This window comes from Mesorhizobium sp. M0296, assembly GCF_040321675.1.
Taxonomy (GTDB): domain Bacteria; phylum Pseudomonadota; class Alphaproteobacteria; order Rhizobiales; family Rhizobiaceae; genus Mesorhizobium.
Genome location: NZ_JAMYRZ010000037.1, coordinates 1 through 56,288 on the forward strand (window position 1 = coordinate 1; position 56,288 = coordinate 56,288).

The following is a 56,288-nucleotide window of genomic DNA, read 5'->3' on the forward strand; positions in this document are numbered from 1 at the left end:
AAGGGCAGACCGATGAAGACCAGCGCGATGACGATGCCGAGCGGCGTATACGCGACCTTAATGCCGAGCGGCGTCAGCAGGCTTCTGATCCAGCCATTCGGTGCGTAAAGCGTGGTCAGCGCGATGCCGGCAACCGCCGTCGGCAGCGCGAAGGGCAGGTCGACCATGGCATCGGCGATGCGGCGGCCTGGAAAGCTGTAGCGCACCAGCACCCACGCGACGATCGTGCCGAAGACGACGTTGACGGCGGCGGCAATGAAGGCGGTGCCGAAGCTGATTTCAAGCGCGTTGATGGTACGGCGATCGGTGACGATCGCCCAGAAATCGGTCCAGCCGAGCGTCGCCGATCGCAGACCAACCCTGAGAGGGGGATGAGGATGATGGTAGGCAAGCGAGAAGCCGAGCGTCAATCCGAAACCCGGAATGACGCTCGGCTGTCTGAACCGCCACCCCGCCTTGGCGGGTGTCGTCCTGATCTAGATTTTATGTTACTGCGCTGGCTTGTAGATCTGGTCGAATATACCACCGTCGCCGAAATGGTAAGGCTGCGCCTTCGTCCATCCGCCGAAAATTGGATCGTCGATGCTGATCCGCTTGATTTCCGGCAGTTTGGCGAGATCCTCCGCAGGCACCAGGTCGGGCTTCGCCGGACGGTAGTGGTTCTTGGCGATGATCGTCTGGCCTTCCTTGGAATAGAGATAGCCCAGATAGGCTTCGGCAACTTTGCGTGTGCCCTTGGCATCGACATTGGCGTCGACAACGGCGACCGGCGGTTCGGCGAGGATCGAGGTCGGCGGGATGACGATTTCGAACTGATCGGCGCCGAACTCGTCCAGCGCCAGATAGGCCTCGTTTTCCCAGGCGATCAGCACGTCGCCAAGGCCCTTTTGCGCGAAGGTCACGGTAGAGCCACGCGCGCCGGTGTCAAGCACCGGAACATGGGAATAGAGGTTGCCGACGAATTCCTTGGTCTTGGCTTCATCGCCGCCATCGTTGGTGTTGGCCCAGGCCCAGGCCGCGAGGTAGGCCCACCGGCCACCACCGGAGGTCTTGGGATTGGACGTGATCACCTGGACGCTGTCCTTTGTGAGATCGCCAAAATCGTGAATGCCCTTCGGGTTGCCCTTGCGGACGAGGAGGACGATGGTCGAGGTATAAGGAGCCGAATTGTTCTCGAACTTCGTCCGCCAGTCGGGATTGATCTTCTTCGTTTTCGAGACGATCGCGTCGATGTCGCCTTGCAGCCCCAGCGTCACCACGTCGGCGTCGAGGCCGTCGATCACGGCGCGCGCCTGGGCGCCGGATCCGCCATGCGACTGCTGGACGGTGACGGTCTCGCCCGTCTCGCCCTCCCAGTGAGCGGCGAAGGCCTGGTCGAATTGCTTGTAGAGCTCACGCGTCGGGTCATAGGACACGTTGAGAATGGTGGTGTCGGCAAACGCGAAACCGAGCGTGCCGAACTGGACAGATGTGGCGACCAGCGCGCCGAGCAGTTTCCTGAAATGAGGTTTGGTCATTTCCGCCTCCGTTGAACTCGCGCCAAATCTACCGAATTGATAGAATTTAGATGCATTCAATGTTGCCTTTTTTGGCCTAGTGAAGCAATTTTTCGCCTATTTTACTCTAAAGGAGGAATGTTTTTCTTCACACAGCGTGACTCGGGATCCTGGGCTCCCGGAGGCGATAATTAGAAACCGCCAGCCCTTCGGCAATGGCCGCGCAGGGGCAACGAGGGTTTCATCCCACGGTGGCCGGCGGAGCTACTCGGCGCCGACGGGAAAGTTGAAGCGTTCTCTTGGAAACGGCTCGTTTTCCAGCGTGAAGTGCCACCATTCGCGCGCATAATTGTTGAAGCCGCCGGCGCGCATCGCCTCGACAAGTCTTTCGCGGTTTGCCGCTACTTCACTGGCGAGCGGTCGGTGAGCCGTTTCGCTCGCCGGGTCGAACACTCGAAGCCAGTGCCGAAATCGAGCGTGTCGGCATCGGTCGCGCCGCAGGCCGGTTTCGGCGCGCTCTTGTGGTCGGTCCGCGCGATCGCGACCTCGACTGTCGAGCCGCGCGAATGGGTGGACAGTTCGCCGATATAGCCCTTGGCGATGAGATCCTTGGCGCTTGATGTCACGATGGCTGCCCGTATTGACGTCCGCTGCACTCACCAAGGACGACCCCAATTGGACTGCGCATATTACGCACGCATGGCAACACTGCGCCGCGGTTGCTAGGGGGGTCAAGCAGAGTTGAATGGCGAAAGATTGAGGGTCCAATCGTGATGCGGCGGCGCCCAAATTTGCGACAGCGCGCCAACGGGCAAAGACGACCCCGAGCGGAAGTTCGTTCGTCGAGGGCGAATTCACGCCCATGACCCGAACCCACCCTTCCCGGGGCGATTTGGCGGCCCGAAAGCTGACCTTTAGCGGAACCGGCGGTCGTGACCCTGAAGCGACATTCGCATTGAGGTGGACAGCGAGTCTCGTTGACTGGCTGCCGCATCGGCGCATAGTCGTCGACCAGCACGATGCCCCATTTGGGGAACAGTCGTATGAGGGGAGGCAGGCCATGGAAGTCGCCGGTGGCGCTGGTGCCGACGTTCACGTCCCGTATATTCTCGTCCATTCCGATCGCGAGATCAGGCGTCTCAGCCATCAGGCGGGCATCATTAACCCGATCACGCGAAGAATCTTGCTCTCTGCGGGCATGAGCCCCGGGATGCGCGTGCTCGACGTGGGCTGTGGCGCGGGTGACGTTACATTCCTGGTTTCCGAGATGGTTGGCAGCGGAGGTCAGGTCATTGGCGCAGATCGGGCTCCAGCGGCCCTGGCGGCGGCGGAGCGGCGTGCCACTGGGCGGCTGCCTCTCACGAACGACTAAGGCGCATGTCCGCTCTTGGCGCGATCGAGGCGATGCGGACTTCGCCTACTCAGCAGCCGCCAGTGCGGGTCAAACGGCTTGGTTGGGTGGTTCTCTGCCGTCTGTCTCGTCGAGCGGAACGAGCAGGCAGCGCCATTAACGGACTAAGAGTGGATTCTTAGCCCGCACTTAGGGTCCGTACAGAAATTTTCGAATCGATTAGGTTTATTAGGCCGCGGCAATTGGCCGAATCCCGTCAAGGAACTGAAGCAGTTATTGCCATACGGGCCCTTAGTAGCCCCGCTCAAGATTTACGAGATTGGTGATGTCATTGCCCAACTTGATCTGCTCGCACAGACCTGCCACCTGCGCTATGCCCGAATCGACCCAATAGCTTGCCACATGTGGTGTGATGGTCACCTTCGGATGGGCCCATAGCGGACTCGCCTGGTCGAGCGGTTCCGAGGTAAAAACATCGAGGCAGGCGCCTGACAGTTGCCCAGCGTCAATGGCGTGCAGAAGTGCAGCCTCGTCGACGTGTGCTCCGCGTCCGACATTAACGAGGTAGGCGCCGCGCTTCATCAGACGGAAAGTTTCGGAATTAAGTATTCTTCGAGTTTCGGTGGTCAGCGGCAGCGCGCACACGACGAAGTCTCGTTCAGCCAAGGCCTCCTTAAGCGCTGGGGCACCAGCGTAACAGGCCACATCGGCGATTTGCTTAGGGTTGCGGGACCATGCCGCCGTGCGATATCCCAGCTCGGCGAAGAGTCGCGCGGCCCATCCACCGATACGCCCAGCCCCAAGGATAACGATGCGGGTCTCGCTGGTCTTCCGTGGCGCGATCGGGCGCCATCTCTTCTGGGTCTGTTGGAGAGCATATTCAACGACATGGCGTTGCCGGCACAGTACTCTGAGAACAATGTACTGCACAACCTCAGAGGCAAGTTCGCGGGTCGCCAAACGTACGACGCCAACGCCCGCAGGCAGCTCACCCAGTTGCAAGCCGTCTATGCCCGCGCCGAGATAGGCAACTGCACGCAATCGCGTCATACCTTCAAAAAACCTGCGCGGCGTACCCTTATCGATCAGCACCAAGTCAATGTCGCCGGGATCGCCGTGATGGGGCCATAACCGGAAGTCGAGGCCCGAAACGCGCGCCTTGAGAGATCGCGCCCACTCCCCCGCGTCGATATAGTCGGGGTAATCATTCACCATCAGTAAAGTGAGTGCTTTCACCACTACCTCCTAAACACTCTGTTCGACGTACATCAGCCGGAATGGATCGAAGCGGCTATCCGGGCACGCCAGCCATGCGCATCGCCTCTGCGAAGTGATCACGATCTTCTTGACGACGGAATGGGTTGTTGTCGAGCAGAAGCTGGATGCATCCTTTGGCTGCTTGCTCAACGCCCCCCGGCCTTGCTTTCAGCCTCGCTACTGCTTTTTCCGCCCATAGCTTTGCCTCGGCAAGCCTATCAAGCTTGGCAAGTATAGCTGCGCCGAAAAAAGTCGAATCGATAAAGTAGTCGGGGACTCTGATCCGCGCGGCTAGGGCCTCGGGATACCGCCTTGCGGTAAATAGGGCAGTCGCCTGAAAGGCGATATACCAATCGGGGTATCGTGGATTGAGACGCATTGCCGCTTCGCCGCAGGCAACCGCCTTTTCCCCTTCTCCATACATTGCGAGCATGTAGCTGGCATTGGCGAGGCTGTCGGCATCGTTAGGGTTGAACATGATGGCGCGATCCACATGTTTCTTCATGCGCTCATAGTCGCCCCGATAGAGGCAAGGCCATGCCAGCGCGATGTGGGCTTGATAATCGGCTTCATCGAGCGCGAGGGCCCGTTTGGCGCAATCAAAGGCCATGTCATAAGCGCCTCTACCTTCTGCCGCAATTAGCAAATCAAGCGCTTCTATCTGGTAGGTCACCGCTAAACCGGAATAGGCGCGCGAAAAGCTTGGGTCTGTGGCAGCAGCCTTTTCGAAGTGTTGGCGCGCTTCAAGATTGTTCTGACCCACCGTCCACAAGAGATGTTTGCCGCGCAACCAATGGTCATAGGCGATGAGGTTTTCAGGGTGCTTACGCTTAGCGCGTTCCAAGGAATCGTCTTCGAGGCCCACGGCCAGCATGCCCACGATCCTCTGGGTTATCTCGTCCTGAACCGCAAACATATCGGCAATTTCTCGATCATAGCGCTCCGCCCAGATGTGGCTGCCGGTCTCAGCGTCGATGAGCTGCGCGGTTATGCGCAGACGATTCCCGGCGCGACGAACGCTTCCCTCGAGTACATAGGTCACGCCCAAGTCGCGCGCCACGTCGGGGATCTTCATCGTCCGTCCCTTGTAGGTGAACGAGGAATTGCGGGCGATGACGGACAGCGACCGAAAGCGCGAAAGTTCGGTAATGATGTCCTCTGTGATGCCGTCGGAGAAGTACTCCTGCTCTGGATCGCCGCTCATATTGACAAACGGCAAGACGGCGACCCACGGCTTATCGGGTAGCGACAGTGCGCGACGCACCAAGGCAGAGGTATCGGCTGGGCGCACTCGGCAAACGCGCACCAGCTGCTCGATGTTCTTCAGCGCCTGCTCGCCCATATCCTCGAACTGCAGATCGAGCCGGTTGCCCAGGTGGTCACGCACTGTGCCCGACACCGCTATGCCACCGGCCGGGGCGACGCTCTCAAGCCTAGCCGCAATGTTCACTCCGTCTCCGAAGATGTCCTCGCCCTCGACGATGACATCGCCCAGGTTGACCCCGATCCGCAGTCGGATCGCGCGGTCCTCTGGCATGTCGGCGTTGCGCGCCTCCAGCCGCCGCTGGATGTCGACCGCACAGGCAACGGCGTTAACAACGCTGGGGAACTCAGCCAGAACCCCATCGCCGGTCGCCTTGAAAATCCTACCCATGTGTTCGGCGATCTTTGGATCGACCAGCTCGGCTCGCAGCGCCCTCAGCGTAGTCAGCGTGCCCATCTCGTCATGGCCCATGAGCCGGCTGTAACCGACCACATCGGCAGCGAGTATGGCGGCCAAACGGCGCTGCACGGCGCTCTCGACCACGCTCGGACTCCTCCCACGTGTGACGGCTCCGCTTTGGAGCCCAATCAACTACACAATACCAGCGCCTTATGTCAGGGCAATCGGGCGCTCGGATATGACGCCTCCCATCGGCAAGCCATTAGAAGCTACGACACGTACGGGCGGAATGACAGCTTTGGGTCATGGCCGTGAATTGACCCGGAGCAAGCGAGCTTCTGCTTAGGGTCGACTCCGGCCAGTGCGTGAAGGTCGGCTTAGGAGGCGCGACTCGAATGGCGCGAAATGGCGCGTCCCGCTGGTTCGAACATCCGCCCTCGAGAACGCCCTAAATGAGCGTCAAACGACTTGGTTGGGTGTTTTTTGCCTTCCCTCTCGCCGATTGGAACGAGAAAGGAGCGCCAAATCCTGACGTACAGACGAACGGTCGATAAGGTCGCGATCCTGACCCACATTTCCAGTGCTTCTTCAGGCGGCCTTCAGAACTGTCTTTCTGACGAGTGCGATTTTGCACTCATCGATGAAAGCTGGCAAGAAATGGAGCGCAATCCAAGAACTGGCTCCGGCCGCAAGCGCTAGCGGAGAAGCTATCTCAATCCGGCCCGCCGTGCACCTTCGCGGATGGCGACAAGCGCGGGAGGATTGGTGACCGGATAGGTTCTGATGAACCCCTCGACGGTAAAGCCGGGGAATTCGCTCGCCAATCGGGCGGCGATCTTCGCGGCCTGTGGTACTTCGTCGAGCATCGCATGTCCCATCGACTGGAACAACAGGGTGGCCGGCGAATCGGGCGGGCTCTGCTGGAACGCCACGACGCTCTCCCGGTAGCGCCCGACCACGAAATTCGTGCGACCAAGCATGCTGAAGTACCAGAGCGGAGCTAGCGGGTTGAGACGTAGAGCCCTCTGGATCAACACGCAGCCCTGCTGCGGATCACCTGTCACCAGTGCTCGGCTTCCGGCAATCATCGCCAGCGTATCGGCATCGTTTGGAGCGGCGGCCAAAGCGCGATCGAGTTCCTCGGCAGCGGCTCCCAAGTCGCCTCGCGCCGCGCGAATGTCGGCCATGCCCTGACGGGCCATGCTGTCTCCCGGATCGAGCAAAAGAGCTTGTTCCATGCACGAGTACCAGCGTTCCAGCGAGACGGATGGATTACTCGCGTACCAGGCTTCGACGGCGTAAGAAAATCCCAACGTCAACCAGGCTCGCGCCAGCCCCGGATCGAGTTCGACTGCGCGCGACAAGAGACGGATTGCTTCCACGTTCGAGGTGCGGGTGAACACATTGTGCTGTTCGACGCCGAGCAGATAGTAGTCATAGGCACCCAGGCTGGCGGGCGGCTTGCGCCGGATGACATCCCGTCCAAGGTGGGCAAGCTTGCCGCAGCAGCTGACAAGGACATTGACGACGTTCTCGGTGACCATGTCTTGCGTAGCAAACAGATTGTCGGCCGATTGATCGTATCGCGCCGCCCAAAGATCGGCACCACTCCTCACATCGACAAGCTGCACCGAAATGCGGAACTGCTCGCCGGTAGCCTGAAGGCTCCCTTCGAGCAAATAGTCGGCATTCAACTCCCGACCGATGGAGCGCAGATCATCGCGCCTTCCCTTGAACATCAGCATCGGTCTGGCGGGCAATCACCGCAAGGGCGGAGTAACGCGCGAGATCGACAATAATATCGGCGGACAAACCGTCGGCCAGCCTTCCCCAACGCTCGTCCGAGCTCAAATTTTCAAAGGGCAGGACCGCGATGACCGGTGGCCCGGAGCCGCCGGGCGACAGACCCTCGAAACGAGCTTGTCCGGACTCTTGCCGGCTCTCACTCGAGAGCAGGCTTGCCAACGCCACTTTGCTGCTAACGCCAAGCTTTCGATAGACCACCGACAGATGGGTTCGAACGGTGGTCGGCGCGATGAACAGCGTCTCGCCGATCTCACGATAGGTCATGCCTTCGGCGAATTTCGCAGCGACCACCCGCTCCCGGTCCGAAAGCCCGGTCAGAGGATTGCCTACTGCGTCAAGCATTGCGTCATTCCGATCCGCGGCGCGTATGGTCGGGAACGTACCGATTTCGCGACACAGCGAAAATACTACAGATGCGACACCAAAAACACTCCATCTGTACGATCCCGCCAAGTCGTTGCCGCTCCTAGCATCCACGGATCCACAACACGTTGCCCGGTTCACTGTCCAGGCCAGGCAAAATGTCAGGAGGCATCCATGAGAAAGTCATCCGCAGTCGCCGGCATGCTGGTGCTGGCTCTTTCGACCGCGCCAAGTCTCTCCGGCGAAACGACGCCAGTGGGAACGCCAATCTCCATAGAAGCGGTAAGGCTTGCCAGCGACCGCGTCTATTCCGATCTCTTGCGCCGTGCCTTTGCGAATGGCTGGCGATACCCACCCGAGCAAATCAAGAGCGGCTTCAAGCGGCATTTCGAGGAAACGAGGCTGCAACTGATCGATCAGGGCTACATCATCGTGCCCGATGTATCGGAAAGTGCTTCGCAGTGACGTTTCTCAGGATCGGGTCTTTGATCACGGCGTGCCTTCATCGGTAATCGCACCCCGCGGCCTTCGTTACTCGTCTTTAGCTGGCGCTGCCGCCAATCCGCCGGACGCGGAGCGAGCGAATGCCACGATTGCCGTCAATCCGTGATGTAGTCGACTATGGCGGCCAGGCGCGCGGCGACGACCGCGCTCATACTGGTCTGTCCCAAAGAGCCGTGCGTGTGATGGCGAGCAAAACGAGATCGAAGATGTGCCGGCGGATGATCTCACGGGCTTCCGCAGAACCGTTGAGTGGATGCTTTTCGAGTGTGCAGAGGTAGCCGCGTAGCAATTGCAGCGCCTCGGATACCCCTGGCGCGCGCTGCATGACCGCACAGTCGAGCCCGGCGCCAAGACACCACTCCATCTGGCAAAACGCCAGGGGCAACGCGAAGTTGCCGACTATCTCATGTCGCACGGCGTCGTCTTGCCAACACCGGCCCCGATCTCAACGAAGTTGGCTTCTGCCGATGTCGAGAAAGGCCGGACCTACGTCACCCGCGCGTGTGACCGTTGCCACAATGCCGAGCCACTGGGAGGGAACAAAACGGACCGAACTTGTGGAGCGTCGTCGGCCGCGATAAGGTATCCATGGCAAAAATGCGTTACTCCGACGCTTTGCTCGGCTGGGAAGGCGTGTGGAGGTAAGAGGACCTGAACAGATATCTCTTCGGGCCCATGCTCACCACGCCGGGCGTTAAGATGGAGATACCTGGTGTCTCGGACGAGACCGAACGGGTCGACCTGATCGCGTACTTGCGCACACTCGGTGACAAGCCGATGCCGCCACCCTGAATCGATGATCTCTTGCACAAGTACTGCTGCGGACCTGCGTCGGCGGTGATGTCACATAGACGGAGATGGGCTGTGGTTGTGACTTTTGGGAATGATTTCAGGCGATCACGCCGGCAGCAGGTTTCCATTGCGCCATGGCATTCAGGCGGTGAAGATGGATCTGAAAGGGGGCGCGTTTTGAACGGGGCGGGACGAAGAGATTGCGGGCTGCAGAGAAGGTCGAGACGAAACGCTGGAGGCTCCCCGGTGATCGAAAACCTTGCATCATCCGCTCTCGTTTTCGCAGTGGCACATGCGAATTCTCCGCTCTGTTGTTCAAGCCCTTGTGCGACCGGTGCTCGATGTCCATCATGACCTGACGCCGCGCTGCTCCATAGGAGCCGAGCTTGTCGGTGATCATGCGCTTGAGCACCTGGCCCTGCTTCTTCAACAGCCGTATCAGCAAGCGCTTGGCGGCCTTGGTGTTGCGCCGGGTCTGGACGATCTCGTCGAACACATAGCCGTCCTGGTCGACGGCGCGCCATAACCAATGCTTCTTGCCGGCGATCGTGATGGCGACTTCGTCGAGGTGCCAGATATCATTTCAACTGGGCTGCTTGCGGCGCAGGTGCCGGGCGTAGTCCGGCCCGAACTTCCTGCCCCAGCGACGGATCGTCTCGTAGGAAACGACGATGCCGCGCTCGAGCAGCATTTCTTCGACATGACGCAGGCTCAGCGGAAATCGATAATACAGCCACAGCGCGTGGGCAATGATCTCGGGTGGGAACCGATGCCGTTTGTAGCTGATCTGCGAAGTGTTCATCCCCCGCATCTATCGCAGCGATCCCTGACACGCAGTTGCCGTGACAACGCCCCTATGCCTCGCTCGATAGCATATTGCGAGCGGCATAGAGTTCGCCAATGAAGTCGGTGATCAAGGTCGAATTGATGCCGTCCGGCGGGCGCAGGAGTAGCGCGCGGAAATTGACGGCTGGCTCGAATGGCCTGGCCAAAATACCGCCGATCATGCGGTCCGCAATGACGGAGGGATTGACCAAGCCGATTCCCATGCCCTTCGCTGCAAGGATAGCGATGGTCAGGCCGTAGGGCGTTTCGATCAGGATGCGCGGTCGCACCCCATGCGCGGCCAGGATCTTGTCCATCGCGAGCCGCGCCGTATCTTCCGGCGACAATGCCAGGAAGGCCTCGTCGGCGAGATCGGCCGGTGTGATTATCTGCTTCCGCGCCAGCCGGTGGTTCTTCGGCATGACGCAAACGGCGCGCGGTGTGGTGAAGACGCTGTGCAGCACGCCGCTGGTGTCGACCTCGTCGGCCGCGAGCCCGATATCGAAACTGCCAGAGGCGACCAGGTCGCGCACGATATTGGAGGTGCGGACCTGATAGCTGATTCGCACCTGCGGATGCCGGTGCGAGAACGCTACGATGGCGCGCGGCACCAGCCCATGCCCGAGTGCCGACAGGGAGGCGACGCGGATGGTACCGGTGCCGACCTCCTTGATCTGGGCCGCCCGCAGCTTCAGCCGGTCGAGCCCGACCAGGTTGGCTTTCACCTCGGCATGGAACAACTCCCCTTCGCGTGTCGGCACCAGCCTGCCACGAATGCGGTCGAAAAGCCTGAAGCCGAGCTCGGCCTCTAGCTTGGCTAGCGAACGGCTGATGGCCGGCTGCGAGGTGTCGAGCAGCGCGGCCGCCGCGCCGGCGCCGCGCGTGATCATGATCGCGTTGAAGACATCGATGTCGCGCAGGTTCATAGTCAGCCCATATCAAAAGCGAATTAACTTTATCGCTGCGGTCATAGATGGCAATGGGTGAGCCGGCTAAGCTGCGCCTATGAACCGACGCGATGACACTTCACATGTCCATCCTCCCAAGCGCTCCGAGGAACCGTTCCAGGCGGTGGCGATGCCGGTCGAGCGAGCCTCGACCGTGGTCTTTGACGATCTGGAATCGTTCGAGCTTCGCGTCGAGCGTCTGTACGACGGGTTCAGCTACGGACTTTACGGCACACCGACCAGCCGGCAGCTCGAAGATCATATCGCCGTGTTGGAATGCGGATCGCGGGCTCTCGTCCTCCCGTCGGGCATGGCGGCCATGACGCTGGCGACCATGGCTGTCTGCCGTGGCGGCGAAAGCGTTCTGATCCCGGAGACGCTCTATGGCCCGGCGCGCGACATGGCCGAGCGTTTTCTCGGCCCACTCGGGATCGAGGCGGTTTCCTACGATCCACGGCTGGACGCAAGTATCGCGGCCATGATCGACGGCAGAACGCGGCTGGTCTGGGCAGAATCGCCTGGCTCAGCCACCTTCGAAGTTCAGGATGTGCCAGCCATCACGGCCGCGGCCCACAAGGCCGGCGCGCTCGTTGCGGCCGACAACACCTGGGCCTCGCATCTGCTGTTCAAGCCGCTCGCTCATGGCGTCGACATCTCGATGCAGGCGCTTTCCAAACACGCCGGCGGCCACGGCGACCTCTTGATGGGCTCGCTCGCAGTGCATGACCATGCCCTGTTCCGGCGCCTGAAGGATACAGCGCGTTTCCTTGGCTATGGCGTCTCGCCCGAGGATTGCGCGCTGTGCGAGCGTGGCCTGATGACCATGCCGGTGCGCATGCGTCATGCCGACGCCACCGCGCGGAAGATCCTCGCCTGGCTATCGGAACGCCAGGAAGTCGCGCAGATCTTGCATCCCGCGGAGCCTGGCCATCCCGGCCACGCGGTCTGGAAGCGTGACTTCGCCGGATCGGCGGGCGTGTTCTCCTTCGTGCTGCGGCCGGAACTGGCGCCACTGCAATCCGATGTCCTGCGCAGCCTGCGGCTGTTCAGGCTCGGCGCAAGCTGGGGCGGCGTGCATTCGCTGATTGCCGTCAGCGATCCGCGCAAAGGGCGCGCCAGCCTCGATTGGCTGAAGCCCGGCCCGGTCTGGCGCCTGTCGATCGGCCTTGAGGCGCTCGAAGATCTTCTGGCCGACCTTTCCCAGGCCTTCGAACTCTTTGCTGAAGCCCGGCGCAACGGAACCGCCGCGGCCGACGTCAACGCCGCAGAATGACGACAACTCAACGACAAGGGGAATGATTATGAAACATCAAGGTCTGAAATGGCTCACGGGTCTGGCGATAGGATTGGCCAGCCTGACTTCGGGCGCCGTGGACGCCAGCGCGCAGGCGGTTATCAACAAGATCAAGGAACGCGGCTATGTCAGCTGCGGCGCCAGCCAGGGCGTGCCCGGTCTCTCCCGGCCCGACGAGAAGGGGTATTATCGCGGCTTCGATTCCGATATCTGCCGCACTTTCGCGGTCGCCATCCTCGGCGACAAGGAGAAGATCCGTTACGTGCCGCTTAACGCAGGCCAGCGTTTTCCTGCGCTGCAGACCGGAGAGATCGACGTTCTGTCGCGCACATCCACCATCACCTACAGTCGCGATACGGTTGTCCGCTTCGTCTGGATCAATCTCTACGACACGGACGGCATGCTCGTGCGCAAGGCCGACAATATTACCGAGCCCAAACTGCTGGACGGAAAGACCGTTTGCCTGCAAGGCGGTGGCAGCCTGACCGAGAAAGCGATCGAGGAAACCGAGGAAGAGTTCGGGATCGCGATGGAGAAAGTCTATTACGACTCGACCATTCAGGCGCGCGACGCCTTCTTTGGCGGCCGCTGCGATTCATACGTCACCGACGGCACTGCGGCAGCCGGACAGCGTGCTTCGGTGGCCAAGAACCCCGACGACTACGACATCATCAAGGTCGGCAAAGCCGCCGAACCCAATGGCGTCGCGGTCGCCCGCGGCGACGATCAACTCTTCGACGTCGTGCGCTGGACATTGAATGCCCTGTTCTGGGCCGAGGCCAACGGCATCACCTCGCAGAACATCGATGAAAAGCTTGTGTCGGGCAGTCCGGAAGTCAAACGGGTGCTCGGCGAGGAACCCGGCTTCGGCAAGCCGCTCGGATTGGACGATAAGTGGGCCTACAACGTCATCAAGCAAATGGGCAACTACGCCGAGATCTGGGACCGCAATCTCGGCAAGGACAGCCCGCTAAAGGTCGAACGCGGTCTGAACGCGTTGTGGAAGGACGGGGGCCTCAACTATCCTTTCCCCTGGGATTGAGCCGCATGATGGAGGGGGACGCGCCCGCCGTTCCCCTTTCCCTGCCAACGCAGCGAACCGTCGAGGTCGAAATGCTGAGCGACGCCAGGACCAGATCGATCATCATCCAGTGTGCCCTGGTGGCCGTGGCTGCCGCCTTCGCTGCCCTGCTCGTCAGCACGACTTTCGCCAATCTCAGGGCACGCGGCATACCGATCGGCTTCGATTTCCTGACGATGCCGTCAAGGATCGTCATCTCCGAGGCAATCCTCACTTACAAGTCGCGGGACCCCTATTACTGGGCGATCGCGACCGGGCTCGCCAATACGGTCTTCGTCTCCGCGGTCGTCATCGTCTTCTCATCCGCGCTCGGCCTCGTCGTCGGCATCACCCGGCTGAGCAGCAATCCCCTGGCGGCGGGCACCTGCCGCGTATGGGTGGAGGTTGCACGCAATTCACCGCCGATCGTGCTTCTGATCTTTCTCTACTCGCTGTGGTGGAAGGTGCTGCCGCCGGTCGGCGAAGCGCTCAATCCGCTGCCAGGCATTTACGCCTCGATGCGCGGCTTTGTGGTGCCGGCCGTCAGCATGGACGTCGCCACCGCGGGATTGCTCGTCATTGCTCTCGCCCTGGCACTGGCGGCCGCTGGCTGGGCGGCGGCGAGAAGAGGATGGCTGCCACCGCTGACCGCGCCGGCGATCCTTACGGTTGGCATTGCCGGGCTCTGGCTTGCCGATGCGAAGTTCTCCGTCGACTGGCCGACCTTCACTGGGTCGAACTTCAAAGGCGGCAAGGACCTGACGCCCGAACTCAGCACCATCCTCATCGGGCTGACCATCTACACCACCGGCTTCGTCGCCGAGATCGTGCGTGGCGGCGTGCTTTCGGTCGGCCGCGGTCAGTGGGATGCAGGTCATTCGCTCGGCCTGCCACGCGGCAAAATATTGCGTCTGATCATCATCCCGCAGATGCTGCGGGTGATCGTCCCGCCGCTCAACAGCCAATACATCAACGTCGTCAAGAATTCGACGCTGGCGATCGCGGTCGGCTATCCCGACTTCCTTGCGGTGATGAACACCATCATCAGCAAGTCCAGCCATTCGATCGAGGGCGTCTTCATCATCCTCGGCGTCTATCTCGCCCTCAACCTGAGCCTGTCGAGCGCGGCCAATTGGTACAACCGTCGCATCGCCATCGTGGAGCGCTGAACTATGAAGGCCGTGTCTCTTTCCCTTCCGGCCGAGCCAATGCCAGGACAGATCCGCTTCGGCGCCTTGCGGCGGTCCGCCAAGCTCCTGTTCGGCACGCCGCTCAATGCCGCCCTGACGCTGTTGTTCGGCGTTCTGCTCGTCGCCACGGTACCGCCGATGCTGCGCTGGCTGGTAATCGACGCCGTGCTGTTCGATCCCAATCCAAGCGCCTGCCGGGTGGCCACCGGAGCCTGCTGGAGCTTCATCTACGCCAAGTCCGGGCAGTTGCTGTTCGGCATATATCCGCTCGACGAACGCTGGCGCCCCGCCATCGTCTGCCTGCTCATCCTGGCGCTGCTTGCCTGGTCGGTGCGGCCCGCCAGCTGGGCGCCGCGGCTGGCAGCGCTCTGGGTGGCAGCGTTCGTGCTGATCTTCTGGCTGATGAGCGGCGGCATCGGCCTGACCGAGGTTCCGACCTCCTCCTGGGGCGGCCTGCCGGTGACGCTCATCCTCACCGTCGTTGCCATCGGCGTCGCCTTCCCGGTCGGCATTCTCTTGGCGCTGGCCAGGCGCTCGACCATGCCAGCGATACGCATCGGCGCCGTGGTCCTGATAGAATCGGTGCGCGGACTGCCGCTCTTGTCCATCCTGTTCGTGGCGTCGATCATGATGCCGCTGTTCCTGCCCGAGGCCCTGTTGCCCGACAAATTCGTGCGCGCACTGGTCGCGCTCACCATCTTCGCCGCGGCTTATCTCGCCGAGGTGATCCGCGGCGGCCTGCAGGCCATCCCGAATGGCCAGTACGAGGCTGCGGCAGCGCTCGGCCTGCCCTTCTGGCGCACGCAATATCTCGTCATCCTGCCGCAGGCGATCCGGGTGGCGATCCCGGCGCTGGCCAACACCATCATCGTCATGATCAAGAACACCAGCCTTGTCCTGGTCGTCGGTCTCTTCGACCTGATCAGCTCCGGTAAAGCGGCGCTGGCTGACCCGGACTGGCCGTCGCCGGCGGCCGAGACATTCCTGTTCATCGGCGCGATCTTCTTCGCGCTCTCCTTCTCGTTCGCCCGCTTCGCCGACTTCCTGGAGCGGCGCGGCCCGACCGCTCACTAGGAAATGCCTTGATGTTATCGTCCGCCCCAACGCGCGCTCCGTCCATGATCGATCTCAGCGCTCCGCCCGCTATCCAAATGACCGGCATGAATAAGTGGTACGGAAACTTCCATGTGCTGAAGAATATCAACCTGACCGTCCATCGCGGCGAGAAGCTGGTGATCTGCGGTCCGTCCGGCTCGGGCAAGTCGACGATGATCCGCTGCATCAACCGGCTGGAGGAGCATCAGCAGGGGCAGATCGTCGTCGAAGGTGTCGAACTCAGCAACGATTTGAAGCAGATCGACGTAATCCGCAGTGACATCGGCATGGTGTTCCAGCACTTCAACCTGTTCCCGCATTTGACCATTCTGGAAAACCTGACACTGGCGCCGATCTGGGTGCGCAGGATGCGGCGCGGGCAAGCCGAGCAGACCGCCATGCACTATCTGGAGCGGGTGAAGATCCCGGACCAGGCGCATAAATATCCCGGCCAGTTGTCCGGCGGCCAGCAGCAGCGCGTCGCCATCGCCCGTGCGCTCTGTATGAGCCCGAAGATCATGCTCTTTGACGAACCGACCTCCGCCCTCGATCCTGAAATGGTCAAGGAAGTGCTCGACACCATGGTCGCGCTGGCTGGGGATGGCATGACCATGCTGTGTGTCACGCACGAGATGGGATTTGCCCGCCAGGTCGCCGACCGCGTCGTCTTCATGGACCAGGGCGAGATCGTCGAGATGAACACGCCCTCCGAATTCTTCTCGCATCCGCGTCACCAGCGCAGCAAACTGTTTCTTGCCCAGATCCTGAACTAGCGAACCTCTCCCGCCAGCCCATGCGCCGGCCGGATGGGCAGACGCAAATCAGAAATCCATCCGGGGCCTGGTCAGCGCGCAGCGACCTGCCAGACCGCGACGCCGGCCCAGGATCAGGCCGGCGACGCCTTCGATGCTGCGCGAGATAATGTCGAACAAGCGCGGCCGACTCTCGAAGGAATACACCAGGCGTTCGCGAAACAGGATCGACAGCGCCGCGAGTTCCGGCCATTGGTAGATGTTCGGCCCACAACTTCTGCACGTCGACGATCCGGGCGCCTGGCGGTGGGCGCTCCGGTCCTGTTTCGAAGATAATGCGCCGCCGGCCGGCGCAGGCACAGCTGCCACGTATTGCAGCAGACGGCAGAGGACGAGAACGTCGTCCACAACGCAACTCTCGACTCGAAGTCGTAGCTGCATCATATGGCCTGTTCACCAAGCGGGCTTGGGGGCTAGCACGAAGTCGGGCACCCACTTTGGCACCTCCACTTGCGCGAGCAGTAGTCCGCTTTCCTTCGCAAATGCCATGTGGCAAGACGGATGGATGGTGGCGGACAGCGAACATAAAAGCATCTCTGCGAGAGCGTTGGGCATCGCATTATCAGCTGCTGCCCTCGTGCCGCATTTCACAACCCCAGCCTTTGCCCATGCTTCCGAGCGCGGCTATGTCATGCTCCTGCCGACCGGATATTATGTCGTGGGCGGGGCGGTGGCCGTAGCCGCGAGTTTTCTGGTTCTGGCTGTCCTCCCGCCCAGGCTGCTCGAACGCATTTCGGCATCCCGCCTGCCAATTGGTCAATTCGGCGACGCCGCGCGCATTTGGATCAGCACGCTCGCCTTCGCGGTTCTCGCCATACTCGTGGCGGCGGGAATTCTCGGCAGCCGAGATCCGCTGTCGAATCCACTTCCGCTAACGGTGTGGACGCTGGTCTGGGTCGGACTGACATTGCTTCAGGGCATATTCGGCAATGTTTGGTCGTGGACAAACCCGTGGTACGGGCCGTGGCGCATTTTCTCCAGCGTCTTCCCGGCATTCCGCGATCGCACAATGCCACAAGGACTGGCTTACTGGCCGGCGTTGATTTTGTTTGCAAGCTTCGCCTGGTTCGAGCTGATCTATCCGGCGCCCGAAGATCCGGCGCGGCTTGCGTTCGCTCTCATGGCCTACTGGCTCTCGACCTTCGTCTGCATGATCATCTTCGGCTACGAAGGCTGGAGCCGGCGCGGCGAGTTTCTGTCCGCGTTCTTCCGCATGGTGTCACGCTTCGCCATCGTCGAAACGACGCCGGACCACCCAAGCGGGGGGCGCGCCCTCTCACTCTGCTGGCCTGGAGCGAAATTGTGGAGCGCGCAAGCCTTACCGGCGAGCGGTATGCTCTTTCTGTTGCTGACGTTGAGCTCGGTGTCCTTCGACGGTCTGTCGAAGACCTTCTCTTGGCTGGGCGCGAATGGTGTCAATCCGCTCGAATTTCCGGGGCGCTCGGCATTAGTCGGAATCAACAGCGCCGGTCTTGTGCTGATGTTTATCGCACTTGTCGCCGTGTTCTTCGCCGCAGTGTTTGTCGGTGAGCGGTTGGCCGGGAGCATCTCTTTCGGAAAAGCGGTCGGGCTCCTTGTCTGGTCGATCGTCCCGATCGCGCTCGCCTATCATTTTTCCCACTATCTGACGGCCCTCCTGGTGAACGGCCAGAATGCGCTCGTCGCTATTTCGGATCCGTTTGATCGGGGATGGAACCTATTCGGCACGGCGCACATGAATGTCGGGGCGGGAGTGATCATGGGCTCCGATGCAGCGTGGATCATCTGGAACTTTCAGGCGGCGGCGATCATCGGCGGCCATATACTTGCCGTTCTGGTCGCGCATGGGCTGGCGTTCCGTTTGCATCCGGCGCGCAGCCGCGCGGCGCTCAGCCAATTTCCGCTGACCGTTTTTATGGTCGGATATACGGTTTTCGGGCTGTGGCTGCTGTCCACGCCGACGGCCGTCTGACGGCCGCAAGCCACGTATCGGAGGCGTTGGTCGACAGACCTCACGGCGGTGTATCGCGACCTCAAGGACATGCGTCGAACAAAGCCGGTGGTTGGTGAATTGGCAACGCCGGCAGCACAACTGACTGCTTCACAGTTCTTCGGCCTGATATCTAAGCCGACGGGACGCCCTCGGTGGCCAGACGCCGGAAGATCTGGTCGACTTGTTGCGGCGGCAATTTGGCGCCGCCGTCGAGCCACCAGATCAGCACCGACAGAAAGGCACCCACGACGAACTGGACGATCAGTTCGTTCGGCACGACATCGAGGCGCGGAAACTCCTCGATGTAGCTCATGCCGTCGACAAGCATCTGGCCCCATTCCGGCGTCGGCGGTGCAACGCCCAGGCCGAGAAAGCTGAGCGTCGCGATGGCCAGCACGAGGGCGCCGGCATCGGCCCTGGCGGGGTCCTCACCCCGAAACGCGAAGATGAGGATCGTCAAAAGGTGCCGATCAGCCCCAGCCCGGCCATCCACCAGATGTGCCAGATCAGGGCGAAACCAATGACGACGGCAAAGAAGGCGTTGACGACCCCGACTGGACTGTTCTTCGGTACTTCGATCGGCTCGTACGGGCGCGGTGGCACCGGTTGAGCTTGCTGTGCGTTGGCGCGTTGCTTCGCGACCCAGTAGCTGTCGCGCTCGGCCACATGCGGCAAGACGGCAAAGTTCCAAGCCGGCGGCGGCGAGGCCGTGGACCATTCCAGTGTGCGACCGTCCCAGGGACCGCCGGTGACACGAAGCATCTCGCGGTCGCGGATCGAAACAACCAGCTGCACGATCTGGCAGACGATGCCGCCCAGAATGATAACGGCTTATTCGACCACTCGCAACCAGTTTGACCTGCCAACCATGTCTCACGAGCAATGGCAGGCACTTAAGCCAACGCTACAAGAAGCGGAATAATAACCGGCAAGAGGTTCCTCTCGGCCCGCCTGAGTAACCAGGGCTGCCGACAGAGCGCTTTCCCACTCACTGCCGGCCCGGTACCGGAAGGAAGGAGCGCAAATCTCTGCTTCGCCACCAGAATGCGCAACGCATCAGGTCCCGCACGCTCAGCTAGATCTGACGTTTAATCATGCGGCCGAGACCCGCTTCGCGAATAGGTCGCCGGCGAACCTGCACGCCGCCTTGTGCATTGAGCTTACTTCTTGCGACACAGGCTCAGCCTGCGCACAAGCTTCCACTGAAAGGGGACACCGCGTCCTGAAGAAACAGCCGGAGGGCGGATTCGTCGGACTTGGGATTTCGCCCGTGATCAACGGAGGGTTGCGCCGACGTTCGGTGGCAGGATCAGCCTCGGGGACAGACGCGAGAAGGAGTTGGGTGTAGGGATGGCTCGGATTCCGGTAGACCTCTTCCGAGCTACCGCTTTCCACCACCTTGCCGAGATACATCACGTAGACCCGGCTCGCCGCCTGCCGGACAAGCGCGAGGTCATGCGCGATGAAGAGGCAGGACACGCCGAGCTTCTCTCTGAGGTCGAGGAATAGGTTCATGACCTGCGCCCGTATAGACAAGTCTAGCGCGCTGACCGGTTCGTCGCAGATTAAAACCCGCGGCTCTACGGCCAGCGAGCGCGCGATCGCGATGCGTTGCCTCTGGCCGCCTGAGAGTTCACGGGTGAATCTGTCCCGGACCGTCGTCGCCAGACCGACTTGGTTGAGGAGCTCAGCGATCCTCCCCTCGCGTTCCGTTTGCGAACGCAAACCTGCAATTATGAGGGCTTCGTTTATGGCTTCGCCCACAGTTTGGCGATCATTCAGCGATGCATAGGGGTCCTGGAACACGTACTGAACTGCCCGACGCGCTTCCCGCAGACGGCGTCCACTCAAGGAGCCGAGGTCGATGCCATCAAAAACGACACGTCCGGATTGGGGTTTTTCCAAGCCGACGATCGAACGGCCGAGCGTGGACTTGCCGCAGCCAGACTCCCCCACCAAGCCGACGATCTCGCCTTGATTGAGGTGGATTGAGACGTCGTTTACCGCTTTGATCGTTTGGCCACGTTTGGCGCTTGGAAAGCTGGTGACCAGATGCTCGACTTCGAGTACCGCGCTCATTATGCGCACTCCTTCGCCCGAATATTCAGAACGGGACAGGCGGCTGACACACCCGGAACTGCCGTCGGCAAGAACGGCGGTCGCCGCTCGCCGCAGGCATCCACAGCGCATCCGCAGCGGGGCATGAAAGCGCACCCTGTGATCGGCGCGCCAAGGATGGGCGGAACGCCCGGCAATCCACGGAAACGCGATCCGATTGCGTCCTGTTTCCTCGGAATTGCCTCGATGAGGCCCATCGTATAGGGATGCTGCGGCTGAGAGAGTACACGCTCGGTCGGTCCGGTTTCGACGTGGCGCCCCGCGTACATCACCATTACGCGGTCGGCCGCGCCCGCCACGACACCCATGTCATGCGTGATCAAGATCATGGCCATGTCCATTCTGGACTGGATTTCCTTCAGCAGTCGGAGGATTTGCGCCTGGACCGTCACGTCGAGCGCGGTGGTCGGCTCGTCGGCTACGAGAAGTGTCGGCTCGGCGGCAATGGCGATTGCGATCATGACACGCTGTCGGAGACCGCCCGAAAGCTCATGGGGATACTGCTTGAGGCGTATTTCGGGGTCGGACATCCCGACCATCTTGATAAGTTCAAGCGCCCGGGTTTCCGCAGCTCTTGCGGTCATGCCGAGGTGAAGCTCGGCTACTTCGGCTATCTGCCGTCCGACCCGGCGGGCGGGATTGAGCGCGCTCATCGGGTCCTGGAAAATGAAGCCAATGGATTTTCCGCGCAGGCTGCGAAGCGTTTCATTGTCCGATCCGACGAGCTGGCGGCTGTCGAACAAAATGGTGCCCGATATATCCGCCTGGACGCCCACGGGCATCAGGCCGAGAGGCGCAAAGCAGGTGACCGTTTTGCCGCTACCGCTTTCTCCCACAATCGCGAGGGTCTCTCGGCGGCTCAGTTCATAGGCTACTCCGTCGACTGGGCGGACCACGGTATGCGCCGTCAGCAGGTCTATGGTCAGATCTTTGACGCGGAGTATCGGTTCAGAACTCATGGCCGTGCCTCCTTGGCCCAGAATGCGGTTACCCGGCGGCGGGCCGCGAGCATCCGGGAGGTCAGCGGCTTCGGAACTCTGTTGAGGGCGACCGCTTCACCGAGGATGTTGAATCCGATGACAGCTAAAGTCAGGGTCAGTCCCGGCAGGATGACCTGGCGCGGATCGGACTCGAGATATGGAAGCGCGTCGACCAACATCTGTCCCCATTCAGGCGTCGGCGGCTGGATGCCCAGCCCGAGGAAGCTCAACGTTGCGATTGCGAGCGCGACTGCTCCGGCGTCGGCCGTGGCATATACGAGCACCGCCCCGATCGTCGTGGGAAGAAGATGGACAAAGTAAATGCGAACGGGACTTGCGCCCAATACTCTTAGGGCCTCCATGTGGGGCTTGTTCATGGTGTTGACAGCCACGGCCCGGCTAATGCGGGCGCTACCCGGCCACCAGGCGAGCGCGAGCGCGAGGATCATGTTCCAGTAGCTGACTCCGGCAATGCCGATCACCGCAAGTGAGACGATGAGGCTGGGGATTGCCTGGCCGACGTCAACGATGCGCATCAGCAGTTCGTCCGTCCAGCCCCGCCGGTATCCGGCAATCGTGCCGATGGCGATGCCGATGGCGTGCGCGCACACAAGGACGAGACAGACTCCGACCAGCGACGTCCGAGCCGCCACAATCAACCTGCTCAATGTATCGCGCCCGAGATGGTCGACTCCGAAGGGATGGGCGAGCGTCGGGCCCTGGCCAGCGATCAGCAGGTCTTGCGCATTGGGATCATGTGGCGCGATGTAGGGTGCGAGCAGTCCCAACAGAACGAACGCGCCGATAGTAAATACCGCCGAGCGCGGGAAGGCGCCAATGGCCTTCAGGAGTGGTCTGACTGGCTGCATGTTCAGCTCCTTTGAAGTCTAAGGCGCGGATCGGTCAGCGTAATGCAGATGTCGACCACGACGTTCAGGATGATGAAGAACGTGATGAAGACCAGAAGGCAGGCCTGCACGACCATGAAGTCGCGGAATCTCACCCCGGTCAGGAAGAGGTCGCCGATGCCCTGCCAAGCGAACAGAGGTTCGACAACGACCGCGCCCACGACCATCGTCCCGATCTGCGTTCCCAAGGCGTTCAAGTACGTCGGCGCGATGTTCGGGATCGCGTCGCGAACCAGAATACTCGTCCTTGACAGTCCTTTGCTCATGGCCGTTAGGACATAGGGTTTGGCCATCGCCTCCTCGAAGCCAACTCGGACGACGCGGCTCAGAACTGCTGCGGGAAGAAATCCCAGAGTGAGCCATGGAAGCACCCAACTGACGGGTCCGGCAAACCCGAAGGTCGGAAAGACGTGCCACGTGACCGAAAAGGCGTAGACCAGCAGTGCTCCGACGAAGAAGGACGGAGTCGAAGCGCCCAGAAGAGCGCTCCCTCGGGTGACCACGTCTGGCGCCCTATGTGCCCAGAGCGCGCCTACGAAGCCGACGAACAGGCTCAGCAACAAAGCCACGACCGCTCCGCCCGCAACGAGGGTGGCGGTCGCGGCAAGGCGGCTCTTGAGGGACGCGCCGACCGCCTCGCCCGTCTTGTAGGAAATGCCGAAGTCGCCGTGGATCGCTCCGTTCAGCCAGAAGCCGTAGCGTTCGAGAAGCGGCTTGTTGAGCCCCAATTCCTCCTCGACCTTGGCGATATCGGCTTTGGTGGCCGTCGGCGTCCGCAGCTCGGCGATGAGTATCGCCACGTTGCCCGGAGCGGATACCACGAGCGCGAAGCATAGAACGGACGCCAGAAACAGCAACAAGACTGCGTTGCGGGCCCTTTTAGCGATGAAGGCGAACACGGCCGTATCCTACTCCGCCAGTGTGATATTCTCGTAGGGCATGTCGTACTCGGTCGCGGGGCTCTGGAAGCCCTTCACCCGAGCGGCATGCGCCCATATGCCCGGAACGAAGAGCAGCGGCGCGATGGCGTCGTTGTCGTGCAGCCAGTCATAGACCTTCTGTAGAGCTGCTTCCATCTCGCCTTCGGGCGCGGACATCGCGGCGAGCACCAACGGATCGAGGTGCTCGGGGTCGATGAAGAGCTTGCCGTCCACGCCGTTGTCATAGGTGGATAGGAACAGGCCCACCACAGTCCCGAAAGGTTCGTATGGCGCGCCGAACGTCTGGAAGAAAGCGAGATCGAACTTGCGCTCCGGAATGTCGCTGTGCCGCGACGCATGATCCACCGAGCGGATCGTGAGCGTGACGCCAATCTCCTGGAGCTCGGACTGGATCACTTCCGCGACGGATCGGGACCCCGGTACTTGCTCCTCGCTAACGACCAGTTCAATGGCAAGGTCCTTGCCGTCCTTCTGCCTGACAGGCCCCCCGACCCAGCCTGCCTCCTCGAGCAGCGACTTTGCGGTCTCGGTATCCCGCCTAGGCACATCGAAGCGCTTCCCCGAATACGGAACGGTTTCGGAGAACAGGTTGCCAGTGGAGGTCGCCAGACCGCGGTAAAGCACTTGCGAGATCGCAGCCCGGTCGATGCCGAGGTTGATCGCCTTGCGGACTTTCGGGTCCCTCAGCGCTTCGACGCGGGAAGTGTTGAAGGCCATAATCATTGTGGTGGTGCCGGGATCGATGACGACGTCGATGCCCGCTCCCTTCAGCGTCTCTGCTTCCGTTGCGGTCAAAGGCGACACAAACGCTCCGCCGATCAGATCCACGTCGCCCGCGCGCAACGCTGCCATGCGGCCGCGCGAGTCCGGAAGGACTTTTACCTCAAGATATTTGAAAGAGGGTTTGTCACCCCAGTAGGCGTCGAAGCGCTCGAAGGCACTGCCCTCATTCCCGGCAGTCGCTTGATGCCACGGTCCCGTGCCGACGGGTGCCTTATAGCTACCGTCCCCAGAGACCGACTTGGGGCTGAGGAGCCTGACTGGCCGGACGTAAGCGAACTCCTGGAGCAGGCCGAGGACCGGTTCCTTGAACCGGACGTTGACGTGATCGTCGTCGACGATGTCCGTTCCGGCGTAAAGCCGGGACGAATTCATCCAGTTGTTCGCTTCGAGTCCGATCCACCTCTTCAGGTTCCATTCCACCGCCGCGGCGTCGAACGGAGTGCCGTCGTGGAAAGTCACGCCCTTGCGCAACGTGAGCTTAAGCAGCCTGCCCCCGTCTTCGACCGACCATTCGGTCGCCAGCCCTGGCTCGATCTTACCGTCATGGCCGTATTTAACCAGCGGCTCGAAAACGAGGTCCTGAACGCCCCACACGCCGGTGTATTTGTGAGGATTGATATCCCCGGCGGACTTGGCGATCGCGATGCGAAGCGTGTCCTTAACCTCTGATGCCGCAACGATTGACGGCAGGATGGAGGATAGCGCCGAAACTCCCAGCAGTTTTGAGACGCCCGCCAGGAAGGAGCGCCTGTCTATTCGCATGAATTCGTTGTTGTTGTTCATTGTCATTCCCCTTTTTGTGTTCACTCACAGCATTGATTGCCGGATGTTTTCTTTGCCGAACCGCTCGTCGTCGATCCGTGCTTGGATTTGGGCCAACATTTTCTCGAGATCGGCCATGAGATCGTCGTGCGATTCCAACCCCACGCTGAACCGCAGAAGGAGGTCCTGCCCACTCCAGGTCGTCGCGGAGCGGTTGCTCTTCACGGGCATGGGGGCAACGAGGCTGCGTGTCCCACCCCACGAGGCGCCGATGGCGAACGTCTCTAGCGTATTGAGCGCCTCCGGCACGTGCAGCAGTGCTTCGGGAACCAATTCCACGCTGAACACTCCGCTCGCGCCGAGGAAGTCGCGCTTCCAGAATTCGTGCCCGGGACAAGACGGCAGGGCGGGGTAGAGCACACGCTCGACGGCTGGGTGGCCGCGGAACCAGTTGATCATCGCCGTCGCGCCGTCGTGCGCGTGTTTCATTCGCACGCCAAGAGTCTCCATGCCCCGCAACACCAAAGAGGCGTCGTCGGGGGAAACACCGATCCCGGCGCGCCCCATAGTCGCCTTGAGCGCGTTGAAAAGCTGCTCGGAAGCCACCGTGATCGATCCCATCAGCACGTCGGAATGGCCCGAGATATATTTGGTGAGCGCTTCGGTCACGATGTCGGCCCCATGTACGAGGGGCTTGAAGTTAAGAGGGGTCGCCCAGGTGTTGTCGAATCCGACGAGCGCGCCGTGCCGATGCGCGATCTCGGCAATCCGCGGCAGATCCTGGACTTCCATGGTCGTCGAACCGGGGGACTCGCACCACACCAGTTTCGTGTTCCCGTTGATCCGACGCTCGAGCCCCTCGGGCGAAGTGGGATCGTAGTACTCCGCTCGGACGCCAAACTTTGCCAGATCGGTGTTCACAAAATCACGGACCGGGGGATAGGCCGTGTCCGCCACCAGTACCTTGTCTCCGGCATTGAGGACGGCGAGCATTGCGATTGCGTTTGCGGCCTGGCCCGATGGCGCGAGAAGCGTCCGGTGACCCTGCTCGAGCTGAGTGATCTTTTGCTCCAGTGTACGCGTCGTCGGGGTGCCGTAGAGGCCGTAGGAATAGCCGTCAGGCCCTCGCTGGCCGCGAGTGGCGTAGGCTGCGGCATCCGCGAATACGATCGTCGAAGCCCGATGGACGGCTGCACCCAGAGCCTCGAAGCCGTCTGTTTTGACTTTGGGGGTCACAACGCATTGGGTGAGATCGTTCATGCTTGCTCCTCATGTGTTGGAGACAGTTACAGCATGACAAAACCTATTCCGTCCAATATCAAGATCGGGATGTGCTATTCTCTCAGGTTATAGGTGCGTCATGAATCTTCGCCAGATCGAGGTCTTCCACGCCGTGATGACGATTGGAACCGCCTCACGCGCCGCGGAGATACTACGCATCTCACAACCTGCGGTGAGCAAGGCCGTCCAAGAACTGGAGCGCGACATCGGTTTCGCGCTCTTCCACCGCATCAAAGGACGGATGTCGCCGACGGCAGAAGGCAACCTGTTTTTCAGGGAAGTGGAGACCTCATTCTCCGGCCTCATCCATTTGAAAGGGGCCGCAGCGCGGATTCGCGACTTCGGTTCGGGGGAAATCCGGATCGCAAGTCTCTCCGCATTAAGTACGAATGTAATGCCAAAGGCATTAAAGGCATTTCAACACCGTCACCCTGACGTTGCGATCACCTTTCAGGCAAGGCTATCCTCGGAAGTCAAAGAACTCGTCGCCTCCGGCCAGTTCGACGTCGGCCTGGCGGCGGACGAGATCGATCTTGCGGGCGTCGAAGCCCACCCATTCCGGAACTACCGGGTCGCGATCGCCATGCCCAAGGGCCATCCGCTAGAGGGGAGGGAAGTGATCCGTCCCGCCGATCTCCATGGGCAGGCCTTCATCGCGTTGGCTCCGGAGGACACTACGAGACGGGAAGCAGAGGCCATCTTCGCTGATCACGGCATCAAGCCCAAAGTGGTTCTAGAAACCCCCTATTCCACCACCATCTGCTCGATGGTCAATGCGGGGCTTGGATGCGGAATGGTCAATCCTTTAACTGCCCTTCCCTATCTCAACGGAAACCTCAGCCTCCGTCCATTTCTCCCGGGAATCTCCTTCCGAACCCTTCTGTTGTTGCCACCCAACCGACGCCCATCGAGAGTAGTTAGCGACTTTATCGAGCAGCTGATGCGTATCGCATTGGAAATTGATGGGGCTGTCCAAACTTGACTTCACTTTCGTGAACGTCGGCTTCTGGGCCCCATGCCGTCACCCGCCAGGCCTCAATTAGGATAGCGCGCCTCGCTCAGCCGCAGCAGCGAAATTGGAACTGGGAGTTCGATGAGTGTGGGGAAGGCGGTAGCGCTCTAGCGACTCGAACCCCCGAAATTTGCAGCGGAACGTTCCGCCGTCCGTCGCCCCTCCGATGCGCACGTCGCTACTCGTCTTTGCCGGAGACGTACCCGTGACCGTTGATTTTATTGGCTTTTTCGTTGGCCAAAATCAGAAATCTTCCCGTATTGTTCCGCACGGTCCCGCGGCTGATTATGGTCGGTCGTCTTTGCTCTAGATCAATGAATGCCCAGTTCATGCCGATAGGCTTTTAGGGGATCAACCGAAAGGTTGCCTGGAAGAGAGAGAATGCACAGGCGAGGACGACTATCCATTGGCCAAACGTCACTGACTGACAGGAAAACATAGAGGATGTCTGGTTCTTCTGTCGAATTGACAGTGCGTTGATAGAAAGCGAAATCTGATACGACACCCGCGTTGCCTTGTCTTGAAGCAACCGTGGTCTAGTAGCCGAAAGGAAGAACTGGGCTTGGGAGGACAAGCATGGGTAAGGATCTATCCGGTCATCACGCCGACCGCGTTCAGGCCGCGATCGCTTCGGACGCGGCGGCGAAGTCCGCGCTGGTCGCTTCCTGGCGACGGTCTTCCAGTCTGCACCGGCTCGATCCGGCCGATTGCAGCCCCCCACGCTACCTGACAGAGGCGGAATTGGGACAGGCCCGGCAACGCATCGGGCCGCTCGTCCGGGTTGCTCAATCAAGCCTGGACCGGCTCTATCTTGCGGTGGGCGGCGTTGGATGCTGCGTCCTGCTCGCCGATCGCGACGGCGTGCCGGTCGAACGGCGCGGCGCGCCTGTGGACGACGAGACGTTTCGTTCCTGGGGGTTATGGACAGGGTCCGTCTGGAACGAGGAGAGCGAGGGCACCAATGGTATCGGCACCTGCCTGGTGGAACAGCGCGTCCTGACGATCCACCGTGATCAGCATTTTCACACGCGCAACACCGGGCTGAGCTGCACCACGGCTCCGATCTATGATCACCGTGGAGACCTTGTGGCTGCGCTTGACGTGTCTTCCTGCCGGGCTGATCTGACCGAGGTCTTCTCCAACCTTATTTCTATGGCCGTCGTCGACGCGGCGCGTCGGATCGAGGCGGAGAACTTCAAGATGGCATTCCCCAAGGCGCGCATTCTGCTGGCGCCGGTGCCCGACAAGGGTTCCGGCGCGTTGATCGCGGTTGATGCGGACGACCTTGTGGTCGGCGCGACCCGTTCGGCTCGCCTGGCGCTTGGAATTACGCAACAGTGTCTCGACAAACCGATGCCTGCGGCCGATCTGCTCGGTTGGGCCGAGAGCGGCCCCGAAGTCCTCGCCGAGGCGGAGCGCGGCGTCCTGCAGCGGGCGCTGGCGCGGGCAGACGGAAATGTCTCGGCCGCGGCCCATGCGCTCGGGATCAGTCGCGCCACGCTTCACCGCAAACTCAACCGCCTGGACGTCCACAGGTCCCACTGACTTTTGAAACGTCGCATGACTGTCGCAATTCTGCGACACATCCCGCCCGCCCACTGTCCCCGGCGTATTGGCAATAGCGGTGGGAGATCGCAAGTGTCTTCCCGAAGCGTCGCATTCCGCGGCGTCAGCCTTGGGAGGAAGACACATGAACAAGGTAGAATTCTCACGCCCGGTCAAGGCGCCCTTCGATAAGCGCTACGGCAATTTCATCGGTAGCAAATGGGCCGAGCCGCGTTCGGGCCGTTATTTCGAAAACTTCTCGCCGGTGAATGGTCAGTTGCTCTGCGAGGTGGCTCGCTCGGATGCCCAGGACATCGAGGCAGCTTTAGACGCTGCCCATGCCGCCAAGGACGCCTGGGGGCGCACGAGCGTGGCCGAGCGCTCACTCATCCTCAATCGCATCGCCGACCGCATGGAGGAAAACCTCGATCTCCTCGCATGTGCCGAAACCTGGGACAACGGCAAGCCGATCCGCGAAACGACCGCCGCCGACCTGCCTCTAGCCATCGACCATTTGCGCTATTTCGCCGGTGCCTTGCGTGGCCAGGAAGGCAGCCTTTCGCAGATCGACGACGATACCGTTGCCTATCATTTCCATGAGCCGCTCGGCGTGGTCGGCCAGATCATCCCGTGGAACTTCCCGCTGCTGATGGCTTGCTGGAAGCTTGCTCCCGCGCTTGCCGCCGGAAACTGCGTCGTGCTGAAGCCTGCCGAGCAGACGCCGGCTGCCATCTTGCTGTGGGCCGATCTTATCGGCGATCTGCTGCCGCCGGGTGTGCTCAACATCGTCAACGGCTTCGGCCTCGAAGCCGGCAAGCCGCTCGCGTCGTCGCCGCGCATTGCCAAGATCGCCTTTACCGGAGAAACCACGACCGGCCGACTGATCATGCAGTATGCCAGCCAGAACCTAATCCCCGTCACGCTGGAACTGGGCGGCAAGTCGCCCAACATCTTCTTCAAGGACGTTGTCGCCGAAGACGACGATTTCTTCAACAAGGCGATCGAAGGCTTCGTCATGTTCGCGCTGAATCAGGGCGAAGTCTGCACCTGCCCGAGCCGCGCGCTCATCCATGAATCGATCTACGACAGGTTCATGGAACGTGCGCTGAAGCGTGTCGAGGCGATCGTACAGGGCGATCCGCTCGACCCGGCAACGATGATCGGTGCCCAGGCATCATCCGAGCAGTTGGAAAAGATCCTGTCCTACATCGACATCGGCCGCCAGGAAGGCGCCGAGTTGCTGACTGGCGGCGAGCGCAACGTCCTGCCCGGCGATCTCGCCGGCGGCTACTACGTCAAGCCGACGGTGTTCAAGGGTCACAACAAGATGCGCATCTTCCAGGAGGAGATCTTCGGACCGGTGGTTTCGGTCACGACCTTCAAGGACGACGACGAAGCGCTCAGCATAGCCAACGATACGCTCTACGGCCTCGGCGCCGGTGTCTGGACACGCGACAGCAACCGCGCCTACCGGTTCGGCCGCGCGATCCAGGCCGGCCGCGTCTGGACCAACTGCTACCACGCCTATCCCGCGCATGCGGCCTTCGGCGGCTACAAGCAGTCCGGCATCGGCCGCGAGACCCACAAGATGATGCTCGACCACTACCAGCAGACCAAAAACATCCTGGTCAGCTACAGCCCGAAGAAGCTCGGCTTCTTCTGATCGCCGCTTTGACCCACAGGCGCGGCTCCGCGAGGGGCCGCGCCAAAGGCTGGAAATCGGAAAACATGATGCGAGCGAAGATTACCGCGACACCGGCAGCCCTTGAACTGTTCGCCGAGATCGTTGCCGAGCACGGTCCGGTGCTGTTTCATCAATCCGGCGGCTGCTGCGACGGCTCTTCGCCGATGTGCTACCCGCGTGCCGGCTTCATCGTCGGCGACCACGACGTGCTGCTCGGCCATATCGGCGACGCGCCGTTCTACATCGGAGCGTCGCAATTCGAGGCCTGGAAGCATACCGATCTCATCATCGACGTTGTGCCTGGTCGCGGCGGCATGTTCTCGCTCGACAACGGGCGCGAGAAGCGGTTCCTGACGCGGTCGACAATCTGTGCCGTATAGGTGAAACCTGCCGGTTTTGATTTCGAGCAAGGAAGGCACCGCAGCAATCTCTACCTTCCGAAGATGATGCTCAATCTGCTCATCGGCACCGTCGTCATTAGCCTTACGGTCCTGGTTCACACCTTTGGTCTGATCGTGGTCACACATGTGATGGGTCACCTGGTCGCCCGGTTTCGCATGCACGGGCGCCGCAGCCGCATCGTTGCGATGATCAGCGTGGTGATGGGGCTCTTTGCCATCATGACCGCAGAGGTGTGCTCTGGGCAGGACTATACCGGCTGCTCGATATCTTTGCTGACTTCGAAACCGCACTGTACTTTTCCACCATCACCTTCTCGACCGTCGGCTACGGCGACATTGTGCCCGCTCACGCATGGCGCGTCCTCGCGGCTCTAGAGGGCGTGAACGCATTTCTTCTGATTGGGTGGTCGACCGCCTATCTGATCGCGGCCGGCACCCGCATTGGCCCATTCAAGGCCGGCGAGCATTTCTGAACGGGCGATCGTTCAGACCGCTACGGAATGCCTGGCTGTACCGGTTTCGAAATATTTGTCGAACTTCGCTGCGGTGCTTCTGACAAAGGGCCGGCTTTCCGCCGGCACGACGAAGCGGTCACCATCAAGTTCAAGCAGCCGCGCAGGACCATGAAGAGCCGTGGAACTCGCCTTGAGGAGAAGTCTTTGGCCGGCTTCGCCAAAGCGCTCCACCAGCTCAATCGCCGAGAAGGCGAAGTCACACATCAATCGCTCGATGATCCAGCCGCGAACGCGGTCGTCTTCGGAAAGCGCAATGCCTCGGACCGCTGCCAGCCCTCCTTCTGCAACCATGCGTCCATATTCGGCGGTCGAAGGCATGTTCTGTGCATAGCCCTGGCGAAACTGGCTGATGGATGACGGGCCAAGGCCGATCAAGGTCTCGCAGCGATCCTCGGTATAGCCCTGGAAGTTCCGGTGCAGTGTTCCGGCGCGGGCGGCAAGCGCGAGGGCATCGCCCGGTTTGGCGAAATGGTCGAGCCCGATTGCTTCGTATCCCTGGTCCACGATCGCCCGCGCCGCAAGTCGCGATTGAGCAAACCGCTCTGCCGGACCCGGCAGCCATGCCTCGTCGATCATCGTCTGATGTTTCTTAAACCACGGCACATGGGCGTAGCCAAAAAGCGCTATCCGATCCGGTTCCAGGGTCAGTGCCTGCGCGACGGTGGAGGAGACGCTCTCCCTGGTCTGGTGTGGCAAGCCGTAGAGCAGGTCCAGATTGACCGATTCGACGCCGCGCGAACGAACGCCGTCGACTACCGCTTTGGTCTGCAAAAAGCTCTGCTCGCGGTTAATTGCCTTTTGCACCTTCGGGTCAAAATCCTGGACGCCGAGGCTCGCACGGGCCATGCCGATTTCGGCGAGTGCGTCGAGGCGGGCATCGTCCATATCATTGGGTTCGATTTCGACGCTGATCTTGGCGCCGGGAAGAAAGGTGAAGCTGTTGCGCAGGACGGTTCCCACCGCCACCAGATCCTCCGGTTTGAGCATCGTTGGCGAACCGCCGCCGAAATGGACGGCACGCACGCGGCCCTTGCCTGCGACAAGACTGGCGACGGTGGCGATCTCGGCATGCAGCGAGCGAAGATACGTGCTCACCGGTTCGTAGTGGCGTGTCTGCTTGGTATGGCAGGCACAGAACCAGCAAAGCTTGTCGCAGTACGGGATGTGCAGATAGAGCGATATCTCGTGGCCCTCGTCGAGCGCCTGCAGCCAGCCTCGACAAACGGCAGCATCAACGCCTGGATGGAAATGCGGCGCGGTCGGGTAGCTCGTGTAGCGTGGAACGTTCTCACCGAGCCTGACAACTAAATCTGGCCGCATGTCGCTATCCGATCCCCTTTGCATCGCGCGACACTGGTCACATTGGGCGCCGGCGGCCTTGATTTCGGTCAAGGCCCCGCAGACAAACTGCCGCAAGGCTTTTTTATCCGGCGATGGTACGTTGCCGGCACATGGAATCCTTTGGAAGATGACGGTGCGCCAAGACGTTCACAGTTCCGGCATCCCAGTGCTTTGCCAGTCTTGCGAGGCACGACACCGCGGCGTTTGCGGCGCGCTCGATCCCGATCAACTGGTGGGCCTCGCCAAGACCTCATCGAAGCATACCGTTGAACCGGGCGCAGAACTGATTGGTGACGCCGAGACCGTCGACCGTTATTCGAACGTGCTTTCCGGCGTGGTGAAGCTCACAAAGAGCCTGTCGGACGGACGCCAGCAGATTGTCGGCCTCCAGTTTGCCCCCGATTTTCTAGGCAGGCCCTTCAAGCTGGAAAGCGCGATCAACGCCGAAGCCGCAACGACCGTTTCGCTGTGTTCGTTTCCAAAAGCCGCCATCGAACGCATGATGAAGGAATCGCCACAGCTCGAGCATCGTCTCTTCAAGCAGACGCTCAATGAACTCGACGAAGCACGAGACTGGATGGTGACGCTGGGGCGCAAGAGTGCTGCGGAAAAGGTGGCGAGCTTTCTCCTGATGATTGCCAGGAACATCGATCCCACGCTTGACCCGGCGGCCCAGTCGACAAGCTTTGACCTGCCGCTGACGCGCGCCGACATCGCCGATTTTCTCGGCCTGACGATCGAGACGGTCAGCCGCCAACTGACCAGGCTGCGAACAGACAGCGTAATCCGGATCGACAACAACCGGCACGTGACGGTGGAGAACATGAGCGGGCTGCAGCGACGCTCCGGCGCCTAACCGGCATCGACGACCCCGATCATCGGCAAGACGTGCTCGCGCTCGAAGGCGATATGCCGGCGCAAGCTTTCGAATAAGCCGCGCAGCATGAAGCCGACAGCCTCGGCATCCTCGACTGTCTCGCCATGGCCGATCGCCAGCAGGATTTCAGTCACCTCGCCGGCAAAGCATTCGTCCTCGACGTGTTCTGCGCGCAATCGACGAGTTGACGCAAGGTTGGCATCGCTGCCAGTCAAAGCAGCCTCGTAGGCCGGAAAGATAACCGTCTCCTCGTATTGGTGAATGTTGCGCAACAGCGGAACGATCGCGTTGGCCCGCCAATACACTTCAGGCGATCTGCGGCCGGCAACGTATCGGCGATCTTTTCCAAGGCGTCACAGAGCCGCAACTTTTCCCCATGGGCACGTTTCATCACAGCGCCAGGGAGGAACTCTCGATCGAACCGTCCGACCGGCATGGAAATCTCGCGGCGGGCTTCAAACAGCGACGATTTCCGCTCGTTCTCCCCGTCCAATAAAGCCTCCTGATCGTTTGCGAGTTGGAAGCTGCCCAATCCAAAAGCAAATGGCTTTGACATGGATCAAGGCAGCGACGACGCGACTGCTGAATTGGTGTCAAGCGGATTGGTATCCGCGCATCCCAATCCGAGGTCGGGGACAGGTCATGAAGTTCGGCACGCAAATCTTCGCCTTGGGCCTGTTCACATTTGCGGCCCTTGTGGCTGCCGGGTTCGGTGTGGACGAGCCATTCCGGCAGCATATGTGGGTACTGTTTTTTGTCCTGCTCGGCTTTGTCGCCATCCTCATCCGCAACACGAATTTTGAAGTGGCTGCTCCGATCGACCCATCCGCCTACATGGATGGGCCAATCCGCTATGGCGCCATCGCCACCATGTTCTGGGGTGTCGTCGGCATGCTGGTCGGCGTCGTCATTGCGCTGCAACTTGCCTATCCCGATCTCAACATTCAGCCCTGGTTTAACTTCGGCCGTTTACGGCCATTGCATACGTCGGGCGTCGTCTTCGCCTTCGGCGGCAATGCGCTGCTCTGCACGTCCCTGTATGTCGTCCAGCGCACCTGCCGCGCTCGGCTGTTCGGCGGCGATCTCAGCTGGTTCGTGTTTTGGGGCTACCAGCTCTTCATCGTCATGGCCGCGACCGGCTACCTGCTCGGCATCACCGAGAGCCGCGAATACGCCGAGCCCGAATGGTATGTAGACGTCTGGCTGACCATCGTCTGGGTCGCCTATCTCATCCTGTTCCTCGGCACGATCCTGAAGCGCAAGGAGCCGCACATCTACGTCGCCAACTGGTTTTACCTCTCCTTCATCGTCACCATCGCGATGCTGCATGTGGTCAACAACCTGTCGATGCCGGCCTCATTCCTGGGTTCCAAGAGCTACTCCGCCTTTTCCGGCGTCCAGGACGCCCTGACCCAATGGTGGTACGGCCACAACGCCGTCGGCTTTTTCCTCACCGCCGGCTTCCTCGGCATGATGTATTACTTCGTGCCCAAGCAGGCGAACCGGCCGGTCTATTCCTACCGGCTGTCGATCATCCACTTCTGGGCGATCATCTTCCTCTACATCTGGGCCGGTCCGCATCACCTGCACTACACCGCCCTGCCCGATTGGGCGCAGACGCTCGGCATGGTGTTTTCGATCATGCTGTGGATGCCGTCATGGGGCGGCATGATCAACGGCCTGATGACGCTGTCGGGCGCCTGGGACAAGCTACGCACCGATCCCATTATCCGCATGATGGTGATGGCCATCGCCTTCTACGGCATGTCGACCTTCGAGGGCCCCATGATGTCGATCAAGGCGGTCAATTCGCTGTCGCACTATACCGACTGGACCATAGGTCACGTGCACTCCGGTGCGCTCGGCTGGGTCGGGATGATCTCGTTCGGCGCGATCTATTACATGGTGCCGAAGCTTTGGAACCGCCAACGGCTCTACTCGCTGCGGCTGGTCACCTGGCACTTCTGGCTGGCGACGCTCGGCATCGTCGTCTACGCGGCCGTCATGTGGGTATCCGGCATCATGCAGGGCCTGATGTGGCGCGAATACGACGAGCAGGGCTTCCTGGTCTACTCCTTTGCCGAAACCGTGGCCGCCATGCACCCCTACTATGTCATGCGCGCCATCGGCGGGGCCATGTACCTCTCCGGCGCCCTGATCATGGCCTGGAACATCGCCATGACCATCCTCGGCTACCAGCGCGAGGAGGAGCCGATGCCCGGCGCTGTTCCCGCCCTTCAGCCTGCCGAATAAGGAGCCAGACAATGGGCTTGATGGACAAACACGCGATCATCGAGAAGAACGCTACGCTTCTTCTCGTTGGCTCTCTTCTTGTGGTGACGGTCGGCGGCATCGTCGAGATCGCACCGCTCTTCTATCTCGACAACACGATCGAGAAGGTGGAAGGCATGCGCCCTTACTCGCCACTCGAACTGGTGGGGCGCAACATCTATGTGCGCGAGGGCTGCTACCTCTGCCATAGCCAGATGATCCGGCCATTCCGCGACGAAGTCGAGCGCTATGGTCACTACAGCCTGGCGGCCGAGTCGATGTACGATCATCCTTTCCAATGGGGATCGAAGCGCACCGGACCGGACCTCGCCCGGGTTGGCGACCGCTACTCGAATGCTTGGCATGTCGATCACCTCACGGATCCGCGTTCGGTCGTGCCGGAATCGATCATGCCGAGCTACGCATTTCTAAAAGACACGCCGATCGACGTGAAGGATTTCTCGACGCATCTGGTCGCCAACAGGCGCGTTGGCGTCCCCTACTCCGACGACATGATCGCCCACGCCAATGCCGATTTGATGACGCAAGCCGATCCCAACGCCGACACATCCGGCCTCGAGTCCCGCTACCCCAAAGCCAAGATCGGCGACTTCGACGGCAACCCGCAACAGGTCACCGAAATGGATGCCCTCGTCGCCTATCTCCAGATGCTTGGCACGCTGGTCGATTTCAAGAACTACGACGAAGCCGCCGGCTATCGCTGAGGAGTTTTATTTATGGATTACAATCTGATGCGAGAGTTTGCCGACAGCTGGGGCCTGGTCGCCATGGCGCTTTTCTTTGTCGGCGCAATTGCCTTCGCCCTGCGCCCCGGCAGCCGCAAGCTGGCCGACGAAGCTGCCCGGATTCCCCTTAAGGACGAGTGATCATGAGCGACGAGCACATCGATGAAATCTCTGGCGTTTCGACCACCGGCCACGAATGGGATGGCATTCAGGAGCTGAACAACCCGCTTCCGCGCTGGTGGGTCATTACCTTCTACGCCACCATTATCTGGGCAATCGGATACACCATCGCCTATCCGGCATGGCCTTTGCTGCATTCGGCAACAACGGGCGTGCTCGGCTATTCGAGCCGCAACGAAGTCAAGAACGAGCTATCGGCGGCTGAAGCGGCGAAGGGCAAATATGTCGCGGCGATAGAATCGAAGAGTGTTTCGGAGATCGCGGCGGACGATGGTTTGCGCGAATTCGCGATCGCCGCTGGCGGCGCCGCGTTCAAGGTCAATTGCGTGCAATGTCATGGCTCCGGCGCCCAGGGCTCTAAGGGCTTCCCCAACCTCAATGACGATGACTGGCTGTGGGGCGGCAAGGCGGATCAGATCCAGCAGACGGTCACGCATGGTATCCGCTTCGCATCCGATCCGGATACGCGACTTTCGGAAATGCCAGCCTTTGGCGACATTATCACTGCCGACCAGATCAAACAGGTCAGCGCCTATATTGCCGGCCTGTCCCAAGCCGTCAGCGACGAATCTTTGGTGGCGCCCGGTGCCAAGGTTTTTGCGGAAAACTGCGTTGCTTGTCACGGCGACAACGCAAAGGGCAACAAGGAGCTCGGCGCTCCTGATCTGACCGATGCCATCTGGCTCTACGGATCGGGCGAAACGGCCATTGCCGCCCAGGTCACAGCGCCGAAACAAGGCGTGATGCCGGCCTGGGGCGCGCGCCTGGGCGAAACCAGGGTCAAGGAATTGGCGGTCTACGTGCATTCGCTAGGCGGTGGAGAATAGGAACGGGGGCCTATTCTCCGGCCCTCACCGCCGAAGCGACGAGGTCCGGCTCTGCCGGGCCTCGATTTGTTTTCCATGGGCCAGGCGATTGACCTGCATCAACGCGGCGCAATCCAGTCGGCAGCAAAATCCGCTCGACGCTGTATTTCGCTGACCTGCCTGCATCCAGTCAGGACATTTGCCCGGCGAAATCAAAGCTGCGCGACGGGAGAAACCAGTGCTGGACAATACGCAGGTAGAACGGCTCGAAGCCGAGGCGGTCAACTCCGCCAAAGTGCGACAGCCGATGTATGCCGCGCGCAAGAAGATCTTCCCGAAGCGGGCCTCGGGCAGCTTTCGCCGGTTCAAATGGCTGGTGATGGCGATCACGCTCGGCATCTACTATCTGACGCCGTGGCTGCGGTGGGATCGTGGCCCGTTCGCCCCTGACCAGGCAGTGCTGCTCGATCTCGCCAACCGGCGTTTCTACTTCTTCTTCATCGAGATCTGGCCGCAGGAATTCTACTATGTGGCCGGCCTTCTGGTCATGGCCGGCGTCGGTCTTTTCCTCGTTACGTCGACTGTCGGTCGTGCCTGGTGCGGCTATACGTGTCCGCAGACCGTGTGGGTCGATCTGTTCCTGGTCGTCGAGCGAGCTATCGAGGGCGACCGCAACGCACGCATGAAGCTCGATGCCGGGCCTTGGACCGCCCGCAAGCTCGCGCTGAGAATATCGAAACACGCCATCTGGCTGATCATAGGTGCAGCGACCGGCGGCGCCTGGATCTTCTATTTCGCCGATGCGCCGACCTTGCTCGTCGAACTCTTCACCGGCACGGCAGCGCCTGTCGCCTACATCACCGTCGCTGTGCTCACAGCGACGACCTATACGTTCGGCGGGCTGATGCGCGAGCAGGTCTGCACCTATATGTGCCCATGGCCGCGCATCCAGGCGGCCATGCTCGACGAAAGTTCGCTCACCGTCACGTACAATGACTGGCGCGGCGAACCGCGCACGCGTCACACCAAGAAGGTCCAGGCCGCTGGACAGTCAGTCGGCGATTGCGTCGACTGTAACGCCTGCGTGGCTGTCTGCCCGATGGGGATCGACATTCGCGATGGCCAGCAGCTCGAATGCATCACCTGCGCGCTCTGCATCGACGCCTGCGACGGGGTCATGGACAAGCTCGGCAAGGAGCGCGGCTTGATCTCCTACGCGACACTCTCCGACTACAATGCCAACATGATGCTGGCGACCGCGGGCGGCGCCTGTTCGGTCGATCCGTCATTGGTCAGGACGGATGACGGCCTGTTTTCGGACAGGGTGGCGCATTTCCATGTCCGCAAGATCTTTCGGCCACGCACCTATGTCTACATGGCCATGTGGTCGCTGATCGGCCTGGGTCTGCTCTTTTCGCTGCTGACGCGTGACCGGCTCGAAATCAATGTTTTGCACGACCGCAATCCACAATTCGTAACGCTGTCCGACGGCTCGATCCGCAACGGCTATGCCGTCAAGCTGCTGAACATGATCCCCGAACCAAGAACGATCGTCGTCAGCATTGCGGGTTTGCCAGGCGCAGAGATGAGCATCGTTGGTGTCGACCTCCCCGCCGATCGCTCTTTTGCGATCCAGGTCGAACCCGACCGGCTGAAGATGTTGAAGGTTTTCGTGCGCCTGCCTGCTGATCAGGTCCATGGCGAAGCGCAGACCTTCACATTCCGGGTCGAGGACAAAACGAGTTTCGAGTCGAACGAATACACCGCCACATTCAACGCGCCGGAGATCGCCAGATGAACGCCACCACGCGAAAGTCCCGCGAATTCACCGGCAGGCACATGTTGGCCATCATCCTTGCTTTTTTCGGCGTGGTCATCGCGGCCAATCTGACCATGGCGACGCTTGCCAAGACGAGTTGGACCGGCCTTGTCGTCGAAAACACCTATGTGGCGAGCCAGCAATTCAACAGGAAGGCCGAGGAAGGGCGCGCGCAGGCAGCCCTCGGCTGGACCGGCAAGCTGACCATCTCATGGGGCGAAGTCCGCTATGGCCTCACCGACGCCGCCGGCAAGTCGGTTCCCTTGCATGGCGTGAAGGTGCTGTTTCGCCATCCCGCTTACGAGAAAGAAGATGAGTCCATCACGCTCGCCGCCGCCTCGGGCCAGGAGTTTGCCGTGCAGCACATGCCAAGGGACGGTGTGTGGATCGTCGAAATCGACGCCGATGCCGGCCTGGCAAGGCCTTTCCGCGACGTGCGCAGGATCATGATCTCCGATGGAGCGCTGAAATGAGCTGCTGTGCACCAGGTGCTGAAATGGCGCTGGATCTGGGCAACGCTACATCCGTCCGGCCTTCCAGCGAAGAGATCAAGCTGGCGAGCCTGTCGCTTGGCGATGGCCTTAGCCAGACCGATCTTTCAGTTCCGACGGTTCATTGCGCAGCCTGCATCCAGACAATCGAGACGGCGTTGGCAAAACTCGATCACGTCGAGGCCGCTCGCGTCAACCTGTCAACGAAGCGGGTCTCGGTCCGGTGGCGCGGGGACGAGGCCCCACCATTCGTCGCCATGCTGGGGCGGCTGGGTTACCAGGCGCATTTGTTCGAACCAGAGATTGGTGAAAAGGACAAAACGCTCTCGGAGCTCATCCGCGCCGTCGCTGTTGCCGGATTTGCGGCGGGCAACATCATGCTGCTGTCGGTTTCGGTCTGGTCCGGTGCCGAGGGCGCGACCCGCGACCTGTTCCACTGGGTCTCGGCACTGATCGCCATCCCCGCACTCGCCTTCGCCGGCGGCATCTTCTTCAAGTCGGCCTGGAATGCCTTGCGTCACGGCCGCATGAACATGGACGTGCCGATCGCGGTCGGCGTGTCGCTGGCCTATGCGATGAGCCTTTATGAGACGATCACCCATGGCGACCACGCCTATTTCGACGCGTCGGTGTCTCTGCTGTTCTTCCTGTTGATCGGCCGCACGCTGGATCACATGATGCGCGAACGCGCCCGCACCGCGGTGAAAGGCCTGTCACAACTGGCCGCGCGTGGCGCCATGGTGCTGCGCGACGATGGCGCACGCGACTATCTGCCGGTTGGCGAGATCGAACCGGGCATGCTGTTGCTGATCGCGGCCGGCGAAAGGATCCCCGTCGACGGCAAGATCACGCGTGGGACATCGGACGTCGACTGCTCGCTGGTTTCGGGCGAGAGCACGCCCAGAAGCGTGGCGCCAAATGACGCCATCCAGGCCGGCGTGCTCAACCTTACCGGCCCGCTGACCATCGAGGCGACAGCTGCCGCGAAGGATTCGTTCCTGGCGGAAATGGTTCGGCTGATGGAAGCCGCCGAGGGCGGTCGCGCACATTACCGCCGCATGGCCGATCGCGTTTCAGCACTCTATGCTCCAGTTGTTCATCTCACCGCCTTCGTGACATTCCTTGGCTGGATGGCGGCAACCGGCGACTGGCATCGGGCGATAACCATCGCCATTGCCGTTTTGATCATCACATGCCCGTGCGCGCTCGGGCTCGCCGTGCCGATCGTCCAGGTGGTCGCCGCGCGGCGGCTGTTCGAGAACGGCATCATGGTCAAGGATGGTTCGGCCATGGAGCGCCTGGCAACGATTGATGCAGCGGTGTTCGACAAGACCGGCACGCTCACGCTCGGCCAGCCCCGTCTCGTCAATGCGGCCTCGATCGATCCGGCCATGCTGACGATTGCGGCCGACATGGCCGCGCATTCGCGTCATCCCTTTTCAAAGGCCATAGCCGGTCTTGCCGCTGCCGGCGGGCAGCACAAATTCGATGCCGTCACCGAGCATCCGGGGTTCGGGATCGAGGCAACTGACGTCGGAAGTATCTGGCGGCTGGGCAGACGCGGATGGGCTGGATGGAAGGCCCGCACCGGCGGCGAAGGCAAACATGGCTATGGCGGGACGGTCCTGACGAAAGACGGGATCGTTGTCGCGACCTTCAATTTCGAGGATGCGTTGCGTGCCGACGCCATGGCGGCGATCGAGCGATTGAACGATGCCGGGATGTCGGTTCAGATGCTGTCGGGCGATAGCGCGAGCGCCTGCGGCGAAATCTCGAAAATGCTGGGTATCGGCGATTTCGTTCCGTGCCTGCTGCCGTCCGGCAAGGTCGAATGCATCGAAACCCTGGCGAAAGAGGGACACCGGGTTCTGATGGTTGGCGACGGCTTGAACGACACGCCTGCGCTGAGCGCGGCGCATGTTTCGTTCGCGCCGGCCACGGCCGCCGACATTGGCCGCAATGCGGCGGATTTCGTATTCCTGCGCGAAAGCCTTCTGGCAATCCCCCTCGCGCTGGACGTCTCGCGCAAGGCGGGAAGCTTGATTCGCCAGAACATCACGATCGCCATCGTCTACAATGCCGTCGCCGTGCCGATCGCGATCCTGGGGCACGTCACCCCTCTTATCGCCGCGATCGCGATGTCCGCGTCTTCCCTGCTTGTCATCGGGAATGCGCTGCGTCTGCGAGGTTCTATGCCAGATTCGCCGGCGAAAGATGTCCGGCACGACAGGCTGTCCGACAGCAGCAAACTGGCGCAATGCTCATGACCACCCTTGCCTACCTCATCCCTGTCGCCCTGTTCCTTGGTGCGCTTGGCCTGGGGGGCTTCCTGTGGGCGTTGAGGAGTGGCCAGTACGAAGATCTTGACGGAGCTGCCGAGCGGATCCTTATCGATCGAGAAGACAGACTGGAGCGCTGATCCAGGGCCGAGGGCTGACAAACAGCGCCGGTGCAGCCAACCGCTCCCACACCCTTCCCCCTGCGACTATGCTGCGCACGATTGCTGTTTCCGGGGTTGTCGCTGCCTAACACTGAACGCCACCAATTTGCGCCAGCGCAAAGAAACGCTGCGTCAGGCCAGATACCTTCTGCTCATCCGCAACGGTTGAGAGATAGGAGACTGACATGATCACGCGACGCGACGCCCTTTTCGGAGCAGCGATTGGCGCTGCCGCCGTGGCGGCACTGCCGGCATTTTCGGCAACGGTGACAAAGACGGACATTCGAGGGCTCGCCCGCGAAAAGATCGAGCTCGTGGCACCGCCCTTTGTGCATCCGCACGATCAGATCGCCACGGGCGGACCGAAAATCGTCGAGTTCACCATGACCATCGAGGAAAAGCCCGTCGTCATCGATGCCGACGGCACGACGCTCAATGCGATGACCTATAACGGCTCGATTCCTGGCCCTCTGATGGTCGTGCATCAGGACGACTATGTCGAACTGACGCTCATCAATCCCGACACCAACTCACTCGCTCACAACATCGATTTCCACGCCGCAACCGGCGCGCTGGGCGGCGGCGCCCTGACGCTGATCAATCCCGGCGAACTGGTGACCTTGCGCTTCAAGGCAACCCGAACGGGTACGTTCGTCTATCACTGCGCACCTGGCGGCGCGATGATCCCATGGCATGTCGTCTCCGGCATGAGCGGCGCCATCATGATCCTGCCGCGCGATGGGCTCAGGAACGACAAGGGCGAACCGGTAAAGTACGACAAGATCTTCTACATCGGCGAGAACGACTTCTATATTCCGCGCGACGAGAAGGGCAACTTCAAGACCTACGAGTCGGCCGGCGACGGTTACGACGACATCGTCAAGGTCATGCGCGGGCTGATCCCGACGCATGTGGTGTTCAATGGCAAGGTCGGTTCGCTGACCGGCGACAATGCGATGAAGGCGAAGGTCGGCGAGACCGTGTTGATCGTCCATTCGCAGGCCAACCGCGATACGCGACCGCATCTGATCGGTGGCCACGGCGACTATGTCTGGGAACAGGGCAAATTCGCCAATCCGCCGGCCAAGGATCTGGAAACCTGGTTCATCCGTGGCGGCTCCGCGGGGTCGGCGCTCTACACGTTCCTGCAGCCCGGCGTCTACGCCTATGTCAATCACAATCTGATCGAGGCCGTGGAGCTCGGTGCGACCGCTCACTTTATGGTCGAGGGCGAATGGAATGACGACCTGATGACGCAGGTCGAAGCGCCGACACCCCTCGCCACCAACTGACGGCACTCCAATTTGCCCGGACAGCGATGCTGTCCGGGCATGGACAAAGCGATGTCTCCATTGATCCTCAAGGTTCTTCCGGTCGCCCTGGTCGCCGCTGCCGTTCCGGCAGGGCTCTCGATACAGACGGTCTTCGGGGATCGACAACCTCACCCCATCGCTATGACGGTTACCTTGCTTTCCGGTTCGATCACCTATCCGACGCCAGGGGAGTTCCTGATGGAGGGACGCCCGCAAGCCAATCCCCGCCTCAAGCGGCAACTCAACAGACCTCTCGAAATCATGGCCTACCAGATCAGCGCGGCCGACTATGCAGACTGCGTCTCGGCAGGAGGCTGTCAGCCGGCACAGGAGACGCGCGCGATCCCAAGCAACGCTCCCGTAACTGGAGTGAGCTATCTCGATGCCAATGCCTACGCCCGGTGGTATTCGCAAGTGACCGGGGACCAATGGCGGCTGCCATCCGACGAAGAATGGGCGTTTGCCGCGGCGGAGCGGTTCGCAGGCGAATTCGAGGGTGTTGAAAACGACGCCAACAACCCCGCCAGACGCTGGCTCACCAGCTACAAGGCCGAGGTGGACCTCAATCGCAAACCGGACCCGTTGCCCAAGAGCCGTGGCTCTTTTGGTTTCAATTCCCTGGGCCTCGCCGACTTTTCCGGCAATGTCTGGGAGTGGACTTCGACTTGCTATGTCCGCACCACATTGGCTGCGGATGGAAGCGGCGTTGCGAGTTCGGTCGACAATTGCGGCGTCCACGTCCTTGAAGGGCTTCACAGAGCCTACATGTCGAATTTCGTCAGCGACGGAAAAAGCGGCGGCTGTGCCGTTGGCACGCCTCCCGACAATCTGGGTTTCAGGCTGGTCCGGGACCATCGGGGGTGGGCGAAGCGTATCGTCGGCTACCTCGGTATTGCCTGACAAATCAGAAGCGGCTTATTCATTCGCGTTTCGACGGTCGCCTGTCTCCCCGCCGCCTCACCGCACCTTTGGCCTCATCAACGCAGTTCCATAGATCAGAATGAAGCCGGCAAATGCCGCCACCCATGCGGTGCCGGCCATGTCGATCACTATGTCACAGGGGACGAAGGCAGCCAGGATTCTCAATGATCCTGCGAGGAGGACGGTCACGAAGATGAACGAGGCGCCTTTCCCAGCCTTGAGCTCTCGCCCGGTGTGCCCGAGCGTCGCGCGGGTCATCACGGCAAGCGTCATCGCGCCGACCGCACCAGTTCCGAGCGCGTGGAGCCCTGCAGCAGCCGGCACGATGGCAGGATAGAAGATCGACGCCGAAACGAAGGCAAGACCGATAGGCACAAAGGCATATGCAAGATGGAGGGTGAGCACGAGCGGATCCCGCAATGTGCGCTCGCCAGCCCAGCCCGACAGACGCCACGCCTGGCAGATCGCGGCGACGGCCATGAGCATTCCTGAGGCGCTGTTGTCGGGGGCGAACGTCCATGCTCCCAGCGCGATGGCTGAGATGGCTATCGATGCCATGTCAAAACGGTCGAACGGAGCAGGCAGCCTGCCAGGATTTTCGCGGACGAGCCAGTTGCGGGTGAAGCTCGGAATGATGCGCCCGCCGATCAACGAGATGAGCATGATCGCCGCGGCCATGCCGAGCCTGCGGCTGATGTTGGATGTGCCTTGAAGATGCGCCTCGATGTGGAACGTGCCGTTGGCGCCAGCCAGGACGGCAAGCGGCAGCAGTACTTTCAGATTGCGCCAGTTCCGTCCCGAGACGATTTCGCGTGCCGCCGCCGTGGCGACCGCAAGCAGAAAAGAACCGTCGATCACAGCGGCTGCTTCCCAACCGATATCCGCCGAGAAGAAGACAGCGATACGGCCCGCTAGCCACAAGACAACCAGCGCCAGCAGCGGCAGGCCTTGCACAGGCAGCCGGCCGGTCCAATTCGGGATCGCGGTCAACAGGAACCCGGTAACGATCGCAGGCAGATAACCAAACAGCATCTCGTGGACATGCCAGTCGACGGGAACGAATGCACTGTGGGCATTGAATTCGCCCGCATAAATCGGCAGCCAAAGCAGAATCGAGAGTCCGGCATAAAGCGATCCGAGGAAGAAGAAGGGCCTGAACCCGTAGGAAAGAAACGCGGGCCCGGCGTATGCCCGAAGGCGTGGAATCCCCATGACTATATCCTCAAATGAAAAGGGCCGGATGAACCGCCGCCCTCGGTTCGTCCGGCCCGCGCCCGCCCCCTTTGTGGCAGGCAGGCATGCTGGTCAGTTGGCCGGGACCTGGGTAAACAGGTCGGCAAACACCGTCTTTGCCTTCCCCGCATGTTTGACCGTCTTGGCTGTGTCGAGGTTGACCGGCTTGCCGACAACGATCAGCGCGACCATGCCCATGCCGTAATGAGGCGCGCATTTGACGCCGTACACACCTTCCTGGGTCAGTGTGACGGTGATCTCCTCGTTGGGCTTCCCCTTGAAAGGTTCGGCGCCATCCGGGATCATACCCTTGATCGACTCCGCATCGTGGCCCTTGTCGATCGGCACGAACTTGACGGTGTCGCCGGGTGCCGCCTTGACGAAGGCCGGCTGGAAAACCATGGCGCCTTTTCCGCCCTTGTTGAGCATTTGCACCACATGCTCTTCCGCGCTTGCGCCGCCGGCGAGCGCGAGGAGGGAGATTGCGGCAGCGAGGATGGAGAGTTTCATCGATTTGTCCTTTGTTTCGTCTTCGCGGCATTGCGCCGTTCCATGCCATTTAGCTTGATGCGGCCGGGGACAATTTGCGCTGGCGCAAACTCGGGATAAGAAAGGTCTCCCGCACGACTGATGCGGAACCGTAGGGCTGTGAGGGATCCGCTTGGCTGCGTTGGATCGATCGGTGATTTCTGGACTGCCCCTCTTCCAGGGGCTTACGCCCGACGAGCAGAGCGAGATCGTACAAAATGCGCGGTCGTCTCGTTATGCCAAGGACACGGCGATCTTCGAGCAGGAAGCCGAGGCCCATTCGTTTTTCGTGCTGATCGCCGGGCACATACGCGTTGTCCGCACCACGCCTGACGGGCAGCAGGTCATCGCCAGATACATCAGTGAAGGCGAAATTTTTGGCGTCGCCGCAGCACTAGGGCGAACGACCTACCCCGCCAATGCGGTCGCCGCGGTGGACTGCGTGGTGCTGGCCTGGCCCAACGCTCTCTGGCCGGACCTGGCGCGACGGTTCCCCGTGTTTGGGGCAACCACCTATAGGACGGTTGGAACCAGGCTGCAGGAGACCCAGACGCGGGTGGTGGAGATGTCCACGGCACAGGTGGAGCAGCGGGTTGCCCATGCGCTGCTGCGACTGGCGAACCAGACCGGCCGAAAGACCGACAGCGGTATCGAAATCGACTTCCCGATTTCGAGGCAGGACATTGCCGAGATGACAGGAACGACGCTGCACACCGTAAGCCGTCTGCTCAGCAAGTGGGAAGACCACGGAATAATTGTCAGCGGGCGCCAGAAAGTCACCGTGAAGGATGCTCATCGCCTTGTGGTTCTCGCCGAGAACCGGGACAAGGGCTGACCTTCAGCTTTCGCGCCGAACAGCCGATTCCAGGTCCAAAATGAAGCAGGTCTGGTTGATCCGATGCTCGCGGCATGCTTCGGCCACGGTATGGAAACTGCCGATCGGGCAGCCCACGCAAAGCATCCTGTAGTTCACCACCACGGCCACCGTTGCCGGCCATTTTCTCATGATCTCGTCAACGACCATATCAGAGTTGATCGAACTGCGCTGCTTCACGATGAAGTCTCCGCGATATGCGAGGTCTCGTCATAAATCGCGCGCGGGCTGCCTTCGTTGCGCTTTCGCAACTTTGATGAGCGTCTGCCAGGAAAACTAGACGAACGTCATGACCACGATTGCACCGACGACGATCAGAACAAGCCCGCCGATCAGCATAGGGAGCAGTGTGTTGTTCAGGTCGACGCCGGACGAATTGCTTGGCCATCGGTGTGTCGTTTTTGTTTGAGTCAGTCATGCTTGTCTCCACGGACAGGCAGACGCGCATCGCGCGGCGTTGCGGCTGATTGTGGGTTTACCCACGCTAATTGGGATGCGCAGCGCGCGATCCATGAACAGCGCCGCAACCTCGGGTGGGCAAATGCCGTGCACGGTTGCGCGAAACAGCTTTAGCCAACGCCGGAAATGCGCCACTCCAAGGCCGGAGATCGCCAGGTGTGGCGGTAATGGACGGCCTTCATAACGGGACGACCGGAGCAGCGTAGCGGACCAGAAGTCGCACATCTTAGCCAGATGACGCGGCCACACCTCAGGCTGGATAGCGTCATGAAAGATGGGGCCGAGAAGGTCGTCGCGGCGAATCTTGTCATAGAAGCCGTGAACCACAAGACGGATCATGGCCTCGTCAAGCACGTATGGCAACGGAGTACCAACGATCGTTCTCTTGCTCCGAGCCTTCGCAGTCATGTGCACGTCCTTGCTTTTCGAGGGCCCAAAGACCTCAAGGTGATACCCGCCCTCAAACAGGCCCGCGACGCGCCGAGTGAAGTCGCGTCTACGATGGGATCGATGCATTTGGTTTCAAAGGAGGCCTTTGTCGGCATAGATCGGATCGCATCTGAAAGCCGGCGCCTCGCAGTGTCATTAGCGGCGCGCCTCTGCGGGGCATCGCTGCAGGTTCCTGTCATGGCAGCCTTGATAACAAGCGGGCAGCCCGTGGGGCCAGTCGGCTGTTTACATGAAAGTGGAGTTGCAGGCATTCGCGGCGGCCTTGGTGACGCGAACTGCGGTATGCCTGCGTAACGCTCTATCGGTGGCCGGCTGCGTGCTGCAGCCGTGCGATCAGGTCGCGGTTGCGGCAATAGTCTGGCGGATCATCAGCTTGCTGGTGTTCATCAAGCCAAGTCGAGCATTCATCCTGGTGCCCGCAGGAGCGACACCGGTCCACCGCCCGATTGGTTACGCCAACATGGTCCGGAACGACCTTCAATTGTTTGTCGACGCCGAGCTTCTGCATCATGCGGCCCATCAAGGCGGTCCTGGCGTCAACTGAAATCAGGTACTCGAGAAAACTCATGTCGTTTTACTCCCGTTTCCCGGCAGATCATCGCCATGTCGGCGACAGCTGCATTGATCTCGGTCAACAGGCCACTCCCTCTCGTGGCGACTGGGGCTGGCGTGAATGCCGCAAGGTGACAACTTTGAAGTTCCTATGTGACCGGCGGTTATACGACATAAGGGTGCAGCCGGCAGGCCGATGGGGTGAGCTCCGAAAGGTCCAGCAGGCTCGACCGCGACTATTTGGCTTCATGGGTTTTCCGTGTGCAGAACGAGCAATGGATGGTAACAAGACTGCGTTGCGGGTTCCCCGATCATAGGACTTGATTTGGACGACAAACAACCACGTAACTTGTCGACTGGTGTTCGCGCCGAAGGGCGGGGCACGGCCGAACACGACCGGCTCTCCCAGATGTTTGAGCAGGCCCCTGGTTTCATCACGTTGATGCGTGAGCCGGGCCACGTCTTCGAGCTGACCAACGCCGCCTATCAACGCCTGATTGGCCAGAGGCAAGTGATAGGAAAGTCGGTACGCGAAGCCCTTCCCGAGCTCCCAGGCCAGGGTTTCTACGAACTGCTGGACCAGGTGTACGAAACGGGCGAGCCCTACAGAGGTCAGGGCGTAAAGGTCGCTCTTCGCAACAAGGATGACGAGCCGGTCGAAGAGCGCATCCTCGATTTCGTCTATCAGCCCATCAAAGCCGACGATGGTCGCATCACGGCCATTTTTGTCCAAGGCACCGACGTCAGCGAGCTCTCCTTTGCGAACGCGGCACTTCGTTTGCGTGAAGATCATTTGCGCTCGATCCTGGCGACGGTGCCCGACGCAATGGTCGTCATCGACGAACAGGGCAGTATTCAATCCTTCAGCACGGCTGCCGAAACGCTGTTCGGTTACCAGTCGAGCGAAGTCATCGGTCAGAACGTCAATCTGCTGATGCCGTCACCCTACCGCGAAGAGCATGATGCTTATCTGCACCGGTATCTATCAACCGGTGAGCGCCGGATCATCGGGCTCGGCCGCACCGTCACTGGAATGCGCAAGGATGGCTCAACTTTTCCGATGGAACTTTCTGTCGGTGAAATGCATCCTGGAACCGGCCGCTTCTTTACCGGCTTCTGCCGCGACTTGACGGAGCGCCACAGAGCAGAGGCAAGGATACAGGAGCAGCAGCAGGAGCTTCTCCATATGGCGCGGTTTACCGCGCTAGGCGAAATGGCTTCGACACTTGCCCACGAAATCAACCAGCCCCTCACGGCAATCACGAACTACCTGAAAGGCAGTCGCCGACTTCTCGAAAGAAGCACGGAAGAGAATGCGCCGATGCTGAGGGAAGCCGTCGAAAAGGCAGCGGAACAGGCATTGAGGGCCGGAGACGTCATTCGCCACCTGCGGGATTTCGTCGCAAGAGGCGAGAGTGAGCGTCAAGTCGAACGCCTGCCGGCGATTATCGAGGAAGCCTCGTCACTGGCACTGGTCGGCTCAAGAGAAATAGACGTGCGTGTCAGCTATAAGCTCGATCCGGCCGCCGAACTGGTCTTGACGGACCGCATCCAGATTCAGCAGGTCCTGCTGAACCTGATGCGCAATGCGATAGAAGCCATGCAAGGCGTACCACGCCGTGAGTTGCAAATCATAACCGTGGCCCGTGATGACGGCATGGCTGAGGTAAGCGTGATCGACACAGGCACTGGTCTCGCGCCGGAAGTCTCCGCCCAGCTTTTCCAGCCATTTGTCACCACTAAAAAGCAGGGCATGGGCGTCGGCCTCTCTATTTGCCGTACGATCGTTGAGTCGCACGGCGGTCACATCTGGGCCGAGGCAATGCCGTCCGGAGGAACCGCCTTCCGGTTCACCTTGCGCATCGTGGAAAAGGAAGAGGTCGCCAGTGGCCGATAGCCATCTTGTGCATGTGGTCGATGACGACGTCGACGTTCGCAAATCGCTTGGTTTTCTGTTGGCGACGGCTGACTTCGCTGTGCGCCTGTACGAATCGGCGACAGCTTTTCTGGCTACGGCCACGAGCAGTCTTGACGGCTGCATCGTGACCGATGTGCGCATGCCCGGCATTGACGGCATCGAGTTCCTGCGGCAGCTCCGGACCCGCGGGCATACTATTCCGGTCATTGTCATGACAGGCCATGCCGACGTGGCGCTCGCTGTTCAGGCGATGAAGGAAGGTGCCGCCGATTTCATCGAAAAGCCGTTTGACGACGAGGTGCTGATCGAGGCGATCCGCTCCGCTTTGGACAATCGCAACCAGGCGGATGCTACACACCCACAAAGCGTGGAAATCCGCGGTCGTCTGGCGGCCCTGTCCGAGCGAGAACGACAGGTGCTGGACGGTCTTGTGTCCGGCCTGCCAAACAAGACGATTGCTTACGATCTTGGCATCAGCCCGCGCACGGTCGAGATCCATCGCGCCAATGTCATGAGCAAAATGGCCGCGAGCAGCCTGTCGCATCTCGTGCGCATGGCATTGGTCGTGGAATCCAAACGTTAAGGCGAGTCACCATGAGACTTGTGGTTGTTTGCCGGGATCCTATCCGGCATCCAGTCGCGCCAGTGGGTCGGGTGGATGTCAACGCGTGAGCGGGTGGCGGCGTTCTTCCAGCCTTCCCGCTCCTTTATGCAAGGGAAAACAAGGGTATGTTCGCCGTCCTCGTCGAGGACGGCCAGTTCGAGCTCACGACCGAACGGAGCGCTTGAGATTGGCTTCCACATCATCCCCTATGATGCGTGGAAGCGGCAGGGCCCCGCCTTGATCTGGATCATTTTTCAGAAATCGCCCACTCCCGCATCGACACTGACAGCGTGGCGTGGCCGCCATGCGAATGACGAGACCGGCCAGACATGGTCGTTGGGTCGCCGTGGGATGACCGACTCCTTGATCGTGATCAATCACCTCCCTGGCAGCAGGCGCTATGATCGAGATTCAAACGAGATCCGCGATGCCGGATAGCAGAGTCGATGAAGCACGGCGACACCCTTGCAGTCACGAAACACAGGAGATCGCGTTGATGTTGATCCGTACGCTTTCCGCCTTGGAATGTACGAAATTGCTAACGGCCAATCGAGTCGGCCGCTTGGCATGCGCGAAGGACGGGCAGCCTTATGTCGTCCCGCTGCACTATGCCCACCCGGACAATCACCTTTATGCATTTTCCATGTTGGGCAAGAAGATCGACTGGATGCGGGCCAACCCGCTGGTGTCCGTCCAGGTCGACGAACGCGGCCAAGGGCGGGGATGGAGAAGCGTGGTTGTCGACGGCCGCTATGAAGAACTGCCTGACCATATCGGCTGCAAGGTTCAGCGCGACTATGCATGGTCAGTGTTGAGCAGGCACGCCAACTGGTGGGAGCCAGGTGCCCTCAAGCCAGTGACGCCTGCCGTTTCGGACAGCACTCCGCACGTCTTTTTCAGGATCCTCATCGAGCAGGTGTCGGGCCGGGAAGCAAGCGAGTGAACCGTTCCGCCCGCTTGGGTTTTGCAAAGCAGGGGCCGCCAGCAGACTGAGCTGTCCCAGCCGTTTTCACCTTAAGGTCCCCGTCGTGGCCAAAAGCATTGGACATGCGAGGCACTTGGCGACGGCGATCTCCCACGCACATAAAGATGATACCAATGGTGAATGGTTATGGCTCAGCAGAATCTGGTGGTTTGCAGCAAATGCGGTGGGGTCAACCGCCTGCCGCCGGCCCGCAGTGCCAAGAATGCGAAATGCGGAAAGTGCGGGAACAGGCTGTTCTCAGGTCACCCTGAAGACGTCAACGGTCGGATTTTCGATGACCACATCACGCGCAGCAGTATCCCCGTTGTCGTCGATATCTGGGCCCCATGGTGTGGCCCGTGCAAGATGATGGCGCCGGCATATGAGACGGCAGCGAACGAATTGGAGCCGGATGTTTGCCTGATCAAGCTAAATTCCGACAATGAGCAGGCCGTTTCAGCCAGGCTCGGCATTCGCAGCATCCCGACCATGATCCTGTTCCATGGCGGGCGGGAGGTCGCGCGCACATCCGGCGCAATGACGGCCGGGCAGATCGTCAGGTGGGTTCGCGACCACCTGCCGATGGCCACGGCCTGAAAGCAGCCACACCATGGATTCGCTCATCGCCCGGCTCGGTCTCGCTTTGGCAATAGGCCTGCTCGTGGGATTGCAGCGCGGCTGGCGGGAACGGGACGCGCCTGATCGCAGCCGGACGGCCGGAATTCGAACTTTCGGCATATCCGGTCTGCTCGGCGGTATTCTCGCAGCTCTGGCCGATGCGCTCGACGCAGTTTCCGTGCTAGTCGGCGGCTTCGTCGCCTTTACGGCAATCTTCGCCTGGTACAAGGCGCGTGACGCCGCCCATGACGAGGACTTCAGCGTTACTGCGGTGATCGTGTTCGCGCTCGGTGCGCTTTCGGTCGCCGGTGACTACCGCGTCGCCGCAGCCGGGGGGCGGCATTGGCGGCGGTCCTTGCCAGTCGCGAGATCCTGCACGGCCTCTTGATCGGCTGACCTGGGTCGAGCTTCGTTCTGCGCTGATCCTGGCCGTGATGACCGCGATCGTTTTGCCATTGCTGCCAAACCGGACGATGGACCCGTGGGTTGGCTTCAACCCGTGGGAAGTCTGGTTCCTCACGGTGCTGATGGCGTCGATATCGTTCGCTGGCTATGTCGCCGTTCGCGTTCTGGGAACCACGCGCGGGCTGCTCGTCAGCTCGCTCGCCGGCGCCATCGTCTCTTCCACCGCCGTGACCATGGCACTCGCTGGCGGCAATGGTTTCGGTGCTGCGCGTTTGCGCCGTGGTGCTGATCGTCGAGCCAAGCGTTTTGGTCGTGATGGGCATTCCGGCGATTGCCGCGGCGCTCTCCTTCGCGGCTCTCGGAGCATTGCTGCTGACTCGAGACAGCGGGGATCACGAAGGCGGCGCGATCGCGCGCAATCCGTTCGAACTAGGGCCGTTGCTGCTCTTCGCCCTGCTCTTTGCGATTGTCGCGACCGCGAGCGCTGCATTGGCTGCTCAATTCGGCGGACGCGGCTTGCTGGCGAGTTCGGCGCTTGCGGGCACATTCGATGTCGATGTCTCGGTGCTCAATGCTTTGCGCCTGGTCAAGCATTCGGTCCCTGTCGAGACCGGTGGGCAGGCGGTGCTCGCGGCACTGGCAGCAAACGCGATCGGCCGCCTGTCGCTGGCAGTATTTGCCGGTCCGATGAGGTTTCTGGTTGCCGCTGGCAGGTGCAACCCTGATCGCCGCAATAGCCGGTTACGGTGCGGTGTTGCTGCCACTGACCTTCCGATAGCGCCGAGAACCGGCCTCTTTTGATGCCGATCAAGGGCCAAGCCGTACAGCCGCTCTATGAAACTCCGCGAAGGAGTGCGCCATGATCAGCTTGAAGGATCTTACCCCGAAATTCCGACACGTCCGGTTGCTGCCAAGACGCCTCAGAGGTAACTCATGCCGCGACGACGCATCTTGATTGTTGTCGGCCATCCTGACCCGTCCCCGGACCGGCTCTGCCGTGGTCTCGCCAAGGCCTATGCCGAAGGCGCGGAACAGGCGGGGCATGTCGTCCGCCGGATCGATCTCGCGGCGCTCGATTTTCCCATGCTTCGGACGATGCAGGAGTTCGAGCACGGCGCGATCCCCGACAGCCTGAAGGACGCCGCCGAAGCGATCGTCTGGGCGGAGCACATCGTGTTTGTGTTTCCGCTGTGGCTCGGAACCATGCCGGCCATGCTTAAGGCGTTTCTGGAACAGGTTATTCGGCCGGGAACGGCGTTTGCCTATCCGGACAAGGGCGGAGGCTTCACCAAGACGCTGCTTCGCGGCCGCTCCTCTCGCGTCGTGGTGACCATGGGCATGCCTTCCGTTCTTTACCGGCTCTGGTTCCTCGGCCACGGCATTGCCGGCATGCGGCGCAGCATCCTTCATTTTGTCGGCATCAGTCCGGTACGCGAGACGTTGTTCGGCATGGCCGCGGGTGCCAGGGATTCGACACGGGCGAAGTGGATCGAACAAATGCGCAAGCTCGGTGGCTTGGCGCTTTAGCCACGATCAATCAGGTAAGATAAGGTCGGCCGTGGTTGTCCAGCCACCGAATATTTGATCGCTCAAGCCGCGCGACTCCACCGGGCTTTGTCCGGCGCGACAGCTCTAAGTAGTTTTTCATGGGGAAAGCCGAGTTTCGCGACCCGCGGATTTTCGTGCGGTTGTTGTGCCACGGATCAATCGGGAAACAGCCATGCGCGCCTGCGCCGACTGGTGAGAGCCGGTGCCGCCAGGAGACTGAGCTATCCTAGCTGTTTTTACCCAATGTCACCCAAGGTGCCAAAAGCATTCCAAACCAGCGCTTCGGCCTGATCTGGCCAGGGAGACGGGCCGAGGCTCAGGCCGTGGCCTGCGCACCGGTCTTTCCGAAATGACCGGCTGCGTCTTTCGCCATCCGGCGAGTACACCAACGCGCGTAGACATCCAGCGTGATCCCGAAAGACAATTCAAAGGAGCCGCGCGTAGGCTACGAAACGGTTAGTCCTGGGATCATTATCAATCTTTTAGTTCGCAAGCGGCTACGAAGGCGAGCGCCGGCACCATGCGCTGCCCTCTCCCCCTGCGATTGTTCTTTCGATCGGCGACAGCAACGAACGATCTGTGAGGCGGTACCGCCCCAAGCGGATGTGGTATCACTGTCTTGGTACGTCGGATGACGGGATGAGGCCGGCGCCAGCTAGGAACGTGCGAACTGCCATGCGAACATCCTGCTGCTGTCCAACCAGAAGATGTCCGCCAGTGTCGTAGACGACCAGTTTGGCACCCGGGATCTTGGCTGCGGCGAACTCAGCTGCCGGTAGCGTGTCAAACAGGTCGTCGCGCGCAGAAATAATGAGCGTCGGCGCAGTAATTACTTCCAAGGGCAGTTCATGCAACGCAGGGGTGCTGTCGATGTTGATTCCAGGGAAGCGCAGCGACAACGGCTCAACGCTCTTGACGATGCTCATGACGCGGTCCCGTTCGGCCCGAGGCGCAGCCGCAACCAGCGCTGGCGGAACGCCGAGGAAGCGAATGAGCACTGACGGTGCGATCTTCTCCGTGGCCCACCATGCGAAATCGCCGCCCGCATTGACGACCCAGAAAGCGAACTTGTTGCCGCGGCTCGCTTCAATCGAGACCGGATTGGTGGGCGAATAAAGACCTGGGACGATCAGAATGAGAGCGGTGACCTTGTCCGGGTGCCGGAGTGCGAGCTCGACCGCAGAACGCGCGCCTGCCGAAACACCGACGACCATCGCTTTGGGTACGTCCAGTTTGGATAGCAACGCCGCATGCGCATCGGCCTGCGCGGCTGGAGAGGTATCCTGCGGAACGGGGGTGCGCAGATAGCCAAAGCGCGACGGCGCGATGATCCGAAAGCCCTCACCCACAAGATCTGCTGCATTGGCAAGCCCTTGGTCAAAGCCGCCGCCGGCGCCGTGGATCGATAGGAGCGCAGTACCCACACCAATGTCGGCGTATTCGATCGGGCCTATGTCGAGGTTGGCGACCACGCCGCCTCGGCTGGCGGCGTCGCGCAGGCGGCCAAGCTCGTTCTTGTAAAGCAAGAAAACGACTCCGGCCGTTGGTATGGCGATGACCATGGCCAGCAGCA

56 protein-coding genes and 4 pseudogenes (1 of these 60 running past the window's edge) are annotated in these 56,288 nt (G+C 60.9%); 32 read left to right on the forward strand and 28 right to left on the reverse strand.

The features are described from left to right. The 4 genes and pseudogenes from NKI97_RS27445 to NKI97_RS27460 form a co-directional block, all read right to left on the reverse strand. Positions 1-476 (reverse strand): annotated as a pseudogene (locus NKI97_RS27445) (ABC transporter permease); the annotation flags it as partial. 12 nt (positions 477-488) lie between these two features. Then, a complete protein-coding gene (locus tag NKI97_RS27450) occupies positions 489-1,517 on the reverse strand; it encodes a sulfate ABC transporter substrate-binding protein (RefSeq protein ID WP_023722473.1) in 1,029 nt (342 codons plus the stop codon). Positions 1,518-1,760: 243 nt separating this feature from the next. Further along, on the reverse strand, positions 1,761-1,868 hold the full coding sequence (locus NKI97_RS27455) for a M15 family metallopeptidase (RefSeq protein WP_023722474.1): 108 nt from the start codon (positions 1,866-1,868) through the stop codon (positions 1,761-1,763). Positions 1,869-1,897: 29 nt separating this feature from the next. After that, positions 1,898-2,122 (reverse strand): M15 family metallopeptidase domain-containing protein, encoded by a 225-nt coding sequence (locus tag NKI97_RS27460; protein ID WP_352837690.1) that lies wholly within the window; start codon positions 2,120-2,122, stop codon positions 1,898-1,900. Positions 2,123-2,556: 434 nt separating this feature from the next. Between NKI97_RS27460 and NKI97_RS27465 the strand changes: the two genes are divergently transcribed. After that, on the forward strand, positions 2,557-2,868 hold the full coding sequence (locus tag NKI97_RS27465) for a methyltransferase domain-containing protein (protein ID WP_352797495.1): 312 nt from the start codon (positions 2,557-2,559) through the stop codon (positions 2,866-2,868). A gap of 270 nt (positions 2,869-3,138) precedes the next feature. On the opposite strand, the gene NKI97_RS27470 is transcribed toward NKI97_RS27465, so the two are convergent. The 4 genes from NKI97_RS27470 to NKI97_RS27485 form a co-directional block, all read right to left on the reverse strand. Beyond that, positions 3,139-4,083, reverse strand: a complete 945-nt coding sequence (locus NKI97_RS27470) for an NAD(P)-dependent oxidoreductase (protein ID WP_352837692.1) — start codon at positions 4,081-4,083, stop codon at positions 3,139-3,141. A 55-nt stretch (positions 4,084-4,138) separates the two neighbouring features. Further along, entirely contained in the window at positions 4,139-5,911 is a 1,773-nt protein-coding gene (locus NKI97_RS27475; RefSeq protein WP_352837694.1) for an adenylate/guanylate cyclase domain-containing protein, read from the reverse strand. A 563-nt stretch (positions 5,912-6,474) separates the two neighbouring features. Next, positions 6,475-7,512 (reverse strand): tetratricopeptide repeat protein, encoded by a 1,038-nt coding sequence (locus tag NKI97_RS27480; protein ID WP_352837696.1) that lies wholly within the window; start codon positions 7,510-7,512, stop codon positions 6,475-6,477. Beyond that, positions 7,484-8,026, reverse strand: a complete 543-nt coding sequence (locus NKI97_RS27485; protein WP_352837697.1) for a LuxR C-terminal-related transcriptional regulator — start codon at positions 8,024-8,026, stop codon at positions 7,484-7,486. Before NKI97_RS27485 ends, NKI97_RS27480 begins: the two co-directional genes overlap by 29 nt. Before the next feature lie 84 nt (positions 8,027-8,110). Here NKI97_RS27485 and NKI97_RS27490 point away from each other — a divergent pair, with 84 nt between their 5' ends. Then, positions 8,111-8,401 (forward strand): hypothetical protein, encoded by a 291-nt coding sequence (locus NKI97_RS27490; RefSeq protein WP_352797488.1) that lies wholly within the window; start codon positions 8,111-8,113, stop codon positions 8,399-8,401. Between the two features lie 187 nt (positions 8,402-8,588). Here the strand turns inward: NKI97_RS27490 and NKI97_RS27495 are convergent, their stop codons facing one another. The 3 genes and pseudogenes from NKI97_RS27495 to NKI97_RS27505 form a co-directional block, all read right to left on the reverse strand. Continuing rightward, positions 8,589-8,855, reverse strand: coding sequence for a hypothetical protein (locus tag NKI97_RS27495; protein ID WP_352725063.1), 267 nt, complete (start codon positions 8,853-8,855; stop codon positions 8,589-8,591). 474 nt (positions 8,856-9,329) lie between these two features. Further along, positions 9,330-10,034: pseudogene (locus tag NKI97_RS27500) on the reverse strand (IS6 family transposase). A 52-nt stretch (positions 10,035-10,086) separates the two neighbouring features. Next, complete coding sequence (locus NKI97_RS27505) at positions 10,087-10,983, reverse strand: LysR family transcriptional regulator (protein WP_352837699.1); 897 nt, start codon at positions 10,981-10,983, stop codon at positions 10,087-10,089. A 79-nt stretch (positions 10,984-11,062) separates the two neighbouring features. Here NKI97_RS27505 and NKI97_RS27510 point away from each other — a divergent pair, with 79 nt between their 5' ends. Genes NKI97_RS27510 through NKI97_RS27530 form a run of 5 tightly spaced genes read left to right on the forward strand, consistent with a single transcriptional unit; the run spans position 11,063 to position 16,416 of the window. Then, the gene (locus NKI97_RS27510; protein WP_352725067.1) at positions 11,063-12,277 is read left to right on the forward strand and encodes a trans-sulfuration enzyme family protein; all 1,215 of its coding nucleotides are present in this window, start codon (positions 11,063-11,065) and stop codon (positions 12,275-12,277) included. A 28-nt stretch (positions 12,278-12,305) separates the two neighbouring features. Next, positions 12,306-13,340 carry a transporter substrate-binding domain-containing protein gene (locus tag NKI97_RS27515; protein WP_352725069.1) on the forward strand — a complete coding sequence of 345 codons (1,035 nt, stop codon included), beginning with the start codon at positions 12,306-12,308 and terminating at the stop codon, positions 13,338-13,340. A gap of 5 nt (positions 13,341-13,345) precedes the next feature. Then, positions 13,346-14,527, forward strand: a complete 1,182-nt coding sequence (locus tag NKI97_RS27520; RefSeq protein WP_352837701.1) for an amino acid ABC transporter permease — start codon at positions 13,346-13,348, stop codon at positions 14,525-14,527. 39 nt (positions 14,528-14,566) lie between these two features. Continuing rightward, a complete protein-coding gene (locus NKI97_RS27525) occupies positions 14,567-15,622 on the forward strand; it encodes an amino acid ABC transporter permease (RefSeq protein ID WP_352837703.1) in 1,056 nt (351 codons plus the stop codon). A gap of 44 nt (positions 15,623-15,666) precedes the next feature. Then, the gene (locus NKI97_RS27530) at positions 15,667-16,416 is read left to right on the forward strand and encodes an amino acid ABC transporter ATP-binding protein (protein WP_352813644.1); all 750 of its coding nucleotides are present in this window, start codon (positions 15,667-15,669) and stop codon (positions 16,414-16,416) included. 48 nt (positions 16,417-16,464) lie between these two features. Here the strand turns inward: NKI97_RS27530 and NKI97_RS27535 are convergent, their stop codons facing one another. Then, positions 16,465-16,803, reverse strand: coding sequence for a hypothetical protein (locus tag NKI97_RS27535; protein WP_352453299.1), 339 nt, complete (start codon positions 16,801-16,803; stop codon positions 16,465-16,467). 157 nt (positions 16,804-16,960) lie between these two features. Between NKI97_RS27535 and NKI97_RS27540 the strand changes: the two genes are divergently transcribed. Next, on the forward strand, positions 16,961-18,406 hold the full coding sequence (locus tag NKI97_RS27540; protein WP_352837705.1) for a hypothetical protein: 1,446 nt from the start codon (positions 16,961-16,963) through the stop codon (positions 18,404-18,406). A 151-nt stretch (positions 18,407-18,557) separates the two neighbouring features. On the opposite strand, the gene NKI97_RS35555 is transcribed toward NKI97_RS27540, so the two are convergent. The 8 genes from NKI97_RS35555 to NKI97_RS27580 all read right to left on the reverse strand — a co-directional run bounded on the left by NKI97_RS35555 (position 18,558) and on the right by NKI97_RS27580 (position 26,179). Then, positions 18,558-18,887: a TetR/AcrR family transcriptional regulator C-terminal domain-containing protein gene (locus tag NKI97_RS35555; RefSeq protein WP_502907127.1), complete on the reverse strand. Its 330-nt coding sequence runs from the start codon at positions 18,885-18,887 to the stop codon at positions 18,558-18,560. After that, positions 18,884-19,222 (reverse strand): hypothetical protein, encoded by a 339-nt coding sequence (locus NKI97_RS27550; protein WP_352837707.1) that lies wholly within the window; start codon positions 19,220-19,222, stop codon positions 18,884-18,886. The genes NKI97_RS35555 and NKI97_RS27550 overlap by 4 nt, the downstream gene beginning before the upstream one ends. A gap of 297 nt (positions 19,223-19,519) precedes the next feature. Next, positions 19,520-20,506 (reverse strand): ABC transporter ATP-binding protein, encoded by a 987-nt coding sequence (locus NKI97_RS27555; RefSeq protein ID WP_352837709.1) that lies wholly within the window; start codon positions 20,504-20,506, stop codon positions 19,520-19,522. After that, positions 20,506-21,504 carry an ABC transporter ATP-binding protein gene (locus NKI97_RS27560; protein ID WP_352797478.1) on the reverse strand — a complete coding sequence of 333 codons (999 nt, stop codon included), beginning with the start codon at positions 21,502-21,504 and terminating at the stop codon, positions 20,506-20,508. Before NKI97_RS27560 ends, NKI97_RS27555 begins: the two co-directional genes overlap by 1 nt. Continuing rightward, positions 21,501-22,394: an ABC transporter permease gene (locus NKI97_RS27565; RefSeq protein ID WP_023680719.1), complete on the reverse strand. Its 894-nt coding sequence runs from the start codon at positions 22,392-22,394 to the stop codon at positions 21,501-21,503. Before NKI97_RS27565 ends, NKI97_RS27560 begins: the two co-directional genes overlap by 4 nt. A gap of 2 nt (positions 22,395-22,396) precedes the next feature. Continuing rightward, the gene (locus NKI97_RS27570; protein ID WP_352837711.1) at positions 22,397-23,332 is read right to left on the reverse strand and encodes an ABC transporter permease; all 936 of its coding nucleotides are present in this window, start codon (positions 23,330-23,332) and stop codon (positions 22,397-22,399) included. A 9-nt stretch (positions 23,333-23,341) separates the two neighbouring features. Continuing rightward, on the reverse strand, positions 23,342-24,940 hold the full coding sequence (locus NKI97_RS27575; protein WP_352837713.1) for an ABC transporter substrate-binding protein: 1,599 nt from the start codon (positions 24,938-24,940) through the stop codon (positions 23,342-23,344). A 24-nt stretch (positions 24,941-24,964) separates the two neighbouring features. Further along, entirely contained in the window at positions 24,965-26,179 is a 1,215-nt protein-coding gene (locus tag NKI97_RS27580) for a trans-sulfuration enzyme family protein (protein WP_352466284.1), read from the reverse strand. Between the two features lie 100 nt (positions 26,180-26,279). Here NKI97_RS27580 and NKI97_RS27585 point away from each other — a divergent pair, with 100 nt between their 5' ends. The 5 genes from NKI97_RS27585 (at position 26,280) to NKI97_RS27605 (ending at position 31,315) form a co-directional block, all read left to right on the forward strand. Continuing rightward, complete coding sequence (locus NKI97_RS27585; protein ID WP_023680715.1) at positions 26,280-27,182, forward strand: LysR substrate-binding domain-containing protein; 903 nt, start codon at positions 26,280-26,282, stop codon at positions 27,180-27,182. Positions 27,183-27,788: 606 nt separating this feature from the next. After that, complete coding sequence (locus NKI97_RS27590) at positions 27,789-28,757, forward strand: helix-turn-helix domain-containing protein (protein ID WP_352837714.1); 969 nt, start codon at positions 27,789-27,791, stop codon at positions 28,755-28,757. 145 nt (positions 28,758-28,902) lie between these two features. Further along, entirely contained in the window at positions 28,903-30,420 is a 1,518-nt protein-coding gene (gene adh, locus NKI97_RS27595) for an aldehyde dehydrogenase (RefSeq protein WP_352837716.1), read from the forward strand. Positions 30,421-30,488: 68 nt separating this feature from the next. Then, entirely contained in the window at positions 30,489-30,821 is a 333-nt protein-coding gene (locus NKI97_RS27600; protein ID WP_352453054.1) for a DUF779 domain-containing protein, read from the forward strand. A gap of 254 nt (positions 30,822-31,075) precedes the next feature. Continuing rightward, the gene (locus NKI97_RS27605; protein WP_352837718.1) at positions 31,076-31,315 is read left to right on the forward strand and encodes a potassium channel family protein; all 240 of its coding nucleotides are present in this window, start codon (positions 31,076-31,078) and stop codon (positions 31,313-31,315) included. A gap of 12 nt (positions 31,316-31,327) precedes the next feature. On the opposite strand, the gene hemN is transcribed toward NKI97_RS27605, so the two are convergent. Next, positions 31,328-32,677 carry an oxygen-independent coproporphyrinogen III oxidase gene (gene hemN / locus NKI97_RS27610; protein WP_352837720.1) on the reverse strand — a complete coding sequence of 450 codons (1,350 nt, stop codon included), beginning with the start codon at positions 32,675-32,677 and terminating at the stop codon, positions 31,328-31,330. 148 nt (positions 32,678-32,825) lie between these two features. Between hemN and NKI97_RS27615 the strand changes: the two genes are divergently transcribed. After that, entirely contained in the window at positions 32,826-33,554 is a 729-nt protein-coding gene (locus NKI97_RS27615) for a Crp/Fnr family transcriptional regulator (RefSeq protein ID WP_352837722.1), read from the forward strand. Here NKI97_RS27615 and NKI97_RS27620 read toward each other — a convergent pair. Next, positions 33,551-33,880, reverse strand: coding sequence for a hemerythrin domain-containing protein (locus NKI97_RS27620; RefSeq protein WP_352837723.1), 330 nt, complete (start codon positions 33,878-33,880; stop codon positions 33,551-33,553). The two genes, NKI97_RS27615 and NKI97_RS27620, sit on opposite strands and share 4 nt — an antisense overlap. Before the next feature lie 337 nt (positions 33,881-34,217). On the opposite strand from NKI97_RS27620, the gene ccoN reads away from it, so the two are divergent. The 10 genes from ccoN to NKI97_RS27670 all read left to right on the forward strand — a co-directional run bounded on the left by ccoN (position 34,218) and on the right by NKI97_RS27670 (position 44,541). Further along, entirely contained in the window at positions 34,218-35,828 is a 1,611-nt protein-coding gene (gene ccoN, locus NKI97_RS27625; RefSeq protein WP_352837725.1) for a cytochrome-c oxidase, cbb3-type subunit I, read from the forward strand. A gap of 11 nt (positions 35,829-35,839) precedes the next feature. After that, positions 35,840-36,571, forward strand: a complete 732-nt coding sequence (gene ccoO, locus NKI97_RS27630; protein ID WP_352837727.1) for a cytochrome-c oxidase, cbb3-type subunit II — start codon at positions 35,840-35,842, stop codon at positions 36,569-36,571. 12 nt (positions 36,572-36,583) lie between these two features. Then, entirely contained in the window at positions 36,584-36,733 is a 150-nt protein-coding gene (locus NKI97_RS27635; protein ID WP_352453038.1) for a cbb3-type cytochrome c oxidase subunit 3, read from the forward strand. 2 nt (positions 36,734-36,735) lie between these two features. Next, positions 36,736-37,599: a cytochrome-c oxidase, cbb3-type subunit III gene (gene ccoP, locus NKI97_RS27640; RefSeq protein ID WP_352837729.1), complete on the forward strand. Its 864-nt coding sequence runs from the start codon at positions 36,736-36,738 to the stop codon at positions 37,597-37,599. A 217-nt stretch (positions 37,600-37,816) separates the two neighbouring features. Then, positions 37,817-39,376, forward strand: coding sequence for a cytochrome c oxidase accessory protein CcoG (ccoG, locus tag NKI97_RS27645; protein WP_352837732.1), 1,560 nt, complete (start codon positions 37,817-37,819; stop codon positions 39,374-39,376). Continuing rightward, positions 39,373-39,870, forward strand: coding sequence for a FixH family protein (locus NKI97_RS27650; protein WP_352837734.1), 498 nt, complete (start codon positions 39,373-39,375; stop codon positions 39,868-39,870). The genes ccoG and NKI97_RS27650 overlap by 4 nt, the downstream gene beginning before the upstream one ends. Beyond that, positions 39,867-42,155: a cation-translocating P-type ATPase gene (locus NKI97_RS27655; protein WP_352837736.1), complete on the forward strand. Its 2,289-nt coding sequence runs from the start codon at positions 39,867-39,869 to the stop codon at positions 42,153-42,155. The genes NKI97_RS27650 and NKI97_RS27655 overlap by 4 nt, the downstream gene beginning before the upstream one ends. Further along, positions 42,152-42,307: a cbb3-type cytochrome oxidase assembly protein CcoS gene (gene ccoS / locus NKI97_RS27660; protein WP_352455561.1), complete on the forward strand. Its 156-nt coding sequence runs from the start codon at positions 42,152-42,154 to the stop codon at positions 42,305-42,307. Before NKI97_RS27655 ends, ccoS begins: the two co-directional genes overlap by 4 nt. A 206-nt stretch (positions 42,308-42,513) precedes the next feature. Continuing rightward, positions 42,514-43,620, forward strand: a complete 1,107-nt coding sequence (gene nirK, locus NKI97_RS27665; RefSeq protein ID WP_352837738.1) for a copper-containing nitrite reductase — start codon at positions 42,514-42,516, stop codon at positions 43,618-43,620. 51 nt (positions 43,621-43,671) lie between these two features. After that, entirely contained in the window at positions 43,672-44,541 is an 870-nt protein-coding gene (locus tag NKI97_RS27670) for an SUMF1/EgtB/PvdO family nonheme iron enzyme (protein WP_352837739.1), read from the forward strand. 57 nt (positions 44,542-44,598) lie between these two features. Here NKI97_RS27670 and NKI97_RS27675 read toward each other — a convergent pair whose 3' ends face one another. Then, the gene (locus NKI97_RS27675) at positions 44,599-45,774 is read right to left on the reverse strand and encodes an NnrS family protein (protein ID WP_352837741.1); all 1,176 of its coding nucleotides are present in this window, start codon (positions 45,772-45,774) and stop codon (positions 44,599-44,601) included. 93 nt (positions 45,775-45,867) lie between these two features. Then, entirely contained in the window at positions 45,868-46,305 is a 438-nt protein-coding gene (locus NKI97_RS27680; RefSeq protein ID WP_352837743.1) for a pseudoazurin, read from the reverse strand. 151 nt (positions 46,306-46,456) lie between these two features. Between NKI97_RS27680 and NKI97_RS27685 the strand changes: the two genes are divergently transcribed. Further along, the gene (locus NKI97_RS27685; protein WP_352837745.1) at positions 46,457-47,158 is read left to right on the forward strand and encodes a Crp/Fnr family transcriptional regulator; all 702 of its coding nucleotides are present in this window, start codon (positions 46,457-46,459) and stop codon (positions 47,156-47,158) included. 3 nt (positions 47,159-47,161) lie between these two features. On the opposite strand, the gene NKI97_RS27690 is transcribed toward NKI97_RS27685, so the two are convergent. Both NKI97_RS27690 and NKI97_RS27695 read right to left on the reverse strand, forming a co-directional pair. Then, on the reverse strand, positions 47,162-47,377 hold the full coding sequence (locus tag NKI97_RS27690; protein ID WP_352453048.1) for a DUF1858 domain-containing protein: 216 nt from the start codon (positions 47,375-47,377) through the stop codon (positions 47,162-47,164). Between the two features lie 234 nt (positions 47,378-47,611). Then, positions 47,612-48,064 (reverse strand): group III truncated hemoglobin, encoded by a 453-nt coding sequence (locus NKI97_RS27695; protein WP_352746904.1) that lies wholly within the window; start codon positions 48,062-48,064, stop codon positions 47,612-47,614. A gap of 158 nt (positions 48,065-48,222) precedes the next feature. Here NKI97_RS27695 and NKI97_RS27700 point away from each other — a divergent pair. Beyond that, positions 48,223-48,365: pseudogene (locus NKI97_RS27700) on the forward strand (c-type cytochrome); the annotation flags it as partial. A 39-nt stretch (positions 48,366-48,404) separates the two neighbouring features. On the opposite strand, the gene NKI97_RS27705 reads toward NKI97_RS27700, so the two are convergent. Continuing rightward, the gene (locus NKI97_RS27705; protein WP_352453050.1) at positions 48,405-48,674 is read right to left on the reverse strand and encodes a DUF6455 family protein; all 270 of its coding nucleotides are present in this window, start codon (positions 48,672-48,674) and stop codon (positions 48,405-48,407) included. Positions 48,675-49,067: 393 nt separating this feature from the next. Here NKI97_RS27705 and NKI97_RS27710 point away from each other — a divergent pair, with 393 nt between their 5' ends. The 6 genes and pseudogenes from NKI97_RS27710 (at position 49,068) to NKI97_RS27735 (ending at position 54,694) form a co-directional block, all read left to right on the forward strand. Next, positions 49,068-50,555, forward strand: a complete 1,488-nt coding sequence (locus NKI97_RS27710) for a PAS domain S-box protein (RefSeq protein ID WP_352453056.1) — start codon at positions 49,068-49,070, stop codon at positions 50,553-50,555. Then, a complete protein-coding gene (fixJ, locus tag NKI97_RS27715; RefSeq protein WP_352453051.1) occupies positions 50,545-51,159 on the forward strand; it encodes a response regulator FixJ in 615 nt (204 codons plus the stop codon). Before NKI97_RS27710 ends, fixJ begins: the two co-directional genes overlap by 11 nt. A 517-nt stretch (positions 51,160-51,676) precedes the next feature. Then, positions 51,677-52,123, forward strand: coding sequence for a pyridoxamine 5'-phosphate oxidase family protein (locus NKI97_RS27720; RefSeq protein ID WP_352746945.1), 447 nt, complete (start codon positions 51,677-51,679; stop codon positions 52,121-52,123). Between the two features lie 168 nt (positions 52,124-52,291). Beyond that, positions 52,292-52,741 carry a thioredoxin TrxC gene (gene trxC / locus NKI97_RS27725; RefSeq protein WP_352746901.1) on the forward strand — a complete coding sequence of 150 codons (450 nt, stop codon included), beginning with the start codon at positions 52,292-52,294 and terminating at the stop codon, positions 52,739-52,741. A 13-nt stretch (positions 52,742-52,754) separates the two neighbouring features. Beyond that, positions 52,755-53,945 (forward strand): annotated as a pseudogene (locus tag NKI97_RS27730) (MgtC/SapB family protein). Between the two features lie 155 nt (positions 53,946-54,100). Further along, positions 54,101-54,694: an NAD(P)H-dependent oxidoreductase gene (locus NKI97_RS27735; protein WP_352837747.1), complete on the forward strand. Its 594-nt coding sequence runs from the start codon at positions 54,101-54,103 to the stop codon at positions 54,692-54,694. Between the two features lie 632 nt (positions 54,695-55,326). Here NKI97_RS27735 and NKI97_RS27740 read toward each other — a convergent pair. After that, positions 55,327-56,288: the 3' portion of an alpha/beta fold hydrolase gene (locus tag NKI97_RS27740; protein WP_352837749.1), read on the reverse strand. The gene runs 19 nt beyond the window's last position; only the last 962 of its 981 coding nucleotides appear in the window; its start codon lies beyond the right edge, outside the window; the stop codon is at positions 55,327-55,329.

Bases quoted from the DNA above. Each gene is read 5' to 3' on its own strand.
- NKI97_RS27590 (WP_352837714.1), top strand. From the start codon at position 27,789: ATGGGTAAGGATCTATCCGGTCATCACGCCGACCGCGTTCAGGCCGCG.
- NKI97_RS27600 (WP_352453054.1), top strand. From the start codon at position 30,489: ATGCGAGCGAAGATTACCGCGACACCGGCAGCCCTTGAACTGTTCGCC.
- NKI97_RS27710 (WP_352453056.1), top strand. From the start codon at position 49,068: ATGTTTGAGCAGGCCCCTGGTTTCATCACGTTGATGCGTGAGCCGGGC.
- NKI97_RS27585 (WP_023680715.1), top strand. From the start codon at position 26,280: ATGAATCTTCGCCAGATCGAGGTCTTCCACGCCGTGATGACGATTGGA.
- NKI97_RS27695 (WP_352746904.1), bottom strand. From the start codon at position 48,064: ATGACTGCGAAGGCTCGGAGCAAGAGAACGATCGTTGGTACTCCGTTG.
- NKI97_RS27465 (WP_352797495.1), top strand. From the start codon at position 2,557: ATGGAAGTCGCCGGTGGCGCTGGTGCCGACGTTCACGTCCCGTATATT.
- NKI97_RS27705 (WP_352453050.1), bottom strand. From the start codon at position 48,674: ATGAGTTTTCTCGAGTACCTGATTTCAGTTGACGCCAGGACCGCCTTG.
- NKI97_RS27450 (WP_023722473.1), bottom strand. From the start codon at position 1,517: ATGACCAAACCTCATTTCAGGAAACTGCTCGGCGCGCTGGTCGCCACA.
- NKI97_RS27720 (WP_352746945.1), top strand. From the start codon at position 51,677: ATGTTGATCCGTACGCTTTCCGCCTTGGAATGTACGAAATTGCTAACG.
- NKI97_RS27515 (WP_352725069.1), top strand. From the start codon at position 12,306: ATGAAACATCAAGGTCTGAAATGGCTCACGGGTCTGGCGATAGGATTG.
- ccoO (WP_352837727.1), top strand. From the start codon at position 35,840: ATGGGCTTGATGGACAAACACGCGATCATCGAGAAGAACGCTACGCTT.
- NKI97_RS27655 (WP_352837736.1), top strand. From the start codon at position 39,867: ATGAGCTGCTGTGCACCAGGTGCTGAAATGGCGCTGGATCTGGGCAAC.
- NKI97_RS27675 (WP_352837741.1), bottom strand. From the start codon at position 45,774: ATGGGGATTCCACGCCTTCGGGCATACGCCGGGCCCGCGTTTCTTTCC.
- NKI97_RS27735 (WP_352837747.1), top strand. From the start codon at position 54,101: ATGCCGCGACGACGCATCTTGATTGTTGTCGGCCATCCTGACCCGTCC.
- NKI97_RS27615 (WP_352837722.1), top strand. From the start codon at position 32,826: ATGACGGTGCGCCAAGACGTTCACAGTTCCGGCATCCCAGTGCTTTGC.
- NKI97_RS27480 (WP_352837696.1), bottom strand. From the start codon at position 7,512: ATGCTGATGTTCAAGGGAAGGCGCGATGATCTGCGCTCCATCGGTCGG.
- NKI97_RS27530 (WP_352813644.1), top strand. From the start codon at position 15,667: ATGATCGATCTCAGCGCTCCGCCCGCTATCCAAATGACCGGCATGAAT.
- NKI97_RS27650 (WP_352837734.1), top strand. From the start codon at position 39,373: ATGAACGCCACCACGCGAAAGTCCCGCGAATTCACCGGCAGGCACATG.
- nirK (WP_352837738.1), top strand. From the start codon at position 42,514: ATGATCACGCGACGCGACGCCCTTTTCGGAGCAGCGATTGGCGCTGCC.
- NKI97_RS27540 (WP_352837705.1), top strand. From the start codon at position 16,961: ATGGTGGCGGACAGCGAACATAAAAGCATCTCTGCGAGAGCGTTGGGC.
- ccoS (WP_352455561.1), top strand. From the start codon at position 42,152: ATGACCACCCTTGCCTACCTCATCCCTGTCGCCCTGTTCCTTGGTGCG.
- trxC (WP_352746901.1), top strand. From the start codon at position 52,292: ATGGCTCAGCAGAATCTGGTGGTTTGCAGCAAATGCGGTGGGGTCAAC.
- NKI97_RS27560 (WP_352797478.1), bottom strand. From the start codon at position 21,504: ATGAGTTCTGAACCGATACTCCGCGTCAAAGATCTGACCATAGACCTG.
- NKI97_RS27455 (WP_023722474.1), bottom strand. From the start codon at position 1,868: ATGCGCGCCGGCGGCTTCAACAATTATGCGCGCGAATGGTGGCACTTC.
- hemN (WP_352837720.1), bottom strand. From the start codon at position 32,677: ATGCGGCCAGATTTAGTTGTCAGGCTCGGTGAGAACGTTCCACGCTAC.
- NKI97_RS27575 (WP_352837713.1), bottom strand. From the start codon at position 24,940: ATGAACAACAACAACGAATTCATGCGAATAGACAGGCGCTCCTTCCTG.
- NKI97_RS27580 (WP_352466284.1), bottom strand. From the start codon at position 26,179: ATGAACGATCTCACCCAATGCGTTGTGACCCCCAAAGTCAAAACAGAC.
- NKI97_RS27510 (WP_352725067.1), top strand. From the start codon at position 11,063: ATGAACCGACGCGATGACACTTCACATGTCCATCCTCCCAAGCGCTCC.
- NKI97_RS27520 (WP_352837701.1), top strand. From the start codon at position 13,346: ATGATGGAGGGGGACGCGCCCGCCGTTCCCCTTTCCCTGCCAACGCAG.
- NKI97_RS27490 (WP_352797488.1), top strand. From the start codon at position 8,111: ATGAGAAAGTCATCCGCAGTCGCCGGCATGCTGGTGCTGGCTCTTTCG.
- ccoN (WP_352837725.1), top strand. From the start codon at position 34,218: ATGAAGTTCGGCACGCAAATCTTCGCCTTGGGCCTGTTCACATTTGCG.
- ccoP (WP_352837729.1), top strand. From the start codon at position 36,736: ATGAGCGACGAGCACATCGATGAAATCTCTGGCGTTTCGACCACCGGC.
- NKI97_RS27505 (WP_352837699.1), bottom strand. From the start codon at position 10,983: ATGAACCTGCGCGACATCGATGTCTTCAACGCGATCATGATCACGCGC.
- NKI97_RS27670 (WP_352837739.1), top strand. From the start codon at position 43,672: ATGTCTCCATTGATCCTCAAGGTTCTTCCGGTCGCCCTGGTCGCCGCT.
- NKI97_RS27555 (WP_352837709.1), bottom strand. From the start codon at position 20,506: ATGAGCGCGGTACTCGAAGTCGAGCATCTGGTCACCAGCTTTCCAAGC.
- NKI97_RS27565 (WP_023680719.1), bottom strand. From the start codon at position 22,394: ATGCAGCCAGTCAGACCACTCCTGAAGGCCATTGGCGCCTTCCCGCGC.
- NKI97_RS27525 (WP_352837703.1), top strand. From the start codon at position 14,567: ATGCCAGGACAGATCCGCTTCGGCGCCTTGCGGCGGTCCGCCAAGCTC.
- NKI97_RS27635 (WP_352453038.1), top strand. From the start codon at position 36,584: ATGGATTACAATCTGATGCGAGAGTTTGCCGACAGCTGGGGCCTGGTC.
- adh (WP_352837716.1), top strand. From the start codon at position 28,903: ATGAACAAGGTAGAATTCTCACGCCCGGTCAAGGCGCCCTTCGATAAG.
- NKI97_RS27680 (WP_352837743.1), bottom strand. From the start codon at position 46,305: ATGAAACTCTCCATCCTCGCTGCCGCAATCTCCCTCCTCGCGCTCGCC.